Origin of the sequence: Burkholderia sp. Bp9015 (genome assembly GCF_003853505.1) — a bacterium.
Taxonomy (GTDB): domain Bacteria; phylum Pseudomonadota; class Gammaproteobacteria; order Burkholderiales; family Burkholderiaceae; genus Burkholderia.
Genome location: NZ_QTPZ01000033.1, coordinates 1 through 56,638 on the forward strand (window position 1 = coordinate 1; position 56,638 = coordinate 56,638).

Consider the following 56,638-nt stretch of genomic DNA (forward strand, 5'->3'; position numbering starts at 1 on the left):
CGCTCGGCGGCCTGCGCGTCGCCGTACACGGCGAACGTGATGCCCGTCCTGCGGAACACGCCTTCCGCGTCGTGGGCTTTCTGGGCGAGGCTTGCAGGGTTCTGCGTGTCGAGCCACTGCTTGAGGCGCGCGTAGGGCGCCCTCACCATATCGCCGGATTGCAGCATTTCATCGAATGGCTTCATCGATCTTTTTCTCCATCGATCGTTTTCCCCGGCATTGCGCATGCCGGACCGGCGTACTAACTGCCTTGCAAGGAACGTGCCTTGCGATAACCCCTCAGGTCCCCCTTTTTGTCGCGCGGCCGGCACGCCCCCGCAGCATGCCGCACCATGATGGTGCGACGCACGGCGCGGGACGCGCCAGCGGCGTGCCGTGCCCGTGCACGGCCGCTGCTGCGCCGCGTCTGTGAAACATAGTTCCCCTGCGTGTCACGACTGTGCAAGCTGCACTGCACCAATACCTCCCCCTGCCCGCACGCCTGCCCGTTGCCGCGCTGCCCGCCGGCAGCAGCTCCGAGCCCGTACCGGCACGGCTTCCCGCCGCCGTGCACTCGACCGCGTCCCGCCACCTCCTCGGCCGGTCTTGCCGCATCGCAGCGAACCGCGCCGCGGCGGCGGCGGCCCGTCGCGGCGGCCCGTCCTGCACCGCGGACGGGAATGGCGCCGCATCCTTCGGTTACCGGGCGGAATGGCGGAAAGGCGGGCCGGCACGAGGCCGGCCCTGGGGGAAGTACCGTCTGCGGCAGGTCGGGCAGTTCGACGCGGTGAACTAACCGGTTAGCCGGGTCCGGCACCTCGAACTTATGCAGCCGTAATCCCGCCGACAACGCCCATGCATATTTCGACTGACACCGATCGAAAAAAAACATCGGCCCCCATGCGCGAGGCGCGGTACGCTACCAAACCGGTTCAGTGAAATGGTGCCGCTCCTCCCGGCGCCGACTATAAACAGCGAAGATCAACATGGAAGCAAAGTGGCTGGAAGATTTCCTGAGCCTTGCGGATACCAAGAGCTTTTCCCGGGCCGCGCGTCATCGGCACCTCACGCAGTCGGCGTTCAGCCGGCGCATCGCCGCGCTCGAAACGTGGATGGACGCGAAGCTGGTCGACCGCAGCATCAACCCGATCGCGCTGACGCCGGCCGGACAGATGTTCCGCGGGCTGGCCGCGGACATCCTGCGCAGCATGTATGCGGCACGCAACCTCGTGAACGGCTATGACCAGTTCGCGGCAAGCGACCAGGTGGTGCGCTTCGCGGTCGCGCATACGCTCGTGTTCACGCTGTTCCCCGAATGGCTCAAGCAGCTGAACGGCGAAGTCGGCCACGTGACCGCGCGCGTCAACGCGGTGAACGTGCCCGAAGGCGTGCAGCAGCTCGTCGAAGGTGAATGCGACCTGCTGCTCGGCTATCACCATCCGCAACTGCCGATCGTGCTCGATCCGAACCACTTCCCGTTCGTCACGCTCGGCGTCGAACGGATCCTGCCGGTATCGACGCCCGACGCGCGCGGCAAACCGGTATTCGAACTGCCGGGCACGCCGGACGCGCCGCTGCCGCTGCTCGCGTATTCGTCGGGCGCGTTCCTCGGGAACGTGGTCGAGATGCTGCTGCTGAACGCGGCCGAACCGTACGCGCTGCACCGGTGCTTCGAGACGCACATGTCCGAGGCGCTGAAGGGGATGGTCGTGGCCGGGCACGGGATCGGCTGGCTGCCCGAGAGCTGCGTGGCGAAGGAACTCGCGGAGGGCTCGCTCGTCCGCGCGGGCTCGGCGGACTGGATCACCGAACTCGAGATTCGCCTGTACCGGTCCGCGCGCAAGCGCGGGCTCGCGGCCGAGCAGCTGTGGACCTACATCATGAACCGGCCGCGCACCGCGGCCGACAGCGCGCGCGCGGCCGAGGAATCGATCGCGCCGGCCATGCGCATCGCGCGCCGCAGCGCCGGCGGCAGCCGGTAGCGCCCTTCACCGTCCCTCGTCGCCCGACTCGCCAGCGCGCCGCGCGGATGCAATCCGCCCGGCGCGCGGTTATTCGACGTGCGCAATCGCGGAGCATTTTCCGCTCCTGCTCCGTCTTCGATATGCGTTCCGTACCTCGATTAAACCCGTAAAAACAGGCAAACGTTTGCGAGCCGAATCGCATTTAATTTACATCGAAAACATCGACCCCGAATAAATTTCCGATTCATACGACAGAAATAACCTGTTACAGAACAAATTAAAAGTTTCTCTTTTCATGCAATAGCATTTTTCATCCATAAGGCCACATCCCCTCTTTCGATTCCCTGACCTGCACTCCGAAATTCACCGTAATGCTTCGATGAAAGAGGAAAGTCTTCCTTTTATCAGTCGTTATTTTTCGGTACAAACGTCGGTACCACTTACGTCGGAAATTTGCAAAATGGTCATCGCTACCGATGAGCAAATTTCATATTCGGCAATATCGCCTTTGTTCAGAGCTGATCCATTTCGTCGAATTATTACCAATCCTATTTAAATAAGACCTTTAAAGCTTGTCCCATTCGGGCCACACATGATTGTTTGTTCGAAACCCATCGTGTATCAATAGCGTTGTCGCAAAACGAAATAGCGTCGCTAATTTTCAAATCGGAATAAGTGCATTGCCAGCGATTCCGGATGGAGGTTGCAATGTCTTCCTCGTTTGAACAGCATGGTCGCCGGCTCCTCGGCATTGTCGTATCCGCGCTCTGCATTCATGCCGCGGCCCAAACTCCGAACCAGGCCCCGACACCCTCGTCCGATACCGGCTCCGGGCGATACGTGATTTCGTACGTCTGCGGCGACGCGCGAATCGACGGTACGGCGCCGCTTCCCCCCGATGGCCGGCCGTACAACCTCGGTGTGTCGTTCGTATCGGGCGCCACCGGGCAACCGCTGTCGAACGTGCAGGTTCGGCTGCGACGGCATGGACGCGTCCTCGTCGAATTCAACGCGACGGGTTCGCGCTGTCTGTTCAGCGTGCCCGATGCAAGTTACCGGGTCGAAGGGACCTATCAGGGAGCGACCCAGTTCGCGGTGGTCGAAACCGGCGCACTCACCACGCAGTTGCGGTGGTGAACGTCAGTCGAATCCGCGCGCCGAGGGCGCGCACCCGCGTCATGCACTGCAATCCATCGACAGGAGAATCGAATGACTCGTGCAGAGCGACCGGACGGCGCGCCCGTCCGTCAGCCGAAGCCCTCCTGGGGACCGGGAAAGAATGCGGCGCTCAGCATCGTTGCATTTGCCGCGATCTTCGGCGCCTTCGCCTACGTCGAGCGAGACGTGGGGGGCAGCCATGCAACCGTGACGCACGACATCGCCGGCTTGATCGGCACCACCGTCGGGAAGTATCGCCAGGCCATCGTGGCCGCGACGGCCGACGCCTCCCGCGCGGCGTCGACGGCCGGGCAGGCCGAGCCGGTGACGCCTTCCGCACCGGGTACGCCGTTTGCGTCGGCGATGCCTGCAGGATCGGCCGCGACCGCCCCGGCCGTGCCGCCACCACCGACCGCCCGCCCCGCCGCGAAACACCCGCGCCCCGCGCATGTGCCGACCACGACGCTCGCGGCCGGTGCACACGCCGCATCGGCGAGCGCTCGCGCGGCACGCCCCGCTGACACGCACCGGACGTCGCGTTCGCAGGCGCTGGCACGCACGAGACAACACCCCGAGCCCACGCCGACACGGCAACCGCAATCGGATATCGCCGACACGACGCACATGCAGACCACCAGCGTCACGCGCGACGAGATGGAAGGCGCCCGCGCCCTCGCCAGGGCGCGCTGGTGCGCACGGATCGACGAATGGACCTGCGTCGAGCACAACGCGAGCCGGGCCCTCGCCATCGACCCGAAGAACAGCGAATCGCGCGCGCTGCTTGGACAAGCGATCCGCAACCGCCTGTGAAGCGGCCGGACGCTGCCGGGCCTCACTGCCCGGCAGCACGACGACCGGCGACGCGCGTCGTCGGGCGTGCAACCGATGTGATCGTTTCAGAGTGAGGAGACATCGTGGCTAACAATCGTCAACAACAATGCACCACCGTCGCTCCGCCCAACCGGCGGATCCTCCTGCACGCGCCCTTGCTGTTGCTGCTCATCGCGTCCGGCTCCTGTCTTGCCGCCGAAGGCGACGCGGAACCGGGCAGCGCGAGGGAAGTCGCAGGCACCCACGGCGCGCCGGATGCGCTGCCGCCCGGCATGCAGCCGACGGAGGCGTCGATGCGGCTCGCCCAGGGCCCGGACGCCCTGCCCCCGCATGCGCCGACGCCGATCGCGCAGGCATCGGACGCATCGATGCAGATCGCGCAGGCGTCGAACCCGCAGCCGCAGGCGATGCCGACCACGGTCGTGGTGGAGCCGGACGCGGCGCAGCCGAGTGAACCGGCGCCGGACGCGCGATCATCGGATGCGCAGACGCAGCAGCTTGCCCAGGCGCCCGACATCGCGTCGCCGAATATGTCAGCGCCAGCCGCGCAATCGTCGGACGCTTCAATCCAGCTTGCCCAGGCACCCGACACCGTGCAGCCGAACACATCGGCTCCGGCCGCGCAATCGTCGGATACTTCAATCCCGCTTGCCCAGGCACCCGACACCGCGCCGCCGAACACATCGGCTCCAGCCGCGCAATCGTCGGATGCTTCAATCCCGCTTGCCCAGGCACCCGACACCGCGCCGCCGAATACATCGGCTCCAGCCGCGCAATCGTCGGATGCTCCAATGCCGCTTACCCAGGCGCCGGACACCGCGCCACCGAATACATCGGCTCCGGCTGCGCATGCATCGGACGCGCCGACCCAGCCCGCACCGGCCGCTGCCGCCGCATCGCCGAATGCTGCGACGACAGCGACGACACCGACGCAAACCGCGCAGGCATCCGGCACCCCCATGCCGACCTCGCCTGCGCCGGTGACCCAGACGCCCGGCGCTCAGCCGCCGTCCTCGCAGGCACCGAATTCGCAGACGCCCGGCGCCCAGCTACCTGGCGAATCGATCCAGCGATCGCAAGGCCCCGACGTCCAGACACCGAATGCCCAGATACCGAATCTCCGTACCGCCGATGTCGCGACCGTGCGCAACGACGTGTTCGGCCTCGCGGCGAGCGGCGGCGCGATCCAGGCGCTCGAGGAAGCGAAGGCACGGCCCGATGCGTTCTCGGCCGTCGACATCGCGCAGCTGGAAGAACTGTCGATACGCCAGCAGGTGCGCGGCGGACGCGACAAGTCGCGCTCGATGACGAGTCCGGACCGCTTCGACGGGATCGACAACGCGCTGCGCGCGGCCGACGACCTCGACAAGCGGATGCCGGCCACGCCCGACTATGCGCCGGTCAGGACGGCGCTCGCGGGCGACCGCACGGTCGCCCTCGCGGCGCGCGGCGACATGAAGCCGGCCGTCGAGACGTTCGAGACGATCCCGTCCAATGCGGAGATCTCGATCGACGCGCTGGCGGCGGTCGGCGACGCCTACCTGTACCTGAGCGAACCGGGCAAGGCGAACGGCGTGTACCAGCGTGCGCTGAACCAGGCGACCGCGTCGCCTACGGACCGTGCGACCCGCGGCTTCCAGTACGGCGCACGCACGCGTCCGATCGAACTTCGCGAAGGGCTGTTCTGGTCGTATGTCGACCAGGCACGCGCGGCGGACGCGAAGCAGGTGCTCGACGACATGGGCAAGTCCCTGCCGCCCGTCAACGAAGTGCGCAACGTCGGTCCGGAAGAAAGCGACTATCTGCGCTATTACCGGCTGCGCGCGCAATACCTGATCTTCACGGGTCACACCGACGAGGGGATCGCCGCGCTGGAACAGCTCGAGAAGGAGGTCCCGTTCAACGCGGAGATCCGTGCCGCGCACGCCGACGCGGTATCCGGCCAGTCGCATCCCCGCCAGGCGATCGCGATGTATCGCGCCTCGCTGACCGACCACCCGGACAGCGTCGAGATGCTCGCCGGCCTCGGCCGCGCGGCGCTGACGGCAGACGACTACGCAACCGCGAAGAACGTCGAGCAGACCCTCGACAACACGTTCCCGGACAGCGGCGCCGTGCGCATCTTCAAGCGCGACTACAAGGCATACCGCAGCCCCGTGTTCACGACCGACCTGAGCTTCGAGCACGGCAACAGCGCGCTGGCCGACAACAGCTTCACGTCGGACAGCTACGTGTATTCGCAACCATTCGGAGACAACTGGCGCGTCTTCTCGCATACGTTCTTCGGCCATGCGCAAACCGATTCCGGCAGCGTCAGCCGCACGCGCACGGGCGTCGGCGGCGACTACCGGCACGGGCCGCTCACCGTGCTGGGCGAAGTCACGCGCTCGTTCGGCTCGGACGGCCGAACCGGCGGCCGCGGGTCGATCGCGTACGCGCTGAACGACTACTGGACGGTCAGCGCCGGCCTCGACAGCAACGACAACTCGTTGCCGTGGAAGGCGTATGCCGCGCATATCTGGGGCCGCTCCGCGAACGCCTCGGTCGTGTATCGCCAGAACGACCGCCGCGAGGTGAAGCTGAGCTACGGCGTGAGCCGCTACAGCGATTCGAACCTGCACCAGGAAATCACGGCAACCGCCACGCAGCGTGTGTACACGTCCGCCAGGCAGCTCGTCAACGTCTCGCTGGATCTCGGCACCGACAGCAACACGCGCAACGACGCGCCCTACTTCAGTCCGCGCCGCGACTATGCGGCCGCGGCGACCGTCATGCACCAGCTGACGCTGTGGAAGAAGGGCGACATGTCGCTGCAGCAGCGCGTCTCGGCGTCGGGCGGCGTGTACAACGAGCGCGGCTTCGGCAGCAGCCCGCTGTGGAGCGCGCGTCTCGAGCACGCGTGGACGTTCAAGCACGACATCACGCTGAGCTATGGCGTCGAGGTCAGCAGCCACGCGTACGACGGCCAGCGCGAGCGCTCCGAAACCGGCTTCCTGTCGCTCAATCTGCCGTTCTAGCAAGGAGATCGCGCAATGCAAACCAGACGGACCTTCATGTGCGGATGCCTCGGCACGTTCACCGCCTGTTCGCTGTTCCCGGGCGTGACGAACGCCAAGATGATCGACCTGCTGCCGCCATCCGATCCGGCCGACGGCAAGACGTTTCGCGTCATCTGCCTGCATGACGTGCGCGACAACCTGATGGAGTCGTTCAAGCCCCCGTCGGCGCTGGTCGATCCGTTCGCGGTCGATACCGGCACGCTGACCGCGATCTTCTCGTGGCTGCAGACCAACAACTACCACACCATCACGGTCAAGCAGATCGAGGCGTCCCGGCACGGCGGCAAGCCGCTGCCGCCGCGTTCCGTGCTGCTCACGTTCGACGACGGCTTTCGCAGCCACTACACGAAAGTGCTGCCGCTGCTCGAGCGCTTCAAGTATCCGGCCGTGATGGGCATCGTCACCGCGTGGATCGATGCACCGCCGAACGTGCCGATCCGCATCAGCGACAAGGTCCAGGTGCCGCGCGACTACTTCCTGTCGTGGGACGAGGTGAAGAAGCTCGGCCAGTCGGACCTCGTCGAGCTCGGTTGCCATACCCACAACCTCCATCACGGCGCGATCGCGAATCCGCAAGGCAACGAGTTGCCGGCGACCACGTCGCACCTCTACCTGCAAGACCAGAAACGCTATGAAACCGACGCCGAATTCCACGCACGCGTGCACGACGACCTGCAGACGTGCGTGCGCCAGATCCGCGAACACACGGGCATCGTTGCTCGCTCGATGGTGTGGCCATACGGCGCGGAAAACCAGCCCGTGCGCCAGATATCGACGTCGCTCGGCATGGACATCCAGTTCAGCCTCGATGCCGGCCCGAATACGCCGGACGTGCCGCTGGACCGGCTGAGACGGATCCTGATGATGTACGACGTCGACATCGGCGGGTTCGAACGCTCGATGCGCGAGCCGGCCTCCAACCGCGGCGACGTCGACGTGCCCGAGCGCACCGTGCAGGTCGATCTCGACCAGGTCTACGATCCGGATCCCGCGCGGCAGGAAGCGAATCTCGGCAAGCTGATCGAACGCATCTACCGGATGCAGCCGAAATCGGTGTACCTGCAGGCGTATGCCGATCCGAAAGGCACGGGCGTGGCCGAAGCGGTGTATTTCCCGAACCGGCACCTGCCGATGCGCGCCGACCTGTTCTCGCGCGCCGCGTGGCAGCTCAACACGCGCTCCAACGTGCAGGTGTACGCGTGGATGCCGGTGCTCGCGTTCCGGCCGCCGCCGGACAAGCAGCGCGGGCTCGAGGCCGTCAGCGCATTCGGCGGCGCGCCGGCCCGCGAAAACGGCACGCGCGTGTTCCGGCTGAGCCCGTTCGATCCGGAGGCGCGGCTGATGATCCAGCAGATCTACGAGGATCTCAGCAAGCACGCGTCGTTCAGCGGCATCCTGTTCAGCGACGACGCCGTGCTCGACGACTACGAGGATGCGGGCCGGCATGCGCTGCGCACCTATTCGCAGTGGGGGCTGCCGGCCGACGTCGGCAAGATCCGCGAAAATCCCGACCTGTTGAAACGCTGGACGCGCCAGAAGTCGCGCTACCTGATCGACCTGACCCGCCAGCTCGAACAGATCGTGCTGGCCCACCAGAACGTGGGCGACGTGCTGACCGCGCGCAACATCTACGCGCTGCCGGTGCTCAAGCCCGAATCGGAAGCGTGGTACGCGCAGAACTACGACGATTTCCTCGCCACCTACGACTACGTCGCGCTGATGGCGATGCCGTACATGGAGCAGGCGAAGGATCCCGAGGGCTGGCTGGACCAGCTCGTGCGGGCCGTCCGCGCCAAGCAGCGCGGGCTGCAGCGCACCGTGTTCGAACTGCAGTCGTACGACTGGCGCGCGCAGAAGCAGGTGCCGGCCGGCACGCTGCTTGCGCAGATGCGACGACTGCGCAGCGAGGGCGCCGTGAATTTCGGCTACTACCCGGACAACTTCCTGAACGGCCAGCCGGAACTCGACGCGATGCGCGACGTGATGTCGCTGAAGTCGCGCCTCGATCCGACCTCCATCAACGCGCTGATGCAGATGCAGCATGCACAGGGGACCAAGACGCCATGACCACCCACGGCATCATCCAGCGCCTGCAGGACTTCGTCTTCTACTATCCGTTCTTCATGTCGTATCTGTGGATGATCGGCGGCGTCGTCCATTATTTCCTGCTCGAGGAAGGCCGCGAGCTGTCGACGCGCACGATCGCCGCGAGCGGCATCCCGAAGATCTCGATCGTCGTGCCGTGCTTCAACGAGGCCGCCAACGCACGCAGCGTGATCCGCCACCTCAACGCGATGGACTACCCGAACTACGACATCATCGCGGTCAACGACGGCAGCCGGGACCGCACGGGCGACATCCTCAACGAACTGGCCGTCGAGATCCCGCGGCTGCTCGTCATCCATCACGCGCGCAACGAAGGCAAGGCGGTCGGGCTCACCACCGCGGCGGCGGTATCGAACGCGGAATATCTGCTCTGCATCGACGGCGATGCGCTGCTCGCGCATGACGCGATCGGCTGGATGCTCGAGCACTTCCTGACCGACCCGGGCGTCGGCGCGGTCACCGGCAACCCGCGCATCCGCACGCGCACGTCGCTGCTGGGACGCATGCAGGTCGGCGAATTCTCGTCGATCGTCGGCCTGATCAAGCGCACGCAGCAAGTGTACGGCCGCATCTTCACGGTGTCGGGCGTGATCACGATGTTCCGCAAGACCGCGCTCGCCGACGTCGGCTACTGGAGCTCGGACATGCTGACCGAGGACATCGACATCAGCTGGAAGCTGCAGTGCCGCGACTGGCGCGTCGTGTACGAGCCGCACGCGCTCAGCTGGATCCTGATGCCCGAGACGCTGAAGGGTCTCTACCGGCAGCGATTGCGCTGGGCGAAAGGCGGCATCCAGGTGCTGATCAAGTACGCGGGCACGCTCGCGCGGCCGACCCAGATGATGATGTGGCCGCTGTTCGTCGAGTACCTGATCGGCATCACGTGGGCCTACTCGATGTCGTTCATCCTGCTGCTCGCGCTCGTCGACGTCGTCTACCCGCTTCCGCCCGACTGGCATGTGTCCGTGGTGCCGCACTGGCACGGGATGCTGCTGGTCGCGACCTGCATCCTGCAGCTGATCATCGGCAGCATGATCGATCGTCGTTACGACGAAAAACTCCTGATGTATTTCCTTGACACCGTCTGGTACCCCGTCGCGTTCTGGCTGATCAGCATGATCACCACCGTCGTCGCCCTGCCCGCCGTCGTACTGCGGGGCCGCGGCAAGCGCGCCGTCTGGGTCAGTCCCGACCGAGGCATTCAACATGAAGAACGCGCCGATTATTGACCTTTCCCTGCGCGCGCCGCGCGAAATGATCGCCGAGCGCGGCGTCGTCATCGGGCCCGTGCTCGTCGCATGGTTCCGCCTCGTGCGGCCCGCGCTGGTCGGAGGAGTATGGGCATCGATCTGCATCTACACGTACCGCTACCTGCTGCCGTTCAACGAGGCCGAGATGCCGATCGAGCAGATCGTGTTCTACGTGACGAGCATCGCGCTGATCGCCGGCACGATCGTCACGTGGCTGATCGCGGGACGCGTCGTGCATCCGCTCGCGTACCGGTTGCGCGTGTCGAAGATGCTGCGGCGCTCGGCCAGCGTGAAGATGCGCTCGGTGCCGCCGACCGCGCTCGCGGGCGCCCGCCGGCGCGGCGCGCGGCGCACGACGCGCATTCTCGTCGCGTCGCACGACGCGAACGGCTCGATCTCGGGCATCGAATGGATCGCGCATGCGGGACCGCAGCCCCGCGAGTAGGTCACCGGCGCCGTGCCGCAACGCACTGCGCACGACGCACGGCGCACGCCGCATGACGCGACGGCGCTCCTGAAATCGTCCTGGCGCGCGTCGCGCGCCGGCCGAAAAACTTCCTGTAGACGAGGTGAATCATGTGCGGAATCGTCGGAGCAAGCGGCCTGAAAAATCAGGTCCCGCAACTGGTCAATGCACTGAGCCGGCTCGAATATCGCGGCTACGATTCGTGCGGCATCGCCGTGCTGCGTGACGGCTGCCTGCGCAGCGAACGCACGTTGCGGCGCGTGGCAGACTTGCAGGACCGCGTGCTGACGCTCGGTCTCGAAGCGCAGACGTGCATCGCGCACACGCGCTGGGCGACGCACGGCGCACCGTCGGAAATGAACGCGCACCCGATCATGTCGGGCGACACGATCGCGGTCGTGCACAACGGCATCATCGAAAACCACGATGCGCTGCGCGCCGAACTGCGGGAGCGCGGCTATACGTTTCGCGGCGAGACCGACACCGAAGTGATCGCGCACCTGATCCACAGCATGTATCGCGACGACCTGTTCGACGCGGTGATTCGCGCGGTCAAGCGGCTGCACGGCGCGTACGCGATCGCCGTGCTGAGCGCGCGCGAGCCGCAGCGGCTCGTCGCCGCGCGCGCGGGCTCGCCGCTCGTGATCGGCATCGGCGCGGACCAGAACTATCTCGCGTCCGATTGCGCGGCACTCGGCGACCTGACCGACCGTTTCGTCTACCTGGAAGACGGTGACGTCGCGCTGATCACGCCGGAGCGGATCGCCGTGGTCGACTCGGTCGGGAGCGAAGCACAGCGTCCGCTGTGCCTCGTCAAGGCGCGCGACGACGACGCCGCCCTCGGCCCGTACCAGCACTTCATGCAGAAGGAGATCTTCGAACAGCCGAAGGCGATCGCCGCCACGATCGACGGCATCGACACGGTCTCGCCCGCGCTGTTCGGCGGCAGCGACAGCACGCGTGCGCTGCTGTCGAAGACCCGAAGCGTGCTGCTGCTCGGCTGCGGCACCAGCTACTACGCGGGCCTGACCGCGAAATACTGGCTCGAGGGCATCGCGGGCATCCCGGCGCAGGTCGAGATCGCGAGCGAATACCGCTATCGCGATACCGTGCCCGATCCGCGCACGCTCGTCGTCGGCATTTCGCAGTCCGGCGAGACCGCCGACACGATCGGCGCGATCGAGCGCGCGCGCGCGATGGGCCAGGACATGTCGATGGCAATCTGCAACGTGGCGACGAGTTCGATCGCGCGCAGCGCGCCGCTCAGCTTCCTGACACGCGCCGGCATCGAGCTCGGCGTCGCGTCGACCAAGGCGTTCACGACCCAGCTCGTCGCGCTGTTCCTGCTGACGCTCGCGCTCGCGCAGCAGCGCGGCCGGCTCGACGCCGCGCAGGTCGCGACGCACCTGAAGCAGTTGCACGAACTGCCGGAGCGCATCGGTCACGCACTCGCGCTGGAAACGCAGATCATGGGCTGGGCCGCGAAGTTCGCGCGCACCGAGAACGCGCTGTTCCTCGGGCGCGGCATTCACTATCCGATCGCGCTCGAAGGCGCACTGAAGCTCAAGGAAGTGTCGTACATCCATGCGGAGGGCTATCCGGCCGGCGAACTGAAGCATGGCCCGCTCGCGCTCGTCACGAGCGCGATGCCGGTCGTCACGATCGCGCCGGACGACCGCCTGTTCCAGAAGCTGAAGTCCAACATGGCCGAGGTGCGCGCGCGCGGTGGCCGGCTGTACGTGCTCGCCGGCCATCATCTCGAGATCGACGCCGACCGCGACACGCACCTGATCCGCGTGCGCGAATCGGGCGACGCGCTGTCGCCGATCGTCAACGTGATCCCGTTGCAGCTGCTCGCGTATCACGTCGGCTGCGCGCGCGGCGCCGACGTCGACAAGCCGCGCAATCTCGCGAAATCGGTCACCGTCGAATGATGCGGCGGCCGGTCGCGGCCCAAGTCGCCACCGCGCGCCCGCATGCGTTCGGGCGCGCCGCCGCGTGGCGCGTCGCGACCGTGCTCTGCGGCGCGTGCTGCGCGTTCGCCGCGCCGTCGCACGCGTTTGCCGGCGCGCCGGTCGTGCACACCGTCACCGTGGAGGCGCCGGCGTCACCTCAGTCGCCGCAGGAGCGCGGCGACCCGCGGCGCTTCATGCACGGGATCGGCGTGGCCGACGCAGGCGACGGCCGGCGCTGGGTGTTCTTCAGCAGCTCGGGCATCGTGCCGCGCGGCGCGCTGCGCAACGGCGACTGGCCGCATGATGTGTACGTCGGCGAATGGCTGCCGGGCAAGCCGCGCCTGCTGCGCGTCCATACGTTCATCAGCCGCCCGGAAGCGCAGGAGCCCGTGTCGATCGCGCAGAACCCGCGCGGCGACATCTTCGTCACGTTCGAGGACGGCTGGAACACGCCGCAGGTGGTCAGCCAGCGATACGGCGTCTATCGGCGCGACCTGAAGCCGGTCAAGCCCTACCCGAACGACGTCGAAGCAGGCGGCCACTCGGGCCACGTCGCCGCGGTGGGCGAAAGCTTCGTCGTGTTCTATTCCGCCGACTGGATCGACGGCGGCGGCGTCGACAACCTCGGCACCGGCAACGGCGTCTACGTGAAAACCTACGATGCCGAAGGACGCGTGGTGAACCATGTGCCGGTCGCGCCGCACCGCCGCGAATGGTGGCCCGTGGTCGCGGGTTCGCCGCGGCGCGCGCTGCTGGTCTGGCAAAAATACATCGAGGGCAGCACGGACGCGACGCTCGAATACGCGATGTTCGATCCGGTCACGGCGAAACTCGACATGCTCGGGCCGCTGAACGGCACGATCCAGTACTACGTCTATTCGTCCGCGTATGTGCCGGCGGTCGACCGCTTCGTCGTCGTCACGACGACGGCGGACAATCGCGGCGTCGCGATGCTGATCGACCCGGACGGCCGTCGTCTGGCCACGCTCGACTGCCTGCCGGCGTCGGTGCGCGAGGCCGGGATCGGTGTCGACGGCACGCATGCCTATGTGCCGACCCGCGACGGGCGGCTGCTGACCCTGGCGCTTTCGCCGACGGGCATGTCGGTGAGCGGCGTGCAGCGTTCGCCGATTCCGTGGGGCTCGACCGGCGTCGCCGGGTTCCCGGCACGCGGCGGGACGATGCATTTCGTGTCGCTGACGCCGTCCGGGACACGCGAGGCGGATTTCGACACGACGCGGGAAACGCCGTTGCCGAAGGCCGACGCGCAGTGTTCGACGCATTGACGGCAACCCGGCACGTCGATCCGGCCCGACGCGCTCGATCGAGGCGTTCGCGCCTTTGCCCGAATCGGGCAGTTCGATCCCACGCGCGCATCGGCCGCGCCCGGTAGTCGCCCGGTAGTCGCCCGGTAGTCGCCCGGTAGTCGGACTTGCAGCGGCAGCCGGGCCCGCTTCCTCGTGCCGCCCCCGCTCCCGCGCCGAAGTCGCCAGCGCCGCCCGTACCGGATAGACTGTCGCCCGATTCCATCCCTCGGCCGCGGCGCTCGCCTTTCTGCCGCCGCCGGAACGCCCCCACGGAGAACGAATGCTGAAGCGCCGGTGGTTTTCGCTGTTGCTGGTGACGGTGTGCCTGATCGCGACGCGCGCGTCCGCCCAGGGCGCGCTCGAACTCGAAACCGACGGCACGCCTCGCGTCCTGACGCGCCAGGCGCTGCTCGCGCGCGCCGACGCGACGGACATCCGCGTGCCGCGCGACATCGCGTACGGCCGGCCGATGACGTTCCGCGCGGTACCGTTCGCCGCCCTGCTCGGCGACACGCCGCTGCCGGCGGACGGCGTGCTCGAAACGCGCGCGGCCGACGGTTTCGCCGCGCAACTGCCGCTGGATCTCGCGCGCCGCCGTGCGCCGGCCGGCGCCGTCGCGTGGCTCGCGATCGAGGACCCCGCGCACCCGTGGCCGAAGCTGCCGGGCAAGCAGGTCAGCGCGGGGCCGTTCTATCTCGTGTGGCTCGGGCCGGACGCGTCGTCGGTGCGCGGCGAGCAGTGGCCATATCAGATCGTGCGCATCACGATCCAATCGTCGCCGCTCGCGCGCTGGCCGTCGCTCGCCGTCGATCCGGCGTTGCCGGCGAACGATGCGGCCCGGGCGGGCCAGCGGCTGTTCGTCACGCAATGCCTCGCGTGCCACCGCCTCGACGGCGCGGGCAGCAGCCAGGCCGGCCCCGACCTGAACGCACCGATGAATCCGGTCGACTACTTCCAGCCGGCCGCGCTGCGCCGCTACATCCGCAACCCGGCGGCGGTGCGCGACTGGCCGGGCCGCGCGATGCCGGCGTTCCCGCCCGATCAGTTGAGCGACCGGGAACTCGACCAGATCGTCGCGTACCTCGCGTACATGGCGCGGCGCAAGGCCGGCAAGTAAGCCGCGCCCGTCAGGTGCGCGTCACGCGCCCGGTTCCTGCGCGCTTTGCAGCACCGCACGCAGCAGCACGTCGGCGCCCGCCGCCGACCATTCCGGCGTGATCGCCTCGGCTTCGTTGTGGCTCAGCCCGTCGACGCACGGCACGAAGATCATGCCGGTCGGCGCGACGCGTGCGACGTAGCACGCGTCGTGGCCCGCGCCGGACACGATGTCCATGTGCGACAGCCCGAGCGCCTGCGCCGCATCGCGCACCGCGTCGATGCAGCGCGGCGCGAACGGCACCGGCGGGTACGTGAAGATCTGCTCGATCTGCGCGCCGAGCCCGGCGTCGGCCGCGACGCGCGCCAGTTCCGCACGCAGCGCCGCGTCGAGTTCGTCGAGCACCGCATCGTCCGGATGGCGAAACTCGACCGTGAAGAAACAGCCGCCCGGCACCGTGTTGCGCGAATTCGGCCGCGCCTCGATCATCCCGACCGTCGCGCGCGCGTGCGGCGCATGGCGGCGGCCGAGCGCATCGACGAATTCGATCATTCGCGCGGCACCCACCAGCGTGTCGCGCCGGAATTCCATCGGCGTCGTGCCCGCGTGCGCGTCGACGCCCGTGAGCGTCACCTCGTACCAGCGCTGCCCCTGCCCGGCCGTCACGACGCCGATCGTCCTGCCCGCGCGTTCGAGAATCGCACCCTGCTCGATATGCAGTTCGTACGCGGCATGCACCGGATAGCCGCCGACGGGTTCGGCGCCCGCGTAGCCGATCCGCGCGAGTTCCTCGCCGATCGTCCTGCCCGCGCCGTCGATGCGCGACAGCCCGTATTCGAGCGAATAGACGCCCGAGAACACGCCGGCCGAGATCATCGCCGGCGCGAAGCGCGAACCTTCTTCGTTGGTCCAGATCACGACGTCGATCGGGCGCTCGGTCTCGATGCCCGCGTCGTTCAGCGCGCGCACGACCTCGAGGCCGCCGAGCACGCCGTAGATGCCGTCGTAACGGCCGCCCGTCGGCTGCGAATCGGCGTGCGAGCCGGTCATCACCGGCGCGGCGTCGGGATTGCGGCCCGCGCGGCGCGCGAACACGTTGCCCATCCGGTCCACCCGCACCGTGCAGCCGGCATCGCGCGCCCACTGCACGAACAGGTCGCGCGACTCGCGGTCGAGGTCGGTCAGCGCGAGACGGCAGACGCCGCCCTTCGGCGTCGCCCCGATCTGCGCCATGCGTTCGAGCGATGCCCACAGGCGCGCGCCGTCGACGCGCGGTGCGGTCGCGAGGTCGTCACGCATTGCCGGCCTCCGGGGTGTCGTCGCGCGGCGCCGCCTGCAGCGCATAGCGGAAATCGCAGCGCTTGCCGCCCTGCATGATCGTGCTCGTGCGCGTCAGCGCGATGCGCGGGTCGTAACCCTCGATGAAGTAGCTGTCGCGCGCGCAGCTCAGCAGGTGGCCGATCTCGCCGAGCCCCATCGCGTGATACATCTCCGCGTAGCTGCAGCGATGCACGTCGTAGTCGTAGTGCGTGTCGTCCGCGCGGCGCACCTCGACGTCGAGCGCATCGTCCTTCTCCCACAGCACCTGCAGCGCGATGAACGACTGCACGCTCGTGCCGTCGGGCTCCTGCGCGGCGAACGTGCGGCCCGCGTCGACGGCCGCGCCGCGCACGGCCTCCGCGATCACGGCCTGCGCGCGCTCGGTGCCGAATTCGCGCTTCATGATCTCGTAGATCGGCTTGATGATTTCCGCTTCGATGCGGCGCCGCGCGAGGATGCCGAGGCGCGTGTCCTCGGGTGCCGCCGCGGATGCGTGGGTGGTGTCGGTCATGGGGTTCGTCTCCGTCGTTATTTCGTTGCCGGGTGCGCGCCGCCGAGCACGTCGACGACGGTCCACTTGCCGCCGCGCACCTGGTAGATCGTGAATGCCGGGTCCTTCAGGTTGCCTTCGCCGTCGAACGCGACCCGGCCGGTCACGCCGGGCCGGTCGATCGCGCGCACGGCCGCGACCAGCTTCGCCGGCTGCGTCGTGCCGGCCTTTTGCGCGGCCGCGATCAGCGTGGCCGCCGCGTCGTACGCGAACGGCGCATGCAGTTCGATCGGCGCGTTGAAGCGGGCGCGGTACTCGGCGTCGAACGCCTTGCCGCCCGGCATCCGGTCGAGCGGCAGGCCCGGTTCGAGCGCCGTCACGCCGTCGCCGTCCTTGCCCGCGAGCGACAGGAAGGTCTGGCTCACGAAGCCGCCGGCGCCGAGCAGCGGCGCGTTCACACCGAGCTGGCGCATCCGGCGCGCGATCGGCGCGGCCTGCGCGTCGAGCCCGCCGAAGAACACGAGATCCGCGCGCTTGCCCTTGACCGCGGTCAGCACGCCGCTGAAGTCGGTCGTCTTGTCGTTCACGTACTGGCGATCGACGATCGTGCCGCCGTTCGCCTGCACGCCCTTGATGAACTGGTCGGCGAGGCCTGCACCGAACGACGTGCGATCGTCGATCACCGCGATGCGCTTCGCCTTCAGCGTCTTCACCGCGTAGGCGCCGGTGAAATTGCCGCCCGCATCGTCGTGACCCATGATGCGGAACGCCGTCGCGTAGCCCTGCTGCGTGTATTGGTGGCCGGTGGACGCCGGCGCGATCTGCGCAATGCCCGCATCGCGGTAGACGCGCGACGCCGGCACGCTGCAACCCGTGTTCCAGTGGCCGACGACGCCGATCACGTGCTGGTCGACGAGCTGCTGCGCGACCGCGACGGCCGTGCGCGGGTCGGATTGATCGTCGGCCGCGACGAGCTTGTAGACGACCGGCTTGCCGCCGATGCTCGGATGTTTCGCGTTCGCGTCGTCGATCGCGAGTTGCGCGCCGTTTTGCAGATCCTTGCCGATCCGCGCGGACGGGCCGGTGAGCGGCGCGGCGAGACCGATCAGGATCGTCTGCGGCGCGGACTGCGCGAAGGCGGGAACGGCGGCGATCAGCGCGGCCGCGGAGAATGCGAAGCTGGCGGGAAGAAAGGCGATTTTCATGTGCGGGGCTCGGGGATTCGAATCAAAACATGAAAAATATTAAATATTCAGCACTCTCACCCCAAATATTCAATTGTTGGATGCTTATGCCATTCCCGACACAATATCGCAATAGCCTGTAAATAAAGGATATTTTTACATTGTCGCTTACCCTGATTTTTCGATAAAATTCGACACATGAAAAATATCGAACAATTGCCGCACGATCCGCCGTTACGCGCCGTCCGCGCGTTCGAGGCATTCGCGCGTCTCGGGTCGGTCACCGCGGCCGCGCACGAGCTCGACATCACGCCGTCCGCGGTCAGCCACCAGTTGCAGCTGCTCGAGGCGTTCATCCAGACGCCGCTGACCGTGCGCGAAGGCCGGCTGCTCGCGCTCACCGACGAGGGGCGCGACTACTACCGCTCGATCAGCGCCGCGTTCTCGGTGCTGCGCAGCGCGACGCGCTTCGTGCGCGACCGGTCGTCGCTGCGGCAGATCACGATCAGCCTGATTCCGCTGCTCGGCATCGGCTGGTTCATCCCGCGGCTGCATGCGTTCCTCGCCGAGAACACCGACGTCGACGTGACCGTGCTGTACGCGCATCACCGCAACTATCGAAGCGACGCGTCCGACCTGTCGATCCGCTTCGGCACCGGCGACTGGCCCGGCTACCGTTGCGAGCGGCTGCTGCCGGGCGCGATGGTGCCGATGTGCAGCCCGTCGTTCCTGAAGCGCCACGGGCCGTTCCGCACGCCGGCCGATCTCGCGCAGGCGCCGCTCGTGCACGACGAGGATCGCAGCACCTGGGTCAACTGGCTGCAGGGCGCCGGCGTGCGGCACGTGTCGCATGCGGTGGGGCCGATGTTCGAGGACGGGCAACTGACGCTGAGCGCGGCGCGCGCGGATCTCGGCGCGGCGCTGCTGCGCGCGCCGCTGGTCGAGCGCGAACTGGCCAGCGGCGAACTCGTGAAGCTGTTCGACCACGCGCTCGACGACGGGCGCGACTACTACCTGTGCACGCGCGAGGATGCGGACATGCCGGACGGGGCGAGACGGCTCGCCGACTGGCTGAGGAAGATCGCCGCCTGAGCCGCCGTTGCGCCGCCTGCCGGCGCAACGGCGCGCTTGCCGGGCAAGCCGGTGACTTGCGGACGTCCGCATGCGTATATATGATATGCATATCATATATCGGAGGTTGCGATGAGCCGTATCCTGATCGATCTGTCGAATGGCCAGCTCGACGAACTGGCCGCCATCGTCGAGACTGAGCAACGCCCTCGCGCCGCGATCATTCGCGACGCGATCGACGCGTATATCGCGCAACACAAGCGCGCGCATGCCGATCACGTATTCGGCCTGTGGAAGGATCGCGCGGTCGACGGGCTCACCTATCAGGAGGCATTGCGTTCGGAATGGTAAAAGCACACATCGACACTCAAAGCGCGGCCGGGTATGCGGGCCGCGCGCTTCCGGCCGAGGCCTGCCTCGTGCAGGTGCAGCAACGGCCGCCCCATGCCCACGCCGTGTTCGGTCTCTGGAAAGCGCGTGCGCTCGACGGGCTCGCCTGGCAGGAGGCATTGCGCGCGGAATGGTAAGAGCCCTCTTCGATACCAACATCCTGATCGACTATCTCGGCGGCGCGGAGTCCGCGCGCGCGGAGCTGGCCCGCTACGACTACCGGGCGATCAGCATCGTGACCTGGATGGAAGTCATGGTCGGCGCGACGGCCAGCGACGATGCGGCGATTCGCGCATGGCTTTCGTCGTTCGACATCATCCCGCTCGACAGCATGGTGGCGAACCGCGCCGTAACGATTCGCAAGGAACGTCGCATTCGTCTGCCCGATGCGATCGTCTGGGCATCGGCGCAAGTGAACGGCCTGTTGCTCGTGTCGCGCAACACGAAGGATTTTCCGGTCACCGAACCGGGCGTCCGCGCGCCGTATCCGATCTAGCGCGAGCGGCGTCCGTCATGCGTGGCGGACAGCCGCGCGTCCCGCCGTCGCCGCGTGTCACACCGCCCGCCCCCATCCGCGCTCGGCCGCATAGGCGACCGTCGCGCGCGCCAGCTCGTTCGTGCTGTCGACCAATGCAAACGGCGCATCGCGCACCGCCCGCGCGGCGATCGGGATTTCCGTGCAGCCCATCACCGCGACGCCCACGTCCCGTCGCGCCAGCGTCGCGAGCGCGCGCGACAGGCACCGCACCGACGCATCGATCTTCCCCGCCTTGACCGCCGCGATGCACGCGGCGATGTCGCGCTGCGCGGCCACGTCCGGCATTACGGGTTCGAAGCCGCGCGCACGCAGCGCCGCCTGGTAGAAGCCCGACACCAGCGTGCCGCCCGTGGCGAGCACGGCGACGCGCCGCACGCCGGCCGGCAACGCGGCCACCGACGCATCGACGATATGCAGGATCGGCGCCGCGCTGCGTTCGCGCAGCGGCGCATACCAGTGATGCGCCGAATTGCACGGGATCGCAATCACGTCGACACCGCAGCGGTTCAGCAGCGCGACGCCATCGAGCAGCGCCGGCAGCGGATCGGGCCCGCCGTCGATGATCGCGCGCGAACGATCGGGCGTCTGCGTCAGGTTCGCGACGACCATCGGCAAGTGCTCCTGGTCGCAGCGCGCACGCGTCAGGCGCATCACGCGATGCATGAAGTCGACCGTGGCCAGCGGCCCCATTCCGCCCAGTACGCCGACGAGTGCCATGACGTCTCCTTCACGCGCGCGGCGGCCGCGCGCAGATCGCGGATACGACGGCCGAGTTGCCGATCACCAGCAACAGCGTCCGCAACATCTCGCAGAACGGATCGACCGCCACGAACAGCACGAACGCGGCCTCGAACGGCAGGTGCAGCGCCGCGCACACCATGCCGGCGAGCGACACCGTCACGACGCCCGACGTGCCCGTCGACGCGAACCCGGCCAGCACCGACGCGACCAGCACGACGCACAGCTCGCCGGGGCCTAGCGACCGTTCGTAGAGTTGCGCGACGAACAGCGTCGCACTCGCGTAATAGACCATCGGCCCGACGCGCAGCAGCGACACGGCGAGCGGCACGACCAGCTCGACGCGCGCGCGGGCAAAGCCGAAGCCGTCGGCCAGACACTCGATCATGCTCGGCATGCAGGCCACGCTGCTGCGCGTGGCGAGTGCCATCGCGAACGGCGTGCGCAAGCCGGCGAGCGTCCCGCCCAGCGTCGCGCCCGAGCGCTTCCAGATCACGACGATCGCCGCCGCGATCAGCACGAGCGCGACGACGGCGAACGCGGCGACGAAGCGGACCATCGCCTCGAGCGGCCCGAACCCCGACGTGCCGATCTGCGCGGCGCCGCCGCAGAACAGCACGATCGGCGTCGGATACGCGAGCCAGTGCATGATCTTCTGGCACGTGCAATAGACGGTCTCCAGCGTCTGGCTCAGCGCCGCCGAGATGCTGGGCGGCACGCGCCCCGACGCGAACCCGAAGAACAGCGAGAACACCAGCGCCTTCAGCGTGTCGCCGCTCGCGAGCGCCGCGAAGAAGTTGCCGGGCACCAGCGCGATCAGCATGTCGGCGAGGCCCGACGACTTCTCCGCGGGATCGCTGCCGTACAGCGTCATCACGGTATCGCTCGCCGCGCCGTCGCTGCCGACCAGCGCGCCGAACGCCTTCAGCGTCGCGGTCGACAGGTGCTCGCCCGGCCGCATCGCGACCAGCACGACCGCGCCGACCGCGACGACGAATACCGACACGCAGCTGAAGATCGTGATCACGCGCAGCACGAGATCCGACGCGTTGCCGTCGCGCAGCAGCCGCTGCAGGCTGAAGATCACCGCGGCCGTCATAAACGGCAGCGCCGTCATCTTGAGCAGGCCGACGTACACCTGGCCCACGTAGTCGAATTGCGGCGCGGCCGCCGGCCACAACACGCCCGCCACGATTCCGAGCGCGAGGCTGCCAAAGACCGTCAACGGATGGATCGCGAGCGCATGCAGCCGCTCGATGCGCGGTGTGATCCTGATGTTCTCGTTCATGTTCATGTCAGTGACCCATCGCATCGAGCAGGGATTTCACGTCGAGCCGCTTGTTGCGCTCGGCCAGGAACTGGTTGACGAACGCAAGCAGCGTCGGCATGGACACCGGCACGCCGACGGCAAGCGCGTCGGTGAGGTCGTCGAAGGTCGCGACGCGCAGCCGGATCGGCGCGGTCGGGTCGTCCTGCATCACGAGCTTGATCGCGAGCTCGTCGCGATACACGGCCGTGACCGCGCCGGCGTTCAGCGCGTCGAGCGTCGCCGGCCAGCTCGGATAGGTGCGCACCCGCGCGGCCGGGAAATCGTTGCGCGCGTATTCGGCGTAGGCCGACCCCGCGACGACGCCGATCGTGCCGCGATAGTCGCGCACAACTTCAGGCAGCGGCCGCCCTTTCGCGAGTTCGGCGAAGCCGACGCGGTTGATCAGCAGCGCGCGCCGCAGGCTGATGTACGGCGTGCTGAAGCGCACCACCTGCGCCCGCGGCAACGTACGCGACAGCTTGCTGATCGCGACGTCGGCCTGCCCGGTCGCGAGCAGATGCACGACGTCGTCGAACGTGCGCGCATCGCGGTCGAACTGCACCGGCACGCCGAGCTTTTTGGCGAGCTCGTCGGCGAGGTCGATGTCGACGCCCGCCAATGCGCCGTTGCGCGACATGAAGAACGGCGGCTGATCGACGCCGAGCACCGCGACGACGAGCGTCCCGCGCGTGACGATGCGGGCGAACTCCGGCGCGAGCAGCCGGCCGTCGGGCATCTGCACGAGCCCGGTCGCCGTGGTGGCGGGTGCCGTCACCGCTGCGGGCGCCGCCGGCGCGGACTCATCGAGGGCCAGCGCCGGCGCGGCGCACGACACGGTCACGAGTACGCAGGCCGCACGGCGCAAGAGCCGATGCAGGCATCGCCGCTCGGAGACGAACTCGCGGAACCAGGCAAGCAGCGCGCACGCGGCGCATCCGGAAAAGAGGTTCATGGCGGCAGTGGGACGGGGAGTATCGAACGACCGCGCGGCCGTTCGTGCAGAACGGGCGCCGGACCCTGGCGCGGGGCGCGGCACCCTTTCCCGGCGCCGCGCCCTCCCGCACCCCCAATGTGTCAGAAGCGCCGGCGGGCCGAAATCCGCCGGAAGGCCCGGCCCGGATGACACGGGCCGCCCGGACGGGCCGCCGCGACGGGGCCGGACGCAGATAGAAATTCCCGATGCCGCGGATTGAAACAAGCAATTTCACAAACCAAGGGTGAACCCGGATACTGGCAACACTTCATCAACACCCAAGCAAAGGAACTCGCAAGATGCCGATCATCAACACCCAAATCAAACCGTTCAAGGCAACCGCATACCACAACGGCGATTTCGTGCCCGTGACCGAAGAGAACTTCAAGGGCAAATGGTCCGTCGTCGTGTTCTACCCGGCCGACTTCACGTTCGTCTGCCCGACCGAGCTGGGCGACCTCGCCGACCGCTACGCGGAATTCCAGAAGCTGGGTGTCGAAATCTACGGCGTGTCGACCGATACGCACTTCACGCACAAGGCATGGCACGACACGTCGGACACGATCGGCAAGATCAAGTACCCGATGATCGGCGACCCGACGCTCACGCTGTCGCGCAACTTCGACGTGCTGATCGAAGAAGAAGGGATGGCGCTGCGCGGCACGTTCGTGATCAACCCGGAAGGCGAGATCAAGCTGTGCGAAATCCACGACAACGGCATCGGCCGCGACGCCGGCGAACTGCTGCGCAAGGTGCAGGCTGCGCAATACATCGCGGCACACCCGGGTGAAGTGTGCCCGGCCAAGTGGACGCCGGGTGCGGAAACGCTGACCCCGTCGCTCGACCTGATCGGCAAGATCTAAGGGTCGCCCGGCGCGCCTCGCTCGAGGCGCCCAACGAGCACCCAGCCGGGCCGCCGCCTCGCGCGGCCCGCCCTCTCCTCCGGCACGACGTGCCCGAGCAGCCAAATCAATACGGAATCCGAAACGCCATGCTCGACGCCAATCTCAAGAACCAACTGAAAGCGTACCTCGAAAAGATCACGCGCCCGATCGAACTCGTCGCGTCGCTCGACGACAGCGCGAAATCGCAGGAACTGCTTGCGCTGCTGAACGAGATTGCATCGCTGACGTCGCGCGTGACCGTGACCGAACGCCGCGACGATGCCGAGCGCAAGCCGTCGTTCTCGATCGGCGAACCCGGCAAGCCGGCCGGCATCCGCTTCGCCGGCATCCCGATGGGCCATGAATTCACGTCGCTCGTGCTCGCGTTGCTGCAGACGGGCGGCCATCCGGTCAAGCTCGACGACGACGTGATCGAACAGATCCGCGCGCTCGACGGCGACTACGCGTTCGAGACGTATTTCTCGCTGTCGTGCCAGAACTGCCCGGAGGTCGTGCAGGCGCTGAACGTGATGTCGCTGATCAACCCGCGCATCCGCCACGTCGCGATCGACGGCGCGCTGTTCCAGAACGAAGTCGACGCACGCCAGATCATGGCCGTGCCCACGATGTTCCTGAACGGCGAATCGTTCGGCCAGGGCCGCAGCAGCGTGAAGGAAATCCTCGCGAAGCTCGACACGGGCGCGGGCGAGCGCGCCGCGAAGTCGCTCGAGAACAAGCCGGTATTCGACACGCTGATCGTCGGCGGCGGCCCGGCCGGTGCGGCCGCGGCAATCTACTCGGCGCGCAAGGGCATCGCGACGGGCGTCGTCGCCGAGCGTTTCGGCGGCCAGGTGCTCGACACGATGGCGATCGAGAACTTCGTGTCGGTGCAGGAAACCGAAGGGCCGAAGTTCGCCGCGGCGCTCGAGCAGCACGTGAAGCAGTACGACGTCGACATCATGGACGTGCAGCGCGCCGACGCGCTGATTCCGGGCGACGTGCATCAGATCCGCCTGGCGAACGGCGCGGTGCTGAAGGCGAAGACGATCGTCCTCGCGACCGGCGCGCGCTGGCGCGAAATCAACGTGCCGGGCGAGCGCGAATACCGCAACCGCGGAGTCGCGTACTGCCCGCACTGCGACGGCCCGCTGTTCAAGGGCAAGCGCGTCGCGGTGGTCGGCGGCGGCAACTCGGGCGTCGAGGCCGCGATCGACCTGGCCGGCATCGTGAAAGCCGTCACGCTGATCGAATTCGGTGCGCAACTGCGCGCGGACGAAGTGCTGCAGCGCAAGCTGCGCAGCCTGCCGAACGTGACGATCGTCACGCAGGCGCAGACGACCGAGCTGACCGGCGACGGCAGCAAGCTGAACGGGCTCGTCTACAAGGATCTGCGTTCGGGCGAAACGAAGCGGGTCGATCTCGAAGGCGTGTTCGTGCAGATCGGCCTCGTGCCGAACACCGAATGGCTGAAGGGCACGGTCGAACTGTCGAAGCACGGCGAGATCGTCGTCGATGCGCGCGGTGCGACGTCGGTGCCGGGCGTGTTTGCCGCCGGCGACGTGACGACGGTGCCGTTCAAGCAGATCGTGATCGCGGTGGGCGAAGGCGCGAAGGCATCGCTCGGCGCGTTCGATCACCTGATCCGGCAGGACGCGACGCCGGCTACGGCCGACGCGCCGCAGGCCGAAGAAGCGATCGCCGCGTAACGCGCGACGCACCGCACAGGTTCGTCTCTCTTGGCCCCGCATGCCCTGGTCGGCGTGCGGGGCTCTTTTTCATCCGGTGCGGAGCAGCACGGCGCGCGCGCTGCGGCGCCCTGCTCACTGGGTCGCGCCGGGCCCGGCGTTCGCCGGTGCAGGCGCCTTGATATTGCTCGACTGCCTGACCAGCTGGTCGGTCATCGCGGCAGCGACCGAATTCGCCCCCGCCGACGTGTGCTGCCGATCGCCGCTCGGCGTCGCCACGTATTGCGGCGCCGGCAACGACGGATCAAGCTTCGCCGATTCACGCACGAGCGCAGCGGTTTCAGGGGTTTCGGATTTCCTGGCGGACGGTGCTGCCGCGTGCCGCTCGAGCCCGTCGCGCTTGCGCGCGGCGTGCTGCGGAGGCTGATACGCCGCCTGCTGGCTCGGCCGGGCTGCCTGCGCAGCCTGGGCCGGCGGTGCCGATTGCGCAGATTGCGCCGGCTGGGCCGGTTGCGCTGCTTGTACCGGCGCTTGTACAGGTTGCGCGGGCTTGGCCTTAGGCGGGGTCGCATCCTCCGGCTCGACCGTCACGACATGGACGGTCGGTGGCGGCGCACTCGGCTTCGCCGGTTTTGCCGGTTTCGCCGGTGCGGCGATGACCGGCGCGACGGCGGCGGAGGCCGGTGCCGCATTCGTACGCGCAGCGGCCGCGGCAGGCGGCGCTACGGCCGCTGGTTGCGGCACCGCCTCGTCCACATGCGCGGACGGGACGGCGACGGGCGCGGGCGGCGCGATCGTGCCTTGTGCGGTGTGACCGTCGTTCGCCGCGGTCACGGCGGCGGCAGGTGCTGCGGCATCGCCGATGCCGGCTTCCGCGATCGCGCGGTGGTCCGCACGCAGGAGCATCACGTAGCCGCTGCCTGCCGCGGCAACCAGCAGACCGCCGGCGATCATCAATGTCTTACGGGTACGAGTCATGCTTGCTCACCGATCCAAATCGACGTGAACAAGCCATGATACGCGTGCGTTCGCGCATGATCCCGCACGAATACAATTGGTTGCATTGACGTCGACCCCAAGAGCGCGGAGGCCGTATGATGCTGCGCGCCCTATCGTCTGACGGTTCGGCACCGTCTGCCTTTCGCCATCAGATGCAGAAGATCGCGACCGCGATCCCGCCGAACAGCGCCCACTTGACGACGTAGTACACGGTGCGATTCCACGCCTTCAGCCGCTTGCCGGCGCGGCGAATCGCATACAGGTACTTGAATGCATGATTGAGCCCGCCCGTGCGGTCGCCCGTTTCGTTCGGCGACGCGGCCGCGCGCATCAGCAGGTGCCCGAACGCATCGTTGATGCGCTGCGCCCAACGATATTTCATCGGGCGGTCGATGTCGCAGAACAGGATCACGCGATCGTGCGCGGTGCGATTCTCGGCCCAGTGCAGATAGGTCTCGTCGAACATCACGGCCTCGCCGTCGCGCCATGCATACGACTCGCCGTCGACGACGATCCGGCACGCGTCGTCGTTCGGCGTGTCCAGCCCGAGGTGGTAGCGCAGCGAGCCCGCATACGGATCGCGATGCAGGCCGAGCTTGCCGCCCGGCGGCAACTGCGCGAACATCGCGGCCTTGATCGACGGAATCCGCGACAGAATCTCGACCGTGCGCGGACACAGCGCCTGCGCGGACGGATGCGGCGCGTCGTACCACTTCAGATAGAAGCGCTTCCAGCCGTTGCGAAAGAACGAATTGAAGCCGATGTCGTTGTACTCGCCCGACGCCTTGATCCGGCTGGCATCGCGCAACGCGAGCGCCTCCTCGCGGAAGGTCCGCCATTCGCGCTGCAGCACGGCGAGTTCCGGAAAGTGCCGCGTGTCGAGAAACGGCGTGGTCGGCACCGACGAGAACGCGTAGGAAAAGCAGTTCAGCGGCGCGGTGAAGGTCGAGTGATCGGATAGTTGCCTGAACAACCTGTGCCGAACCTTGCCGCGCCGGTGCGTATGGACGACACACGCAATGAACACGATCAACAGGACCCAGCGCATCGATATTTCCCCCGTAAGTTGTTTTACGGAATTCTAGGTACGGGGAAAATTTCCTGCGCTGAAGCGCAGGCGGTGCGAGGTGCGTCGGCAAGACGCGCAGAGGTTGCCGATCGAATCAGGCCGGCACACCGAAAAGCCCGTGCCGACGGGCTTTTCGACGCAACCGGATTGCGCGCGCGGCATGCTGCCGACCCGCGTGCATGCGGCGATTATTCCGGAAACGGTAACTCAGTTTGTCCGTCAGCGCGCATACCGAACGTGTTGAGCGTCATCGCCACGAGCGCGTAATAGCCGAGCAGCGCGACGAGGTTCACCACGGTCTCGTGGCCGAATCGCGCCTGCGCGCGCGCGAACGTCGCGTCGCTCACGCGCCGCGTGTCGTACAGCTCGGTCGCGAACGCATGGATCAGCGCATCGTCGTCCGATTCGAATGTCGGCTCGACGCCACGGCGGATCGCTTCGGCCGTCGCGGCCGGCACGCCGGCATCGAGCGCGATCGGATGGTGGATGTGCCACTCGGCCTGCGAGCGCCAGCGCGCGGCCGTCACGAGAATCGCGAGTTCCGACAGCCGCAGCGGCAAACCCGTGCGATAGCGGCAGAACGCGCCGAGCCGCTGCGCGTGCTGCGCAAGCTCGGGGCTCGCGATCCAGCCGAGGAACGGCCCGTTCAGGTTGCCGCGCGGGCCGCTGAGAATGTCCGCGAGCACGGCCTTCTGCTCGTCGGTGGCCGATGCGGGATCGAAGGGAGGCAGTCTGTCAGTCATGGCGAGGGTTCGGTGAGGTCGTGATTCACGCGCCGGCCGACGCGAGTGCCGCGTCGATCGCGCCGGACAGCCGCTCGACGATCGTGTCGATCTGCTGCGCGGTGCAGACGAACGGCGGCGCGACCAGGATGTGATCGCCGTGCACGCCGTCGATCGTGCCGCCCATCGGATACACCATCAGGCCGCGCTGCATCGCCTCGCGCTTGACCGCCGCATGCAGCTTCAGCGCGGGATCGAACGTCGCCTTGCTGTCGCGATCGCGCACGAGCTCGACGCCGACGAACAGCCCGCGGCCGCGCACGTCGCCGACATGCGGATGCGCACCGTACTGCTCGCGCAGCGACGCCCGCAGTTGCTCGCCGCGCGCCTGCACGTTGTCGAGCAGCTTCTCTTCGGCGATCACGCGCTGCACTTCGAGCGCGGCCGCACAGGCGGTTGCGTGGCCGAGATACGTGTGGCCGTGCTGGAAGAAGCCCGAGCCGTCGACGATCGTCCGGTAGATGCGATCGCTTACCAGTGTCGCGCCGATCGGCTGGTAACCCGCGCCGAGCCCTTTCGCGATCGTCAGCAGGTCGGGCGCGACTCCGTCTTCGTCGCATGCGAACAGGTAACCGGTACGCCCCATCCCCGACATGATTTCATCGAGAATCAGCAGCACGCCGTACTTGTCGCACACCGCGCGGATCTTCTTCAGGTAGGTACGCACCGGCGGCACCGCGCCGGCCGTCGCGCCGACCACCGTCTCCGCGACGAACGCCGCGACGTTTTCCGCGCCGAGTTCGACGATCTTCTGCTCCAGTTCGTCGGCCAGGCGCTGCGCATACGCTTCGTCGGTTTCTCCCGCCTGCTGGTCGCGATACGCATAGCACGGGCTCACGTGGTGCGCTTCGATCAGCAGCGGCAGGAACGGCTCGCGCCGCCATGCGTTGCCGCCGATCGCGAGTGCGCCGAGCGTGTTGCCGTGATAGCTCTGGCGGCGTGCGATGAAATGGCGGCGTTGCGGCTCGCCCTTTTCGACGAAATACTGGCGCGCAAGCTTCAATGCGGCTTCGACCGCCTCCGATCCGCCCGACACAAAATACACGTGTTCGAGGCCGGCCGGCGCGGCCTCGACGAGCCGGTCGGCCAGCTCCTCGGCCACCTCGGTCGTGAAGAACGACGTATGCGCATACGGCAGTTGCTGCGCCTGCCGCTTGATCGCATCGATCACGCGCTGGTTGCTGTGCCCGAGGCACGACACGGCCGCGCCGCCGCATGCGTCGATATAGCGTTTGCCGGTCGAATCGATGATCTCGATGCCGTCGCCTGCGACGGCGACGGGCAAGGTGGCGCGCGGAGCGCGATGGAAAACGGTCGTCATGCGTTGCCTCATGGTCAGGACGCGCGGGGCGCGTGCGCGGACGGCACGATGCGCGTCGCGAAGCGCTGCGTGCCGTGTTGATGAACGGTGAAGTCGATCGCGGTGTCGCGAATCGCGAACACGGCGGTCGCCAGCGTGTTTTCGTCGTCGGGATCGGCCGGATCGTCGCGATAGATCGGCAGCCCTTCCGGTGCGCGATCGCCGAGCACGCGCAGCAGCGCGGCTTCGTCGATCGCATCGATGGCCGGCGTCAGCGCATCGACGCGCCGCTGGCGATCGCCGGACGATTGCGTGACGATCTGCGCTTCTGCCTCGCAGCCCGGATGCACGAGATGATTCGCGTGGCCGCTGAGTTGCGAAACGTCGACGACCGAACAGCGCGCGACGCTCGCCTCGATGCTCAGGAGCCGCGTATCGCCGGTCGCGCCGAGCGTGTGGTGAAAGCCGCTCGCGCGCGCATGGGTGCGCAGCGCGTCGGCGGCTGCGTCGAGCGACGTCGCATCGAGCACCGCACGCGCGAGGATCATCCGCGGCACGCCGGCCGCGGGCGTGCGGATCCGCAGGTTGTTGATCGCCTGCGCGATGCCCGCGCGGTTCGCGGCGAACGTATGGCCGGGCAGCGAGCCCGGGTAATAGAAGCTGATGAAGCCCGGCTTGCCCTGCGGCTGCACGTCGACCAGCAGGCAGCGCTCGCGCAGGTACGGATCGCCGTCCTCGTTGTGCGCGATCCAGCGCGTGCCGTGCGCGTCGCGCCCGGCGAGCGTCGTGCAGCCGTCCGGCGCGTTATGGATCAGTTCGCCGCGGCAGTTCCACAGGAAGATGTCCTCCGCCGGCCAGCCGACGCCCGCCGCGATCCCGTCCAGTTCCGCGACGAGGTCGGGGTACGCGGCCAGCGCGGCCTGCCGCAGCGCGGCGACGAACGGATGGCCGCGCCAGCGGCGCACGGCCTGCCATGCGCTGCTCTGCTGCATGTACGCATCGAACACGGGGCGGGCAAGCTCGCCGAGACGCACGCCGATGTCGAATGGCGTGCCGGCGATGACGGGAGAAAGGGAAAGCGGCATGTCGGGCAATTCGGTTTCGTTCAGGACACGTGTTTCAGGAATTCCTTGAGGCGCGGTGTCGGCGGCCGGTCGATCAGGTCGACCGGATGGCCGTCCTCGGCGATGCCGCCCTGATCCATGAACAGGAGCCGCGTGCCGACCCGCTTCGCGAAGCCGATCTCGTGCGTGACGACGATCATCGTCATCCCTTCGGTTGCGAGATCCTGCATCACTTTCAGCACTTCGTGGCGCAATTCCGGATCGAGCGCGGAGGTGGGCTCGTCGAACAGCATCAGCCGCGGCCGGATCGCGAGCGCACGCGCGATCGCGACACGCTGCTGCTGGCCGCCCGACAGCTCCGACGGGTAATGATTCGCGCGCGATTCGAGGCCCACCTTGTCGAGCAGCGCCATCGCCTGGTCGCGCGCGTCGGCGCGCGACGCGCCGCGCACCTGGATCGGCCCGAACATCACGTTCTCGAGCGCGGTCATCTGCGGAAACAGGTTGAACTGCTGGAACACCATGCCGGCCTCGAGCCGGATGTTGCGAATCGTCGATGCGTTGCCGCGCACGCTCTGGCCGTCGACCAGCAGCTCGCCGCCGGTGATTTTCTCGAGCGCGTTGATACAGCGCAACATCGTCGACTTGCCCGAGCCCGACGGACCGATCACGACCACGACTTCGCCCGCGTCGATCTTCAGGTCGATATGCTTGAGCACCGGCACATGGCCGAAGCTCTTCGACACGTTCTGGAATTCGATCATGCTCATAGGATCCTCATGCGCTTTTCGACGAGCCGCAGCGTCAGCGTCATCGCGCCGGTCAGCATCAGGTAGATGATGGCCACCGCGGTCCAGATTTCGACGGCCTGGAAATTGCCGGCAATGATTTCCTGTCCCTTGCGCGTCAGTTCGCCGACGCCGATCACGATGAACAGCGACGTGTCCTTCAGGCTCACGATGCACTGGTTGCCGAGCGGCGGAATCAGCCGGCGGAACGCGAGCGGCCCGACCACCTTCAGCAGCACGCGCGGCATCGACAGGCCCATCGCGAGCCCCGCTTCCGTCAGCCCCTTCGGGATCGACAGCAGCGCGCCGCGCACCACTTCCGCGAGATACGCGCCGGAATTCACCGTGATCGCGATGATCGCGGCCGTCAGTCCGTCGATGCGGATATGCGCGAGCAGCGGCAGCGCGAAGTACAGGAACATCACCTGCACGACGATCGGCGTACCGCGGATCAGTTCAATATAAACCTGTGCGAGCACGTTCATCGCCTTCGGTCCGTATGCGCGGAACATGCCCGCGATCATCCCGACGACGAACCCGCCCACCAGCCCGAAAAATGCGATGAACACCGTCAACCGGACCCCGTCCATCAGGTCCGGCAACGCCGCCCAGATCGCCGACCAATCGAAATTCACGTGTCGCTCCCCGTTCGATTCAAGACCGGCGCGGCCGCCCGGCCGCGCCCTGTTGCGCCGTCACGCTCACAGCTTCGGCGGCTCGGCGCCGAACCACTTCTTGTAGATCTGCGCGTAGCGGCCGTCGGACTTGATCTTCACGAGCGACGCGTTGACCTTCGGCACGAGCGGGCTGCCCTTCGGGAAGCCGATCCCGTACTTGTCGCCGCTCACCGGCTGGCCCGCGACCTTCACCTTGCCCTTGCCTTCGTTGTTCACGAAGAACAGCACGTTCGGCGTGTCGTGCATCGCCGCGTCGACGCGGCCGGCCTCGAGCGCGAGGTACGCCTGGTCGATGTTCGGGAACTGGCGGATCTCCTTCGGCTTCAGGTGCGCCTTGATCCAGTCGATCGTCGCGGTGCCCGTCTTCGCGGCGATCACCTTGCCGTTCAGGTCGTCGATCGACTTGATCGACGTATTGTCGGCCTGCACCATCGCCGCGAGCCCGCTGTCGTAGTACGGCGCGGAGAAGTCGATCGCCTTCTTGCGCTCTTCCTTGATGGTCATCCCCGACAGCGCGACGTCGATGTTCTGCGTCTGCAGCGCCGGGATCAGGCCCGCGAAATCCATCGGCTGGATCGTGTATTTCCAGCCCTGGTCCTTCGCGATCTCCGCCCACAGGTCGAGATCGAAGCCGACGTACTTGTCGCCCTGCTTGAACTCGAACGGCATGAACGACGTATCGGTCCCGACGACGAGCGTCTTGGTATCCGCGTGCGCGATGCTGGCGCCGAGCGCGGCGACCACCGCGACGGCTTTCAGGAAGGAACGACGACTCATGGCTTTTCTCCGCATGGTTGAGCGATGTAACCGGCCGGCTGGCCGGGGAACGACGACATCAAGCCGCACCGCAACATGCGATGTTGAATTAGACCTTAGTGCAACAAGTGTTGTCAACACGGATACTACGACAACAAAAAAACGCGCAACAAGTAATTGCATCGAGACAAACCCGCGCGGGACGGGCGGGATTGGTCAGAGGAAAAGGCGGGGGAATGACGGCGGGAGCGCGCGGCGGGCCCTGGACTCGGGGATGAGGCGGGCGAGCGGTATTTGCCGGCAACCGCCGCCGCTCAACGAACGGAATGAACCGCGAGCGGCAACGCCGCCCGGCATGACTTCAACGCGACGTTACGCCGCCACCCCGCTCGCCTGATGCGAAACCAGCCGCGCATACGCACCCTGCCGCGCGATCAGCGCCGCATGCGTTCCCGCCTCGATGATCCTGCCGTGCTCGAGCACGAGGATCGTGTCCGCGTTGCGCACGGTCGACAGCCGGTGCGCGATGATGATCGACGTCCGCTGCGCCATCAGATCCTCCAGCGCCGCGCGGATCTGCTGCTCGCTGATCGTGTCGAGGTGGGACGTCGCTTCGTCGAGGATCAGCACCGGCGCATCCTTCAGGAACGCACGGGCGATCGCGACGCGCTGGCGCTGTCCGCCGGACAGCTGCACGCCGCGCTCGCCGACCCGCGTCTCGAGCCCGTCGGGCAGCCGCGCGACGAATGCGCCCAGCGCCGCGTGGTCGATCGCGCGCCGGACGTCCTCGTCCGATGCATCGTGCGCTGCGAGGCGGATGTTCGCCTCGAGCGTGTCGTTGAACAGATAGGTATCCTGCGCAACCAGCGCGATGTGCCGGCGCAGATCGTCGAGCCGCAGATCGCGCAGGTCGACGCCGCCCAGCGTCACGCGCCCGTGCTGCGGATCCCAGAAGCGCAGCAGCAGGCTCGCGACGGTCGACTTGCCGGCGCCCGATGCGCCCACCAGCGCGACCGTGCTGCCGGGCGGCACCTCGAAACTCACGCGATCGATCGCCGGCACGCCGCGGCCCGGGTACGTGAAGCCCGCGTTCTCGAACCGCACGGTCGCGTCGCCGGACAGCGCATGCGCGCCGTCGACGACCGTCACCGGCTCCTTCTCGAGCGCGCGCAAGCGCCGCGTCGATGCAATCGTGTCGGCCAGCTGCCGCGCGACCTGGCCGATCTCGGCCACCGGCATGAAGGCGGCCACCGCGACCAGCACCAGCAGCGGCAACGCTTCGTGCGCGAACCAGCCGCGCGCGCACAGCAGCGCACCGAGCGCCGCGACGGCCAGCCCGCCGAGCCCGCTCGCGACTTCGAGCGCGGCGCTCTGCGCCGACAGATCGTCGAGCAGCTTCGCGCGCTGCTGCCGGTACGCGTCGGCTTGCGCGACGAACGCGGCACGCCGACGCGCGAGTGCCTGGAACGCAGTCAGTTCCGCGAGCCCCTGGATCGTTTCGGTCAGGTGCGCGCCGAGCAGGCCGAGCGCCTCGCGTGCGCCGGTGCCGAGCCGGTCGACGTCGCGCCGCGCCAGCACGGGCGCCAGCCCGGCCCACAGCAGGAACGGCAGCAACACCAGCGCGAGCGGCCAGGCGACCGACGCGAGCAGCACCAGCACGCCGGCCGGCACCAGCACCGCGACGAACGCCGGCGCGAGCGTATGCGCATAGAAGTATTCGACGGTCTCGACGTCCTGCGTCGCGAGCGCGACCAGATCGCCGGAACGGCGCCGCAGCAAACCGGCCGGCGCGAGCCGTTCGAGCGTCGCGAACAGCGCGATGCGCATCTCGGCGAGCAGCCGGTACGCGATGTCGTGCGCGAGCCACGATTCGAGCCAGTGCAGCACCGCCGCGACCGGCGCGACGACCAGCAGCGCCGCGACGAGCGCGCCGTTCGCGTGCCCGTCCGACACGCCGCCGACCACCCGCGCACCGATCACGCCGACGCCGATGAACGCGAGCACGCGGCCGATCCCGAACAGCACGGTCAACACGACCTTGCCCTTCCACGGACCGACGAAGCGCAGCAGCGCGCGCAGCGTTTCGGGCCAGCCGATCGTCGCCGCGTCGTCGTTCAGCGGCCTGACCTGCGGGCCCGATGCAGCACGCGCGCCCGCGCCGCCGGCCATCGCGGCCGTGCCGACGGCTTCGGCGGCTGCCTCCAGCTGCGGCCCCATCAGCTGGCGATACGGGCCGTCGCGCGCGATCAGTTCCGCGTGCGTGCCCGCGTCGACCACCCGCCCCTGGTCGAGCACCAGGATGCGATCGGCGCCGATCACGCTGGACAGCCGGTGCGCGAGCACGAGCGTCGTACGCCCGCGCGTGAGCCGGTCGAGCGCCTGCTGGATCAGCGCTTCGTTCTCCGCATCGACCGACGACAGCGCCTCGTCGAGCAGCAGGATCGGCGCATCGCGCAACAGTGCGCGCGCGATCGCGATTCGCTGGCGCTGGCCGCCCGACAGCATCAGCCCGCGTTCGCCGATGCGCGTCGCATAGCCGTCGGGCAGCGCCGAGATGAAATCGTGCGCGTTGGCGGCTCGCGCGGCCGCGATCATGTCCGCGTCGCTCGCGTCGGGACGGCCGAGCCGCAGGTTGTCGGCGACGCTGCCGTCGAACAGCGTCGCGTCCTGCGCGACCACCGCGATCATCTCGCGCACCTGATCGGCGTCGAGCGTGCGCACGTCGTGCCCGCCGATGCGGATCGTGCCGCCCTGCGCATCGTGCTGGCGCAGCAGCAGGCGCACGATGGTCGACTTGCCCGCGCCGCTCGGGCCGACGATCGCGACCGTCTCGCCTTCGCGCACCGTGAAGCCCAGCGCCGCATGCGCATCCGCGCGACGCCCCGGATACGCGAAGCTGACGCCGTCGAACACGATCTCCGGCCGCAGGTGCGGCACGCGCGGCGCCGCGGCGGCCGGCGTGTCGCTGCCCGCATCGAGCAGCGCGTGAATCGCGTTCGCCGCCGACTGGCCGATCATCCCCTGGTGCAGCACGCCGCGCAGGTCGCGCAGCGGCCGGAAGATTTCGCTGCCGGCCATCAGCACGATCAGCAGCGCCTCGAGGCTCATGTCGCCGTGGCGCACGCGCCATGCGCCGACCGCGATCGCCGCCGCCGCGCCGAGGCCCGTGCCGAGATCGGTGAAGAGCCGCGTCAGCAGCCCGAGCGCGAGCACCCAGAACGTGCTGTCGGACAATGCGCGCGCCTTCGCCGCCAGCTTCGCGCCGAACGCGCCGCTCTGCCCGAACGCCTTCAGCGTCGGCAGGCCCTGCACCGCGTCGAGAAACTCCTCGCCGAACGCCTTGAACGCGGCCGAGCGGGCGAGCGCCGCGCGCCGGTCGGCGCGATGCACGAGTTGCGGCAGCGCGAGCGTGACGAGCGCCGCGACCAGCAGGATCGCGGCCGTCGGCACGTCCCACCATGCGAGCACCGCGAAGATCATCACCGGCGCGCACGCGGCGATCACGAGCTGCGGCAGGTAGACGCCGAAGAAGGTCTGCAGCTGCTCGACGCCGTCGACGACGGCCAGCATCACGCCGCCCGTGCGCTCGCCGCTGAACCATGCGGGGCCGAGCGCCGCGATCCGGTCGAACAGCCGCGCGCGCAGCGTGGACTGTACGCGCCCGGCCGTGTGCTGCGCGAGCACCGTGCGACGATGGTCGAGCCATGCGCGCAGCAGCACGCAGGCCGCGGTTGCAACGGCGGTTTCGGCGATATCGCGCGCCGGCGCGCCGGCAAAGACGAGCGCGAGCACGCGGCCGAGAAACACGAACCGCAGGATGCCGACACCCATCGCGAGCAGCCCGAGCGCGACCGCGGCGGCGACCCGCCAGCGCAATCCCGCCATCATCGCCCATAGTCGTCGGTCGAAATACATGAAGCCCTCCGGTCGGTTTTTCGTTGCGATTCGATTGACCGGACCAAGGCTACCCGCCCCCCCGACGCGCGGCAAAAGATGATTTTTCAACGGGTGTTGAGTCAACTACAATACCCCGCATGTCGCACCTCCCTCCCCTCAGCGCGCTGCGTGCTTTCGAGGCGGCCGTCCGCCTCGGCGGGTTCGCGCGCGCGGCGGCCGAGCTGAACGTGTCGACGAGCGCGATCAGTCACCAGATCCGCGCGCTCGAGGAATCGCTGGGTGCCCGCCTGCTCGAACGCAGCACGGGGCTCGGCGGCATCGGCCTCACGCAAGCGGGCGCCCGCCTGCTGCCGGCCGTCAGCGATGCGCTGTCGAAGCTGACCGACGCGTGCGCCGAGATTCGCGGCACCACCGCGCAACGGCTGACGGTGTCCGCCAACGCGCCGTTTTCGTCGATGTGGCTCGCGCGCCGTCTCGCGGAATTTTCGTCGCTTCATCCCGACACGCCGCTGCATGCCATCGTGGTCGACGACGAACCGGATTTCGCGCGCAGCGGCGTCGATCTCGCGATCGTGCACGTGCCCGCGCACCGGCTGCGCGCCGACGACGACATCCTGATGCGGGAAACCGTGTTCCCGGTGTGCAGCCCCGAGCTGTTCCCGTACGCATCCGGGTACGTGTGCCGCTCGCGGCTGCTGCAGGAGATGCACGAGGACAGCCCCGAGATCGACTGGCGCAACTGGGCCGTGCACTTCGGCCTGCCGGACGACTTCGAGACGAAGATCGTCCGTTACAGCAGTTTCAGCCAGGTGATCGGCGCGGCGGTGGGCGGCGCGGGCATTGCGCTCGGCCGTGTGCCGCTGATCGAGCCCGAACTGCGCAGCGGCCGCCTGGTGCCGCTGGTGCCGGGCCTCGAGCGCGATGCGTCGTGGCGCTTCGTGCTGCGCCGCAATCCGTCGGCACGGCACCGGTTGCTCGATCCGTTGATCGCGTTCCTGCGCCGCGAAGCCGATGCCCCGCCGCTCCAGCGCGCGAAGATCGTTGCACCCGCATCCAACGACAGTCACGCGCGCGACGCGGGCGGTGCGTAGCGCGCCCGCATCCGGATGCCGGCGCGCGTGTCGGCAGTCCGTTGCGGCGTCACGGCTTCGCGAAGAACAGCACATCGATCAATGACAGGGGCACGTAGCGCTTGGCACTGCGCCGCGCCGTTCGCGCACCGGTTTTCTGGAGGGGAGACTCGGCAAGGCAGGCTGGCGAAGGCCGTGTCGACATGGGTCCGGCACAAAAAATTCCACCAAATCGCCGACAAATACGTTAATTAAAACTGGTCGAACACCAATAAGATAGCGCTCAACACTGGCTGGGTGCGCAACGCACCGGCCGCTGACCCGCGCCCCCGCGCGCGTACCGAACGACTTTCGACCCGAGCCCGCCCATGCCCCGTCCCATCGTCGCCCATATCCGTCCCGACGCCGTCCGCCACAACCTCGACTTCATCCGCCGCACCGCCGCGCAATCGCGCGTATGGGCCGTGATCAAGGCCAACGCCTACGGTCACGGGATCGAGCGGATCTACCCGGGCCTCGCGGCCGCCGACGGCATCGCGCTGCTCGATCTCGACGAAGCCGTGCGTGTGCGGGAACTCGGCTGGGACAAGCCGGTGCTGCTACTCGAAGGCATCTTCGAGCCGGCCGACGTCGAACTGGCCGATCGTTACCGGCTGACGGTGGCCGTGCACTGCGACGCGCAGCTCGACCTGCTGATCGCCGCGAAGCCTCGGCAACCGATCGACATCCAGCTGAAGATGAACTCCGGGATGAACCGGCTCGGCTACCGGCCCCACGCATTCCGTGCCGCGTGGGAGCGCGCCGCGGCCGCGCCGTCGATCGGCAAGATCACGCTGATGATGCATTTCGCAAACGCCGACGAAGGCGAAGTCGACTGGCAGCTCGAGCAGTTCGATGCGGCCACCGCCGGGATTCCGGGCGAGCGCTCGACATCGAATTCGGCGGCCGTGCTGTGGCATCCGCGCGCGCATCGCGACTGGGTTCGGCCTGGCACGATCCTGTATGGCGCGTCACCGACCGGCGCGTCGCGGCATATCGCCGACACGCCGCTGATGGCCGCGATGACGCTGACCAGCAAGATCATCGGCGTGCAGACGCTCGCGCCGGAAGAAACGGTCGGCTACGGCCGCCGCTTCACCGCCGACCAGGCGATGCGGATCGGCGTCGTCGCGTGCGGCTATGCGGACGGCTATCCGCGCCACGCGCCGACCGGCACGCCGATCGCGGTGGACGGCGTGATGACGCGCGTCGTCGGCCGCGTGTCGATGGACATGCTGACCGTCGATCTGACGCCGTGCCCGGACGCGGGCATCGGCTCGAGCGTCGAGCTGTGGGGCGATCAGGTGAAGGTCGACGACGTCGCGGAAGCCAGCGGCACGATCGGCTACGAGCTGATGTGCGCGCTCGCGCGCCGCGTGCCGGTCGTGGTCGTGCCGTCCGGCGCGTCGACGGTGCAGCCGGCGCCGCGCACGGGCAGCTACGGGCGATAACCGGGGCGCGGATGCGGCGGCACGCTCGCGGGTCGCTGCGCATCCGGACGCTCGGAATCCGCTTGCGGGCCGCGTCGGGCGGTCCGCTTGTTTTGTGCGGTCTGCTTTTGCGGCCTGCTTTTGCCGCATGTACCGACGGCGAAGCACAGGCGGGACGCAGCGCGCAACCGGTCCACGGGCGCCACACACTACGAACTACGAACTACTCACGCCACGTCGGCTTGCGCTTCTCGAGGAACGCATCGATCCCCTCGCCGGCGTCCTCTTCCATCATGTTGCGCGCCATCACGTCGCCCGCAAAAGCGTATGCGTCGTCCAGCGGCAGTTCTCGCTGCCGGTAGAACATCTGCTTGCCGTAGCGCACCGCCGCCGGGCTCTTCGCGACGATCTCCGCGACCTTGCGCGCGACGGCCGCGTCGAGCGCATCCTCGGGCACGGCCTCGTTGACGAGCCCCCACGCGGCGGCCGTCGCCGCATCGATGAAACGCCCGGTGACGAGCATGTCGAACGCGCGCTTCGCCGACACGTTGCGGCTCAACGCAACGGCGGGCGTCGAACAGAACAGCCCGACGTTGATACCCGACACCGCGAAGCGCGCGGTGTCGGCCGCCACGGCGAGGTCGCACGCGGCGACGAGCTGGCAGCCGGCCGCCGTCGCGATGCCCTGCACGCGCGCGATCACCGGCACCGGCAGCGCGCGCATCGCGAGCATCACGCGGCTGCATTGCGCGAACAGTGTGCGGTAATAATCGAGTTCGGGCTTGCCGCGCATCTGCCGCAGGTCGTGGCCCGCGCAGAATGCCTTGCCCTGCGCGGCGAGCACGACACAGCGCACGTGCGGATCGGCGGCCAGCGAATCGAACGCGTCCTGCAGGCTCGCCAGCATCGCCTCCGACAACGCGTTGAACTGTTGCGGCCGGTTCAGCCGCAGCGTGACGACGCCGTCGTGGGCCTCGCTCAGCAGGATCGGCTCGGCTGTCTCGTGAATGGGTTCCATGATGCTCCGCTCGATGGGGTTCGATCGGACGCGAACCGGCGGCACGGGCAACACGCGTCCGGATTCGCGATCGACATGATCACGAATCGTCCTCCAGTTTGCGCGCGACGTCCAGCGAAGCGGACGGACCGCCGGCGCAGCAGACGTTCGCGGGAATCGGGCGGCGCGCCACTCGCGTGCGTGGTCAGGGCCGCGTGCAGGAGCGCACATCGCGAATTTCGCCCGTCGCGCCGCCCGGAATGCAGATCGCACCGCCCTGCGCGTACCCGGCATGCTCGCCTGCGAACGTCCCGTTGCAACCGGCGACGCAGCGGTCGCGCGTTCCGGACCGCAACGTTGAACGCTCGAGCGGTATCGGGCCCGCTCCCGCCGAATATCGGCTCAGCCCGCGAGCTTCTTCAGCGCGTCGAGCACCGCATCGCCCTTGAACGGCTTCACGATCCAGCCCTTCACGCCGGCGGCCTTGCCGCGCTCCTTCATCGCCGGGCTGCTTTCGGTCGTCAGCATCACCACGTTGACCGACGTGTTCGCCAGCTCGCCGCGGATCTTCTCGACCATCGTCAGGCCATCCATGTTCGGCATGTTCACGTCGCTGATCACGAGACGCACGCCGGGTGTCGCCTTGAGCTTCGCGAGCCCGTCCTTGCCGTCCACCGCCGTCGCGACGTCGAGCCCGTGATTGCGCAGGAAACCCGCGACTTCGTCGCGCACCGTGCCCGAATCGTCGACCACCAGAATCTTTGCCATGCCGTCTTCCCCTTTCGTCGTTGCCGACTTCAACATTCAAAACAGTTCGAGTTCGCCCGCTTCCACCATTGGCCCCACGTCCTGCACGGATTCGCGGAAATCCTCCGGCGACCAGCTCAGGCTGAACACGAAACGCTGGTCGAGCCGCACCGACCGCCCCGATGCGGGGTCGGTCATCCGGTACTTGAAACAGAGCTGCGGACAGTCGCCGCCGAACGAAATGAACTTCTGCTTGTGATTGACGACGAGCGGCACCTGCACCGGATGGCGCGCAAGGGCCTCCGCGTCGCCGAGATAGCGGTTCTTGAACGCGCCCCACACGAGGTTGGTCAGCTCGCCGAGCACGCTGTTCACGTCGCGGAAATCGGGTGCCCGGCCGTCGTCGCGCGTGCCGCCGATCATGTCGAGCAGCGGCTGCTCGCTCGTCTGCAGCAGCATGTAGCCGCGGCACCATGCGCTTTCCAGCGCGATCAGGCTGAACACCTCGCCGAAGATGATCTGGTCGCGCACGATGCACGGCGTGTCGCGCTCGATCGTCATGCCCGGGAACAGGCTGTCGAGCCGCGCCTCGGTGATCTCCGCGATGCCGCGCACCAGCGCGTTCGGGTAGTCGCGGCCGAACAGGTACTCGTCGATCGCGCGCTTGAGCGGCGTCAGGTCGTCGGCGACGTAGGCCGCGCACGCGACGCGTGCGAGCGCATCGGGCAGCCCGTCGCGCGACGCGTCCCCTGCATTCGACATGCGGCGCAGGATGATCGGCAGCTCGGGGCGCAGCGCATCGATCTGCGTCGCGACGATCGCGCTTTCGTCCGGCGAGCCGCCGTAGTCCTCGGCGAGCAGGATCGCGCCGAGATCGATGTTCGAGCGCAGCACCTTCAGCAGCCGGTTGCGCCGCACGGTCAGGCCGACCAGGTTGTGCTCGTCGCAGAAGCGCTTGAGCGTCGCCGCATGCGCGCGGCTGTCGTCGAGCACGAGCACCTTGCTGACGGGTTGGTCTACGGTCATGTCGCGGAGTCCTCGCAATCGGTCAAAACAGTTCGAGCTCGCCGCCCGTGTCCACGCTCGCCGCTTCCGACACGTGGAAATCGACCGGCGCGTTCGCGCACACGCACAGCGTCGCGCCGATCCGCACGTCGCCGTCGAGCGTCACGTCGTACGCGGCCACGTGGCCGGGATTCAGCGCCTGCAGGTAGTCGATGCTCGCGCCGCTCAGCAGGTAAGGCGTCGACATCCCGAGATCGGGGAACGGCACGGTCAGCGCCTGGTTGATCGCGCCGCAGCACAGGTTCGCGACTTCCATGAACGCTTCGGGCAGCGGCCGCTGCGCGCTCGCGCCGGGCGCCGCCGCAGCGAAATGGCGGCGCGTCGGTTCGTCGTCCCGAAAACGCAGCGCGAGCAGCAGCCGGAAATGCAGCGCCGAGATCGTCAGCACTGCGACGTGTTCCGCGATCTTCGGCATCGCGCGCGACTTCGTGCGGGATGGGTCATGTGACGCACCATGTGCGTCGTCGGCAGCCGGCCGGATCTCGCACGCGCCGCCGGACGCGAGCCGCGTGCGCGCCGCATCGAAGAAGATCCGCTCGAAACCGGCGCGGGCCTGCGCGCTGATCACGCCGCCGCTCCTTCGAGCCGCGCATGCAGCTGCCCCGCCAGCGTCTCGACCGTCGCGAGCGCGGCCGTGATCATCTTGCCGCCGGCCTGGATGTCCTGGAACGTCGCGGCCGTCACGAGATCGTTGCGGTTCAGGCTGTCGCGATAGCTGTTCGACAGTTGCTGCGAGCGCGCGGCAAGCCCGCGCACCTCGCTCGCGACGATCGAGAAGCCGCGTCCCGCGGCGCCCGCGCGCGCGGCCTCGATCGATGCGTTCAGCGAGACGATCGACACGTGCGCGACGATCGCCGACAGCTCCTGGTTCTTCGTGCGCATGTCCTGGTTCTGCGTGGTCAGCGAGATCATCTGCTCGTGCCAGCGCTCGAACGTGCCGGCCAGCCCGCGCAGGCGCGCGGCCTCTTCGGCGAGCTTCGCCGCGTGCTGCGACAGCGCGGCGCGCTCGGCCGCGAGCGCCTGCAGCGCGTCGCGCTGCTCGCCGGTGCCGGCCGCCTCGCGCGCCCGCGTTTCCTCGAGTTCCGTTTCGCGGCGCGTCCATGCCCGTGCGGCTTCCGCATGTGCGGCCGCGGCTTCGTCGGCCCGCGCATCGGCCGCGCCGAGCGCGGCGCGCAACGCGTCCGCTTCGCGCGTCAGCGCGGCAACGTGCCGCGCGCGTGCGATGCGCCACGCGAACGCGGCGATCGCCGCGACCACGAGGCCGCCCGCCAGCGCGGCACCGATCGGGATCATCCACGCTTGCACGATCACTCCGTTGCGTCGACGTTCACGGCGTGCACCGGCTGCCCGATTTCGCGCACCGCAGCGTTGGCCACGCCGTTGACCGCACCGTCCGCCGCGAAACGCGCCGGCAGCGACACGATCGTCTCGAACGCGCGATACGACGCGCCGACGCGATCGTCGGTAAAGCGCAGCGCGATATCGCCGCCGTCGCGCTTCAGGAAGTTGCGCACCGCGTCCATCCCGACGCCGCGCCCCGATACCTCGGTCACCGCGCGCGCGGTCGAGAAGCCCGGGCGGAAGATCAGTTCGGCCACGGCTTCGTCGGTCAACCCGGCTTCGTTGCCGGCGTCGATCCAGCCGCGCTCGCGCGCGATCCCGCGAATCCGGTCGAGCGCGAGGCCGCGGCCGTCGTCGGCGAGCACGAAGCGCAGTGCCTCGCCGTCGACGTCGACCGCGATGTCGATCTTGCCGGCCGGCGCCTTGCCGGCCGCGCGACGCTCGTCGGACGTTTCGATGCCGTGGTCGATCGCGTTGCGCAGCAGGTGCATGAACACGTTCGTCAGCGTCGCGCCGATCTCGCTGCGCACGCGATGGCCGTTGCTGTCGATATGCACGACGGGCGCCGGCTTGCCGAGTTCGGCCGCGAGCGACGGCAGCGATTCGATCACGCCGCCCAGCGCATCGCCGATGCCCTGCGTGCCGAACTGGCTCAACAGGCGGCGCACCGAATCGCGCGCCGCGTGCCAGTCGCCCGCGTTCGCCGGGTCGGCGCCGTCGAGCATGCGCAGGCTCTCGCTGATATGCGCGCGCTCGACCATCAGGTAGTCGGCGCCGCCATGCTGCGCCGCCTCGCCGTGGCGGCCGAGCGTGACCGCGTTGATCGTCGCGTAGCGGTCGACCGCCTCGCGCACGCGGGCGAGGTCGTCCATCAGCGCATCGCGGTTCCACTCGGGGCCGCCGTCGGCGCGGCGCAGCGATTCGTACGCCTGCTCCGCTTCGTGCACGATGTTGGTCAGGTGCTGCAGGCTATACGTGCGCGCATTGCCCTTGATCGTGTGCATGTTGCGAAACAGCGCCGCGACGATCGAGTGATCCGCGCGTTCGTGCTGGCGGATCATCCGCTCGTTCTCGCTGAGGAAACCCTTCGCGCTGTGCACGAAGTCGTGGAACTTGTCCTGGCTGATCGACAGGATCTCGCCGATCATCTCGAGGCGGCGCTGCTGCTCGCCGGCCTGCGCGGTCAGCTCGCGAATCTCCGTCACGTCGCGCACGCACAGCATCAGCCGCACGACCGTGTCGGTCTCGTCGGTGATCGCCGACCAGCTCAGGTCGAGCCATTTCTCGCGGCCGTCCGGCATCCGCTTCGCGACTTCGTTGACGAGCAGGTGCTCGTTGAACGCGAAGTTCATGCTGTCCTCGCCGAGGCACGCATGCACGGCCGCGTCGACCTGCGAGCGCGCGTCGGAACCGATGCCCGAATCGTCGAACACGAGTGCCATCAGGTCGCGGCCGGCGATGTCGTGCGTTTCGAAGATGGTTTCGAGGTAAGCCGAATACTCCGCATGCACGACCCCGCCTTCGACGACGGTCAGGATCCCCTGCTGCATGTTCTGCAGCATCGCCTGGATGTCGGCCGTCTTCTGCTTCAGTTGCGCGGCGTTCTCCTGGATCTTCTCGATCATCCCGTTGAACGCGACGATCGAATGGCCGATCTCGTCCATCCGGCCCACCGGCACGCGGCGCGTGAAGTCCTGGCTCGTCGCGATCTCGCTCATCGCCGTCTGCATCCCGATCAGCGGACGCGTGATCTGGCGATACAGCACGAAGCCGAGCGCGGTCAGCAGCACGACCACCGTGCCCGCCACCCCCGCGATCGCGGTGGCCGTCGTCGCGAGCATGCCGTTCAGCGCACGGATCGCGTCGTCCTTCTGGCGGTTCTTCTCGACGCGCAGCGTGTCGACGATGCTTTCGAGTTCGTCGCGATACTGCGCGACGTTCGCGAACAGGTACGCCTGCGCCATCTCGGGCTTGCCGTCGGTCTTCATCTTCACGGTGTCGTCGATCGCGGCGAAGTAGTTCGCGGCGCTGTCCTTCGCCTGCGCGACGAGGCCTTCCTGCGCGCGGCCGACCGCCGATTTCGCCTGGGCGTCGAGCGCGGCGCGCAGCGCACCCTGCTTCGCCTTCAGTTCGTCGCGCGCCTGCGCGGCGGTGTTCGCGTCGGGCGCGTACACCAGCGTCATCGTCGCGATCTGGATGTTCTTCACGTCGGCGACGAGATCCGCCGACGCGAGCGCGCTCGGCACGATTCCCTGGGTAACCTGACGCACCTCGGACGCGCTCTTGCGCGTCTGGTACACGGCGTACACGCCGATCGCGGACAACGCGAAAAACGTCAGGACGACTAGCAGCGTAATGCGATGACGGATTGTCATGAGTACAGCTCCCCGCAGCGATCCGGCTTCGATCGCGCTCTGGCCTATTGAAAGAATGTGAGCGGCGAATTATCGGGGATGGTGTATGACCGTCCGATGACTGAAAATCAATCGGCCGTTGAGGAAATCGCAATGATTAATTGCGACGGGAAAATCCTAAAGTTTTCCGCGAATGAGCCGTTAACCTTCGGCGCATCTGGGCTCTGGCCGCTTGCCGGGCAGCGCGGAATAATCGCATCCGGAAATTTATTCTTCGATTCTCGATTCGGCAATTCAATCCGGCCGAATACCGGTGAAACGTTTGCGCATTATCCGTGAATCGAACCGCTCGCGAAGTCATTCACGCGCGATAACGGAGCTCATGCGCGAGCCGGACCGGCGGGCCGCATCATTGCCGCTCACGGATCGAGCGCACCGCCCGACCAGCCTGCCGACGGCCGCGACCCGGTCAGCTTCAACGCGACGTCGCCCTGCGCGACCAGCCGCTCGCGATTGCGCGTGACGATGCGCCCGGCTTGCGGCGCCACCAGCACGTGCTCGCTGCCGGGCACGCCCGGCAGCGCGACGATCCGCGCGATGCGCTCGCCGGCCTCGACCGTCGCGCCGAGTTCGCGTTCGTACACGAGCACGCCCGACACCGGCGCGAGCACGGTTTCCATGTGCGCGATCGGCACGGCGTCGCCATGCCAGTCGCGCACGCCGGCCGGTTCCGCGATCACGCCGCGGCCGCGCAGGAACGCAAGGACGCCGTCGGCATCGCGTTCGGCGAGCGTGTCGGACACGTCGGATTGGCCGCGCAGTTCGATCGTCGCGACGAGTCGCTCGCGCAAACCGCCGTTGCGCGCCCAGTGCGCGGCAATCGCGCCTTCGAACGCGCCGTCGTCGTCCTCGTCCCACAGGATCGCGACGTCCACGCCGAGCGCGGCCGCGAGATCGCGGCCGGCCGGCCACAGATCGCGATGCAGGTATACGTACGGCAGCGCCTCGGAATCGGTGTGCAGATCGAGCACGATGTCGGCGTCGCACGCGCCGTCGAGCACCGTGCGCTGCCACGCGGCGAACGTCGTCGCGGGCCGGTGCGCCGCAGCCGATTCGTGGAAATGCCGGTTGAAATTGCGGTGCGTCGCGTCGTGGAAGCGGCCGAGCAGCCGCCCTTGCCGGAACTGCGCGAGCCCGAGCGGATTCGCCTGCGGCACGACCGTCACCGTGCCGCGCAGCGCGCCGCGATCGTGGGCCGCACAAAGTTGCGGCAGCAACCGGTGCAGCACGAGCATGCCGGCGATCTCGTCCGCATGCACGCCGGCCTGCAGGTGTACGCGCGGCCCGTCGCCGCCCGACAGCCGCCACGCGCGTATCGCGAGCGGCTGGCCGCCGTCGCCCGGCACCTGCCACGTCAGCGTTTCGATCATCGTCGCTCCTCCTTCCGGTTCCGGATATGCATCACGACGCCGCGCGCGCGTTCTCGCCGAGGCTCGCGACGAATGCCGCGATGCGCTCGCACGCGTCGGCGAGCTTCGCATCGTCGACGACGAAGCCGAAGCGCACGAAGCCCGACGCCGTCTCGCCGAACGCGCTCGCATCGAGCAGCGCGACCTGCTTCGCGCGGAACAGCCCCCACGTGAAAGCGTGCGCATCCAGCCCCGTGCCGCGCACGTCGACCATCATGAACATCCCGGCCTCCGGCAGCAGGCAACGCAGCCCCGGCACGTCGCGCAGGCGCGCGTACGCGAGGTCGCGGCGGCGCCGATACAGCTCGCGCATGTCGGCGACGATCGTGGCCTTGTTGTCGAGCGCGGTCACGGCCGCCTGCTGGACGAAGCCGGGCAGTCCGTACAGCATGCACAGCGCGAGCCGTTCCGCATGCTCGATCAGCTCGATCGGGCCGATCGCCCAGCCGACCCGCCAGCCCGGCATCGCATGCGATTTCGACAGGCTGCCGATCGTCACCGTGCGCTCGGCCATCCCCGGCAGCGACGCGATGCTGACCATGTCGCGCTCGAACGTCAGCTCCGCGTAGACCTCGTCGGACACGACCCACAGGTCGCGCTCGCATGCGAGCCGCGCGATCCGTTCGAGATCGGCGCGCGGCATCACGACGCCGGTCGGATTGCACGGCGTCGCGAAGAAGATCGCTTTCGTGCGCGGCGTCACGGCCGCTGCGAGCGCGTCGACGTCGAGATGAAAACCGCGAGCCGCATCGACCGGCACCGGCACGAGCGTCGCGCCCGACGCGCGCACGCTGGCTTCGTACGTGAGGTACATCGGCTCCGGCACGAGCACCTCGTCGCCGGCCTCGCACAGGCACAGCGCCATCGCGAACAGCGCGTTCTGCGCGCCGGCCGTCACGATCACGTGCTCGGCGCCGACCGCCTGCCCGCACGCCTTCGCATGCTCGCGCGCGATCGCCGCGCGCAGCTCGGCGCGCCCGCGCACTTCGCTGTAGTGCGTATCGCCGCCGCGCAGCGCGGTCACCGCGCGTTCGACGATCACGTCGGGGGTCGGGAAATCCGGATCGCCGACGCTCAGCACGATCGCCGGCTCGCCCGCCGCGACGGCAGCCTGCGCCGCGTAATGAATGTCCCAGGCGGTCGTGCGCTTGCCCTGCAGGCGCTCGACCAGCTTCGAATAGTTCATGTGTTCTCCGTCGCGCGGCGCCCGCCCGGCCGCCGCGCCATCAAGGGTTCGTTCAACGCGGCATGCGCACCGGCACACGCCGCTCGAGCCGGCCGAACGCGCGCTCGATCGCGAACGCGAGCACGACGTAGATCACCGCGATCGCCAGCAGCGGCTCGTAGGTCCGCAAGGTCTGCGCGCGGATGTAGTTCGCGGCGCCGAGCACGTCCATCACCGCGACCGTCGACGCGAGCGCGGTCGATTTCAGCAGCATCACCGTTTCGCCCGCGAGCGTCGGCAGCAGGATCTGGATCGCGCGCGGCAGCCACACGCGCCGCGCGATCATCGACGGGCGCATCCCCATCGCGCGCGCGGCCTCGATCTCGCCCTTCGGCACACCGCGCAGCCCGGCGCGCAGCACTTCGCCGACGTACGCGCCGACGCTGATCACCAGCGCGAACGCGACATACCAGAAGCCGTCGCGCAGGAACGGCCACAGCACGCTGTCGCGCAGCGCGGGCCAGCCGGCGAACAGCGAGCCGACGCCATAGTAGATCAGGTAGATCTGCACGAGCAGCGGCGTGCCGCGGATCACTTCGGTGAACGCCTTGCTCACGCGCGCGACGACTGCATTGCCCGACAGCCGCGCGAACGCGACGGCGATCGCGAGCCCGAAGCCGAATACGGCCGACACGACGAGCAGCTTGACGGTGGTCAGCACGCCGAGCAGCAGCAGCGACCCGTAGGAAGACAGTACGCTCAGATCCATGACATTGATCCGGTTCGGTCGAAAGATGCGTGGAAAGGCGGGACGTGGGTCACGATGCCGGCATCCAGCGGCCGAAGCGCCGCTCGATCTCGCGGAACAGCATGCCCGACAGCGACGTGATCGCGAAATACACGGCCGCGACCATCAGGTAGTAGTGCAGGTACTCGCGCGTCGAACCGGCCGCCTGCTTCGCGGTGTAGAGCAGCTCGCTGTAGCCGACCACGCTGATCAGCGCGCTGTCCTTCACGAGGATCAGCCACAGGTTCGTGAAGCCGGCCAGTGCATACGGCGCCATCGCGGGCAGCGTCACGCGGCGGAACACGAGCGCCGGCGGTGCGCCGAACGCGCGCGCGGCTTCGATCTGCCCGTACGGGATCGCGAGGATCGCACCGCGGATGATCTCGGCCGCATACGCGCCCTGCACGATGCCGAGCACGATCACCGCGGCCGCGAAGCCGTTGACCGCGACCGGCCCGACGCCGATCGCCGTCATCAGCAGGTTGATCGCGTCGGTGCCCGCGTAGTAGAGCAGCAGGATCAGCAGCAGCTCGGGCACCGCGCGGCACAGCGTCGTGTAGCCCTGCGCGAGCCGCTCGAACGCGCGCACGCCGGACAGCTTCGCGACCGCGCCCAGGAGCCCGAGCACGATGCCGACGACGAACGCGCCGAGCGAAATCTCGAGCGTCACGCCCGCGCCCTGCAGCAGCGCGACGCCCCAGCCGTCCGGGTCCATGCCCAGGTAGCTCACCCATCCCCAACCGTCCATGCCGCCTCCTCGTCCGTGCGTGGCGCCCGTCGGCGCGAAATCGTGCGATCAGTGCGGCCAGAGGTCGATCGGGAAATACTTCTTCGCGATCTGCGCGTACTTGCCCGACGCATGCAGCTGCTCGAGCGCCTGGTCCATCTGCTGCTTGAGCGGCGCATCGGCCTTGCGCATTCCCGCGCCGACGCCGTAGCCGAAGATCGCCGGATCCATCTTCACGCTGCCGGGCCCTTTCAGCTCGAACGTCGCACCGTCCTTCGACTTCAGGAAGTCGAGAATGCCGAGCTGGTCGAGATACATCGTGTCGATGCGGCCCGCGACGAGGTCCGAGTTGCAATCGTCCTGCGTGTTGTAGAGCCGCACCGTCGCGGTCTTGCCATACGCCATCTTGATGAACTCGGCGTTCGCGGTCGAACCCTGCACGCCGATCACCTTGCCCTTCAGGCCGTCCGGCGTCAGCGTGAGCTTCTGGTTCTTCGCGCCGACGAAGGTGCCCGGCGTCTCGTAGTACGGCCGCGAGAACGCAATCACCTTCTGGCGTTCCGGCGTGATCGACATCGAGTTGAAGATCACGTCGATCTTGTCGCTGAGCAGCGCCGGGATGATGCCGTCCCACGCGACTTCCTTGATCTCGCACTTCGCCTTCATCTGCTCGCACACCGCGCGGATCAGGTCGGCCTCGAAGCCGCTCCACTGCCCGGTCGGGCTTTTCATCAGGAACGGCGGATACGGCTCGGCGGCGACGCCGAAGCGCAGCACGCCCGGCGACGCATGCGCGGAATCGAACGGCGCAAGCGCCGCGAGAACGAGACTCAACAGGCACAGCAGACTGCGAACGACACGCTTCATGGTCGGACTCCTGGCTGGAAAGATACGAAATCGGTACGGCCGGTATCGGTGTGGCCGGTATCGGTGTGGCCGGCATCGGTGCGGCCGGCCGCGCAGGCAGGCACGCGCGGGCCGTGCCATCGGTTCAGTGACGTTGCCGGTGCGCGTTGACGAACTGGCGGCAGCGTTCGCTCTGCGGCGCATCGAAGATCTCGGCCGGCGCGCCGCTCTCCTCGACGCGTCCCTCGTGCAGAAACAGCACCTTGTTCGACACGTCGCGCGCGAATGCCATCTCGTGCGTGACGAGGATCATCGTGCGGCCTTCGCACGCGAGATCGCGGATCACCTTCAGCACTTCGCCGACGCGTTCGGGATCGAGCGCGGAAGTCGGCTCGTCGAACAGCATCACTTTCGGCCGCATCGCGAGCGCGCGCGCGATCGCGACACGCTGCTGCTGGCCGCCGGACAGGAACACCGGATAGACGTTGCGCTTGTCGGCGAGGCCGACGCGTTCGAGCAGCTGCTCGGCGCGCGCGAGCGCTTCGGCGCGCGGTTCGCGCAGCACGTGCACGGGCATCTCGATCACGTTCTCGAGCACCGTGCGGTGCGCCCACAGATTGAAGCTCTGGAACACCATGCCGAGCCGCGTGCGAACGCGTTCGACCTGGCGCGGATCGGTCGGCACGGTGCGGCCCTTGCGGTCGAGCTTCAGCCCGATCTCCTCGCCATCGACCACGATGCGCCCGCGGGTCGGCGTCTCGAGCAGGTTGATGCAGCGAAGCAGCGTGCTCTTGCCCGAGCCGCTCGCGCCGATCAGCGAGATCACTTCGCCCTCGCGCGCGCTTAGCGACACGCCCTTCAACACCTCCAGCTCGCCGAACCGCTTGTGCAGGTCCGTCACCTGCACGCGCTCCTCGACCGCCGTCTTCACGCTCTCCGCCCGCGCCAACATGCTGTCTCCTGTGTCGAATTCTCACGCCCGTCCCGCGCGGGATCGCGGCGCCTTGTTGAATGGCCGACCAACCTCATGTGGAGTCGAGTATAGGCGCTGTTGAACAAGGGTTCAACAGATTTCAATAATCCGGAAGCAAGGGTTTTCGCGGGTTCCATCGCTGTAATTGAACAAGCGTCCGACACTCCCCTATAATCGGTGCCATGACGATTCCGTAAGGTCACCCCGTGAAAAAGACTTCTGGCAGCGCACCGGTTCAGACCCGCAGCCGCGGCATCCGAGAAACACCCGCGGTGCGGCAGCAATCGATCATCGACGCGACGATGCGCTGCATTGCGCGCTACAGCTATTCGGAAACCACGATCGACCGCATCTGCGCGGAAGCGAAGGTGTCGCGCGGGCTGATCAACCATCACTTCCAGTCGAAAGACGAGCTGATGGCGCAGACCTACAAGCGGCTCGCGGCCGACCTGCTCGACGTGTCGCGCGCGGCCGCCGCGAACGCGACGGGCCCCGAGGACAAGCTCGACGCGATCATCAAGGTGTGTTTCGCCGCGCCGGTGTTCGCGCCGAAGAACGTGAAGGTCTGGCTCGGCTTCTGGAGCGTCGCGCACAGCGATCCGGTGATCCGCAAGGCGCACAAGGAGCTGTATGCCGGCTACCGGCAGGCGTTGAAGAAGCTGTTCGACCAGATCGCGGAAGTGCGCGGCGGCACCGTCGACAGCGAGCTCGCCGCGCTGACGGTGACAGCGGTGATCGACGGCTTCTGGCTCGAACTCGCGCGCGACCCCACGTCGTTCACCGCGGAAGACGCGCTGACCAGCTGCCTGCGCGTCGTCGATTCGTTCCTGCCGCCGCCGAAGACGGCGCGCAAGCGCGCGTAACGCACGCAACGCGCCTCGCCGGCAAGCCGGCGCACTCGCGCCGCAACCGGCACGACGGCCTCGCATCGCGAGGCCGTTCGCATTTTCACGCCGCGCGAATCTCGATCAGGTACGGCGCGTCGTGCGCGGCCGCTTCGCCGAGCGCACCGGCCAGCGACGCACCCTCTTCGACTCGCTGCGCACCCCATCCATACGCGCGCGCGAGCGCGACGAAATCGGGCGTATGCAGATCCACGCCGACCGGCTCGACGCCGCCGTCGACCATCGCACGCTTGATCTCTCCGTAACCGCCGTTGTTCAGCAGTACGACGATCACGCGCGCGCGATGCTGCACCGCGGTGCCGAGTTCGGCGAGCGTGTACTGGAACCCGCCGTCGCCGGCGAGGCAGACCACCGGCCGCGACGCATCGCCGAGGCTCGCGCCGACCGCGGCCGGCAGCCCGTAGCCCAGCGAGCCGAAGCCGACCGACGCGTTGAACCAGCTGCGCGGACGCGACGCCGCGAAGCCGACGTTGCCCGCATAGACGATCCGCGTCGAATCGCCGACGAGCGCCGCATCGGGCAGCGCGTCGCGCACGCTGTCGAGCAGCGCGAGATCGCGCCGCATTTCGTCGTTGAGTTCCTGCCGCGCGGCCGCACGGCACACCGCCGCCCGCTCAACGCCGTCGCCGTCAGCGCGGGCCCGCGCATCCGCCGGCCACACGCGCCGCAGCGCGCGCAGCGTTTCGCCGACGTCGCCGAGCAGCGGCAGCGCGGGCACCGCGTTGCGGCACAGCTGCTGCGGATCGATGTCGATCCGCACGAGCGGCGCGGGCATCGAGAAGCTGCGCGTCGCATACAGGTCGTAATCGGTCGGGCCGAGCTCGGTGCCGAGCGCGACGATCAGGTCGCTGTCGCGCATCAGCGCGCGCACCGCGTCGCTCGACGCCGACCACGACACGCCGAGCGGATGCGCGCTCGGCAACACGCCGCGCCCGTTGATCGTCATCACGACCGGCGCGTCGAGCGTCTCCGCGAGCCAGCGCACGTCGGCGGCCGCGTCGAGCGCGCCGCCGCCCGCGAGAATCAGCGGCGCGCGCGCGGCGGCAGCCTTCGCACGCAATGCGTCGATCCCGTCGGCCGATGCGGGGCCGGGCGCGATGCGCGGCGGCACGGCCGGCACCGGCGGCAATGCATCGGCCGGCGCCGCGAGCACGTCGAGCGGAATCTGCAGATGCACGGGGCGCGGCCGGCCGCCCGAGAACACCGCGAACGCGCGTGCGATCGCCTGCGGCAGCGCGTCGGCGCGCGGCACCGTGTAGCTGAACGCGGCGATGTTCTGCGCGAACGCATGCTGGTCCGGCAGTTCGTGCAGATGGCCGTTGCCGGAGCCGATGTCGCCGGACGCGTTGACGCTCGAAATCACCAGCATCGGAATCGAATCCGCATACGCCTGCGCCATCGACGTCGCGATGTTCGTCATGCCGGGGCCGGTGATCACGAAACACACGCCGGGCTTGCCGGTCGCGCGCGCATAGCCGTCCGCCATGAAGCCGAGGCCCTGCTCGTGGCGTGCGCTCACGTGGCGCAGCGCGCTGCCGGCGAGCCCGCGGTACAGCTCGATCGTATGCACGCCGGGAATGCCGAACACCGTGTCGACGCCGTAGGCGGCGAGCAGGTCGACCAGGTACATGCCTACTGTTTTCATGTAATTTCCATCGTTCAGGGTAAGGAGGTGGATCGCGCGCGGCCCCGTGAGGCAGTCAATGCGCGAGCCCCGGCAACAGTTCGCGCACGCCCTGCGCGAGCATCTGGAACGCGATCGCGGTCAGCACGATGCCCGACAGCCGCTCGACCAGCGTCCTGCCGATCTCGCCGAGCCGCCGGCACCACGACGCCGAGCACGCATACGTGAGCCCGATCACGCCCGCGTGCAGCACGCACGCCGCGCTCAGCGCCAGCAGGTCGGCCGGCGTATGAAAGCGCGTCGCGGTCGTGATCACGAGCGACATCACCGCGCTGCCGATCGACAGCGGGAAGATCAGCGGCACCGCGATGTAGCTGCGCCATTGCGCATGTTCGAGCCGCGTGTCGCCGCCGCTGCGCTCGTCGTTCGCCGTGCCGCGCATCATCGGAATCGACCACAGGCACAGCACGAGGCCGCCCGTCAGCGTCAGCGCACCGAGCGTGAGGCCGAGCATGCGCAACAGGAACTGGCCGCCCCACACCGCGCCGATCATCAGCGCCGCGATCCACGCGAACAGCCTGAACGCGATCTGCCGCTGTGTCACGTCGGGAAAATGCCCGGTGACGGCCGCATACATCGGGATCGCGACGGGCGGACAGAACAGCGTCAGGAGCCCGGTCAGGAACAGCAGCACGTCGCTCGACGTCAGGGTCATCGCTCGAACTCACATGCGGTCGGGTAGATAAGCGGCGCGGTGGCGACGCGGCCGGGCGTGATCAATCCTGCGCGGCGTCCTGCGGCGCGCGTTCGCGCGGCCGCATGTCGCCGTCGAAATCGTCGAGCGTCGGAAACGCCATCGGTTCGTGCCGGTCGAGTTCTGCGAGATAGGCGTCGTAGCGTTCGAGCACGGCCGCGCGCTCCGCGTCGCCGATGTACGGCACGTGATAGCCGACGAACGACGGCAGCACGTCGAAGCCTGCGTAGCCGAGCGTGCCGCGCAACACGTGGCGCAGCATCAGGTCCATTTCGCCGTGCACGCCGTCTGCACCGAACATGTAGTCGCGGCCGCCGCACGTATAGGCGAGCAGCGCGCGCTTGCCGCGCATCCCGCCGCGATCGTAGAAGCGCACGCCGCCGTACACCTTGCCCGACACGAGCACGCGGTCGATCCAGCCTTTCATGATCGCCGGCACCGAGCACCAGAACAGCGGAAAGCTCAGGATCAGCAGGTCGCACGCGGCAAGCTTGTCGAGTTCCGCGGCGATGTCCGGCGCGATCGCGTGCGCGGCGACGTTCTCGCGCTGCTCCAGCGCGTAGACGAGATAGTCGGGGTTCTTGCGCACGCCGAAATCGGCCGCGCTCGCGACCGGATTCCACTGCATCGCGTACAGGTCGGACACCGTCACGGTATGCCCCTGCGCTTCGAGCGTGCTCACCGCGCGGTGCAGCATCGACGTCGTGAACGACTGCGGTTCGGGATGGGCGTGAACGATCAGGACTTTCATGGTGCGAGTTTTCTCCGCGACGTAACGTTGAACTGCTGGATTCAGACGGATCCGGCCGCACGCTTGCGCAGCAGCGACAGGCCGATCGCGACGCAGGTCGCGACGAGCAAAAGCGTGGATACCGACGCGATCGCCGGATCGACGTTCTCGCGCATCCCGTCCCACATGCGGCGCGGCAGCGTATAGACGTTCCGGCTCGAGATGAACAGCGTGACGACGATCTCGTCCCACGACAGGATGAACGCGAACACCGCGGCCGACAGCACGCCCGGCCGGATCGACGGCAGGATCACGTAGCGCAGCGTCTGCGCGACGTTCGCGCCGAGGCTGCGCGATGCCTGCTCGATGCGCAGCCCGACGGTCGCGAGCGATGCCGAAACCGCCACCACGACGTAAGGCACCGACAGCACGACGTGCGACAGGATCGCGGCGGGATAGCTGTCGAGCATCCCGAGTTCGCCCCACAGCCGGTAGAACGCGAGCGCCGACACGATCGGCGGCACGATCAG

51 protein-coding genes and 1 pseudogene (1 of these 52 cut by a window edge) are annotated in these 56,638 nt (G+C 68.0%); 20 read left to right on the forward strand and 32 right to left on the reverse strand.

The genetic code is table 11. From position 1 onward, the window contains the following. Positions 1 to 227 (reverse strand): annotated as a pseudogene (locus DIE12_RS28550) (circularly permuted type 2 ATP-grasp protein); the annotation flags it as partial. 738 nt (positions 228 to 965) lie between these two features. On the opposite strand from DIE12_RS28550, the gene DIE12_RS28555 reads away from it, so the two are divergent. The 10 genes from DIE12_RS28555 (at position 966) to DIE12_RS28600 (ending at position 15,192) form a co-directional block, all read left to right on the forward strand. Beyond that, a complete protein-coding gene (locus DIE12_RS28555; protein WP_124522896.1) occupies positions 966 to 1,961 on the forward strand; it encodes a LysR substrate-binding domain-containing protein in 996 nt (331 codons plus the stop codon). Between the two features lie 690 nt (positions 1,962 to 2,651). Next, a complete protein-coding gene (locus tag DIE12_RS28560; RefSeq protein ID WP_044843971.1) occupies positions 2,652 to 3,080 on the forward strand; it encodes a hypothetical protein in 429 nt (142 codons plus the stop codon). Between the two features lie 72 nt (positions 3,081 to 3,152). After that, entirely contained in the window at positions 3,153 to 3,911 is a 759-nt protein-coding gene (locus DIE12_RS28565) for a hypothetical protein (protein ID WP_124488824.1), read from the forward strand. Positions 3,912 to 4,015: 104 nt separating this feature from the next. Next, positions 4,016 to 6,949, forward strand: a complete 2,934-nt coding sequence (pgaA, locus tag DIE12_RS28570) for a poly-beta-1,6 N-acetyl-D-glucosamine export porin PgaA (RefSeq protein WP_124522898.1) — start codon at positions 4,016 to 4,018, stop codon at positions 6,947 to 6,949. A gap of 15 nt (positions 6,950 to 6,964) precedes the next feature. After that, positions 6,965 to 9,058 carry a poly-beta-1,6-N-acetyl-D-glucosamine N-deacetylase PgaB gene (pgaB, locus tag DIE12_RS28575; protein ID WP_124488826.1) on the forward strand — a complete coding sequence of 698 codons (2,094 nt, stop codon included), beginning with the start codon at positions 6,965 to 6,967 and terminating at the stop codon, positions 9,056 to 9,058. Next, positions 9,055 to 10,326 carry a poly-beta-1,6-N-acetyl-D-glucosamine synthase gene (gene pgaC / locus DIE12_RS28580; protein ID WP_044843967.1) on the forward strand — a complete coding sequence of 424 codons (1,272 nt, stop codon included), beginning with the start codon at positions 9,055 to 9,057 and terminating at the stop codon, positions 10,324 to 10,326. Before pgaB ends, pgaC begins: the two co-directional genes overlap by 4 nt. After that, positions 10,304 to 10,792 (forward strand): Biofilm PGA synthesis auxiliary protein PgaD, encoded by a 489-nt coding sequence (locus DIE12_RS28585; protein ID WP_124522900.1) that lies wholly within the window; start codon positions 10,304 to 10,306, stop codon positions 10,790 to 10,792. Before pgaC ends, DIE12_RS28585 begins: the two co-directional genes overlap by 23 nt. Before the next feature lie 131 nt (positions 10,793 to 10,923). After that, positions 10,924 to 12,747, forward strand: a complete 1,824-nt coding sequence (gene glmS, locus DIE12_RS28590; RefSeq protein ID WP_124522902.1) for a glutamine--fructose-6-phosphate transaminase (isomerizing) — start codon at positions 10,924 to 10,926, stop codon at positions 12,745 to 12,747. Further along, on the forward strand, positions 12,747 to 14,054 hold the full coding sequence (locus tag DIE12_RS28595; protein WP_124522985.1) for a hypothetical protein: 1,308 nt from the start codon (positions 12,747 to 12,749) through the stop codon (positions 14,052 to 14,054). The genes glmS and DIE12_RS28595 overlap by 1 nt, the downstream gene beginning before the upstream one ends. 301 nt (positions 14,055 to 14,355) lie before the next feature. Then, positions 14,356 to 15,192, forward strand: a complete 837-nt coding sequence (locus DIE12_RS28600) for a cytochrome c (protein ID WP_124522904.1) — start codon at positions 14,356 to 14,358, stop codon at positions 15,190 to 15,192. Positions 15,193 to 15,213: 21 nt separating this feature from the next. Here the strand turns inward: DIE12_RS28600 and DIE12_RS28605 are convergent, their stop codons facing one another. Genes DIE12_RS28605 through DIE12_RS28615 form a run of 3 tightly spaced genes read right to left on the reverse strand, consistent with a single transcriptional unit; the run spans position 15,214 to position 18,186 of the window. Further along, a complete protein-coding gene (locus DIE12_RS28605; RefSeq protein WP_124522906.1) occupies positions 15,214 to 16,470 on the reverse strand; it encodes a Zn-dependent hydrolase in 1,257 nt (418 codons plus the stop codon). Beyond that, on the reverse strand, positions 16,463 to 17,002 hold the full coding sequence (locus DIE12_RS28610; RefSeq protein WP_044843961.1) for an L-2-amino-thiazoline-4-carboxylic acid hydrolase: 540 nt from the start codon (positions 17,000 to 17,002) through the stop codon (positions 16,463 to 16,465). Before DIE12_RS28610 ends, DIE12_RS28605 begins: the two co-directional genes overlap by 8 nt. Positions 17,003 to 17,019: 17 nt before the next feature. Then, positions 17,020 to 18,186 (reverse strand): branched-chain amino acid ABC transporter substrate-binding protein, encoded by a 1,167-nt coding sequence (locus tag DIE12_RS28615; RefSeq protein WP_124522908.1) that lies wholly within the window; start codon positions 18,184 to 18,186, stop codon positions 17,020 to 17,022. A gap of 177 nt (positions 18,187 to 18,363) precedes the next feature. On the opposite strand from DIE12_RS28615, the gene DIE12_RS28620 reads away from it, so the two are divergent. The 4 genes from DIE12_RS28620 (at position 18,364) to DIE12_RS28635 (ending at position 20,122) form a co-directional block, all read left to right on the forward strand. Beyond that, positions 18,364 to 19,257 (forward strand): LysR substrate-binding domain-containing protein, encoded by an 894-nt coding sequence (locus tag DIE12_RS28620; protein ID WP_044843959.1) that lies wholly within the window; start codon positions 18,364 to 18,366, stop codon positions 19,255 to 19,257. A gap of 111 nt (positions 19,258 to 19,368) precedes the next feature. After that, positions 19,369 to 19,587 (forward strand): ribbon-helix-helix protein, CopG family, encoded by a 219-nt coding sequence (locus DIE12_RS28625; protein ID WP_044843958.1) that lies wholly within the window; start codon positions 19,369 to 19,371, stop codon positions 19,585 to 19,587. Further along, complete coding sequence (locus DIE12_RS28630) at positions 19,581 to 19,763, forward strand: hypothetical protein (RefSeq protein WP_124522910.1); 183 nt, start codon at positions 19,581 to 19,583, stop codon at positions 19,761 to 19,763. The genes DIE12_RS28625 and DIE12_RS28630 overlap by 7 nt, the downstream gene beginning before the upstream one ends. Beyond that, positions 19,757 to 20,122, forward strand: a complete 366-nt coding sequence (locus DIE12_RS28635; protein ID WP_124522912.1) for a type II toxin-antitoxin system VapC family toxin — start codon at positions 19,757 to 19,759, stop codon at positions 20,120 to 20,122. The genes DIE12_RS28630 and DIE12_RS28635 overlap by 7 nt, the downstream gene beginning before the upstream one ends. A 57-nt stretch (positions 20,123 to 20,179) precedes the next feature. Here the strand turns inward: DIE12_RS28635 and DIE12_RS28640 are convergent, their stop codons facing one another. The 3 genes from DIE12_RS28640 to DIE12_RS28650 are packed head-to-tail and all read right to left on the reverse strand — an operon-like array spanning position 20,180 to position 23,163. Next, positions 20,180 to 20,881 carry an aspartate/glutamate racemase family protein gene (locus tag DIE12_RS28640; RefSeq protein ID WP_044843955.1) on the reverse strand — a complete coding sequence of 234 codons (702 nt, stop codon included), beginning with the start codon at positions 20,879 to 20,881 and terminating at the stop codon, positions 20,180 to 20,182. A gap of 10 nt (positions 20,882 to 20,891) precedes the next feature. Continuing rightward, positions 20,892 to 22,196, reverse strand: coding sequence for a dicarboxylate/amino acid:cation symporter (locus DIE12_RS28645; protein ID WP_124522914.1), 1,305 nt, complete (start codon positions 22,194 to 22,196; stop codon positions 20,892 to 20,894). A gap of 1 nt (position 22,197) precedes the next feature. Continuing rightward, a complete protein-coding gene (locus tag DIE12_RS28650; protein WP_124522916.1) occupies positions 22,198 to 23,163 on the reverse strand; it encodes an ABC transporter substrate-binding protein in 966 nt (321 codons plus the stop codon). A 320-nt stretch (positions 23,164 to 23,483) separates the two neighbouring features. On the opposite strand from DIE12_RS28650, the gene ahpC reads away from it, so the two are divergent. Together ahpC and ahpF are read left to right on the forward strand one after the other, a co-directional pair. Beyond that, the gene (gene ahpC, locus DIE12_RS28655) at positions 23,484 to 24,047 is read left to right on the forward strand and encodes an alkyl hydroperoxide reductase subunit C (protein WP_006750178.1); all 564 of its coding nucleotides are present in this window, start codon (positions 23,484 to 23,486) and stop codon (positions 24,045 to 24,047) included. 128 nt (positions 24,048 to 24,175) lie between these two features. Then, positions 24,176 to 25,774, forward strand: a complete 1,599-nt coding sequence (gene ahpF / locus DIE12_RS28660; protein WP_124522918.1) for an alkyl hydroperoxide reductase subunit F — start codon at positions 24,176 to 24,178, stop codon at positions 25,772 to 25,774. A 114-nt stretch (positions 25,775 to 25,888) separates the two neighbouring features. On the opposite strand, the gene DIE12_RS28665 is transcribed toward ahpF, so the two are convergent. The 9 genes from DIE12_RS28665 to DIE12_RS28705 form a co-directional block, all read right to left on the reverse strand. Then, positions 25,889 to 26,731, reverse strand: a complete 843-nt coding sequence (locus DIE12_RS28665) for an extensin (RefSeq protein WP_124522920.1) — start codon at positions 26,729 to 26,731, stop codon at positions 25,889 to 25,891. A 169-nt stretch (positions 26,732 to 26,900) separates the two neighbouring features. Beyond that, complete coding sequence (gene lpxO, locus DIE12_RS28670) at positions 26,901 to 27,800, reverse strand: lipid A hydroxylase LpxO (protein ID WP_124522922.1); 900 nt, start codon at positions 27,798 to 27,800, stop codon at positions 26,901 to 26,903. A 209-nt stretch (positions 27,801 to 28,009) separates the two neighbouring features. After that, entirely contained in the window at positions 28,010 to 28,564 is a 555-nt protein-coding gene (locus tag DIE12_RS28675) for a carboxymuconolactone decarboxylase family protein (RefSeq protein ID WP_124522924.1), read from the reverse strand. A gap of 25 nt (positions 28,565 to 28,589) precedes the next feature. Beyond that, positions 28,590 to 29,924, reverse strand: coding sequence for an aspartate aminotransferase family protein (locus DIE12_RS28680; protein WP_124488842.1), 1,335 nt, complete (start codon positions 29,922 to 29,924; stop codon positions 28,590 to 28,592). Between the two features lie 14 nt (positions 29,925 to 29,938). Next, positions 29,939 to 30,988, reverse strand: coding sequence for a C45 family peptidase (locus DIE12_RS28685; RefSeq protein ID WP_124522926.1), 1,050 nt, complete (start codon positions 30,986 to 30,988; stop codon positions 29,939 to 29,941). 20 nt (positions 30,989 to 31,008) lie between these two features. Beyond that, positions 31,009 to 31,737 (reverse strand): glutamine ABC transporter ATP-binding protein GlnQ, encoded by a 729-nt coding sequence (glnQ, locus tag DIE12_RS28690; RefSeq protein ID WP_014899691.1) that lies wholly within the window; start codon positions 31,735 to 31,737, stop codon positions 31,009 to 31,011. After that, positions 31,734 to 32,390 (reverse strand): glutamine ABC transporter permease GlnP, encoded by a 657-nt coding sequence (gene glnP, locus DIE12_RS28695; RefSeq protein ID WP_044843947.1) that lies wholly within the window; start codon positions 32,388 to 32,390, stop codon positions 31,734 to 31,736. Before glnP ends, glnQ begins: the two co-directional genes overlap by 4 nt. Positions 32,391 to 32,456: 66 nt before the next feature. Beyond that, the gene (gene glnH, locus DIE12_RS28700; protein ID WP_044843946.1) at positions 32,457 to 33,209 is read right to left on the reverse strand and encodes a glutamine ABC transporter substrate-binding protein GlnH; all 753 of its coding nucleotides are present in this window, start codon (positions 33,207 to 33,209) and stop codon (positions 32,457 to 32,459) included. Between the two features lie 351 nt (positions 33,210 to 33,560). Then, on the reverse strand, positions 33,561 to 37,103 hold the full coding sequence (locus DIE12_RS28705; protein ID WP_124522928.1) for an ABC transporter ATP-binding protein: 3,543 nt from the start codon (positions 37,101 to 37,103) through the stop codon (positions 33,561 to 33,563). Positions 37,104 to 37,222: 119 nt separating this feature from the next. Between DIE12_RS28705 and DIE12_RS28710 the strand changes: the two genes are divergently transcribed. Together DIE12_RS28710 and alr are read left to right on the forward strand one after the other, a co-directional pair. Continuing rightward, on the forward strand, positions 37,223 to 38,176 hold the full coding sequence (locus tag DIE12_RS28710; protein ID WP_124522930.1) for a LysR family transcriptional regulator: 954 nt from the start codon (positions 37,223 to 37,225) through the stop codon (positions 38,174 to 38,176). 347 nt (positions 38,177 to 38,523) lie between these two features. After that, entirely contained in the window at positions 38,524 to 39,645 is a 1,122-nt protein-coding gene (alr, locus tag DIE12_RS28715) for an alanine racemase (protein WP_124522932.1), read from the forward strand. Between the two features lie 202 nt (positions 39,646 to 39,847). Here alr and DIE12_RS28720 read toward each other — a convergent pair whose 3' ends face one another. From DIE12_RS28720 to DIE12_RS28745, 6 genes are all read right to left on the reverse strand, one after another. Continuing rightward, on the reverse strand, positions 39,848 to 40,642 hold the full coding sequence (locus DIE12_RS28720) for an enoyl-CoA hydratase (RefSeq protein ID WP_124522934.1): 795 nt from the start codon (positions 40,640 to 40,642) through the stop codon (positions 39,848 to 39,850). A gap of 381 nt (positions 40,643 to 41,023) precedes the next feature. Further along, positions 41,024 to 41,389: a response regulator gene (locus DIE12_RS28725; RefSeq protein ID WP_006765703.1), complete on the reverse strand. Its 366-nt coding sequence runs from the start codon at positions 41,387 to 41,389 to the stop codon at positions 41,024 to 41,026. 36 nt (positions 41,390 to 41,425) lie between these two features. Then, positions 41,426 to 42,394 (reverse strand): chemotaxis protein CheX, encoded by a 969-nt coding sequence (locus tag DIE12_RS28730; RefSeq protein ID WP_044843940.1) that lies wholly within the window; start codon positions 42,392 to 42,394, stop codon positions 41,426 to 41,428. A gap of 22 nt (positions 42,395 to 42,416) precedes the next feature. Then, the gene (locus DIE12_RS28735; RefSeq protein WP_124522936.1) at positions 42,417 to 43,001 is read right to left on the reverse strand and encodes a hypothetical protein; all 585 of its coding nucleotides are present in this window, start codon (positions 42,999 to 43,001) and stop codon (positions 42,417 to 42,419) included. Further along, positions 42,998 to 43,738 carry a methyl-accepting chemotaxis protein gene (locus tag DIE12_RS28740; protein WP_124522938.1) on the reverse strand — a complete coding sequence of 247 codons (741 nt, stop codon included), beginning with the start codon at positions 43,736 to 43,738 and terminating at the stop codon, positions 42,998 to 43,000. Before DIE12_RS28740 ends, DIE12_RS28735 begins: the two co-directional genes overlap by 4 nt. A 2-nt stretch (positions 43,739 to 43,740) precedes the next feature. Continuing rightward, positions 43,741 to 46,149 (reverse strand): ATP-binding protein, encoded by a 2,409-nt coding sequence (locus DIE12_RS28745; protein ID WP_124522940.1) that lies wholly within the window; start codon positions 46,147 to 46,149, stop codon positions 43,741 to 43,743. Between the two features lie 96 nt (positions 46,150 to 46,245). Between DIE12_RS28745 and DIE12_RS28750 the strand changes: the two genes are divergently transcribed. Further along, positions 46,246 to 46,467 (forward strand): hypothetical protein, encoded by a 222-nt coding sequence (locus DIE12_RS28750; RefSeq protein ID WP_124522942.1) that lies wholly within the window; start codon positions 46,246 to 46,248, stop codon positions 46,465 to 46,467. 80 nt (positions 46,468 to 46,547) lie between these two features. Here DIE12_RS28750 and DIE12_RS28755 read toward each other — a convergent pair whose 3' ends face one another. The 6 genes from DIE12_RS28755 to DIE12_RS28780 form a co-directional block, all read right to left on the reverse strand. Further along, positions 46,548 to 47,558, reverse strand: coding sequence for a succinylglutamate desuccinylase/aspartoacylase family protein (locus DIE12_RS28755; RefSeq protein WP_124522944.1), 1,011 nt, complete (start codon positions 47,556 to 47,558; stop codon positions 46,548 to 46,550). A 31-nt stretch (positions 47,559 to 47,589) separates the two neighbouring features. Beyond that, positions 47,590 to 48,783: a pyridoxal phosphate-dependent aminotransferase gene (locus DIE12_RS28760; RefSeq protein ID WP_124522946.1), complete on the reverse strand. Its 1,194-nt coding sequence runs from the start codon at positions 48,781 to 48,783 to the stop codon at positions 47,590 to 47,592. Between the two features lie 52 nt (positions 48,784 to 48,835). Beyond that, the gene (locus DIE12_RS28765; protein ID WP_044843935.1) at positions 48,836 to 49,531 is read right to left on the reverse strand and encodes an ABC transporter permease; all 696 of its coding nucleotides are present in this window, start codon (positions 49,529 to 49,531) and stop codon (positions 48,836 to 48,838) included. Positions 49,532 to 49,580: 49 nt separating this feature from the next. Further along, a complete protein-coding gene (locus tag DIE12_RS28770) occupies positions 49,581 to 50,297 on the reverse strand; it encodes an ABC transporter permease (RefSeq protein ID WP_044843934.1) in 717 nt (238 codons plus the stop codon). 48 nt (positions 50,298 to 50,345) lie between these two features. Then, a complete protein-coding gene (locus DIE12_RS28775) occupies positions 50,346 to 51,143 on the reverse strand; it encodes a transporter substrate-binding domain-containing protein (RefSeq protein WP_124522947.1) in 798 nt (265 codons plus the stop codon). A gap of 124 nt (positions 51,144 to 51,267) precedes the next feature. Beyond that, positions 51,268 to 52,053, reverse strand: a complete 786-nt coding sequence (locus tag DIE12_RS28780) for an ABC transporter ATP-binding protein (RefSeq protein WP_409364388.1) — start codon at positions 52,051 to 52,053, stop codon at positions 51,268 to 51,270. Between the two features lie 248 nt (positions 52,054 to 52,301). On the opposite strand from DIE12_RS28780, the gene DIE12_RS28785 reads away from it, so the two are divergent. After that, positions 52,302 to 52,958, forward strand: coding sequence for a TetR family transcriptional regulator C-terminal domain-containing protein (locus tag DIE12_RS28785; protein ID WP_260426299.1), 657 nt, complete (start codon positions 52,302 to 52,304; stop codon positions 52,956 to 52,958). A gap of 85 nt (positions 52,959 to 53,043) precedes the next feature. Here the strand turns inward: DIE12_RS28785 and DIE12_RS28790 are convergent, their stop codons facing one another. The 4 genes from DIE12_RS28790 to DIE12_RS28805 form a co-directional block, all read right to left on the reverse strand. Beyond that, positions 53,044 to 54,645: a 5-guanidino-2-oxopentanoate decarboxylase gene (locus DIE12_RS28790; RefSeq protein ID WP_124522951.1), complete on the reverse strand. Its 1,602-nt coding sequence runs from the start codon at positions 54,643 to 54,645 to the stop codon at positions 53,044 to 53,046. Between the two features lie 55 nt (positions 54,646 to 54,700). Next, a complete protein-coding gene (locus tag DIE12_RS28795) occupies positions 54,701 to 55,339 on the reverse strand; it encodes a MarC family protein (RefSeq protein ID WP_124522953.1) in 639 nt (212 codons plus the stop codon). Positions 55,340 to 55,400: 61 nt separating this feature from the next. Beyond that, complete coding sequence (locus DIE12_RS28800; protein ID WP_124522954.1) at positions 55,401 to 56,129, reverse strand: NAD(P)H-dependent oxidoreductase; 729 nt, start codon at positions 56,127 to 56,129, stop codon at positions 55,401 to 55,403. Between the two features lie 41 nt (positions 56,130 to 56,170). Then, positions 56,171 to 56,638, reverse strand: the 3' portion of a protein-coding gene (locus DIE12_RS28805) for an ABC transporter permease (RefSeq protein WP_124522955.1). 327 nt of this gene lie beyond the right edge of the window; the window shows 468 of its 795 coding nt (coding positions 328-795); its start codon lies beyond the right edge, outside the window; its stop codon occupies positions 56,171 to 56,173.

What these genes read in the sequence shown, in the direction of transcription:
- DIE12_RS28555 (WP_124522896.1), top strand. Translation starts at nt 966, where the DNA reads ATGGAAGCAAAGTGGCTGGAAGATTTCCTGAGCCTTGCGGATACCAAG.
- DIE12_RS28560 (WP_044843971.1), top strand. Translation starts at nt 2,652, where the DNA reads ATGTCTTCCTCGTTTGAACAGCATGGTCGCCGGCTCCTCGGCATTGTC.
- DIE12_RS28565 (WP_124488824.1), top strand. Translation starts at nt 3,153, where the DNA reads ATGACTCGTGCAGAGCGACCGGACGGCGCGCCCGTCCGTCAGCCGAAG.
- pgaB (WP_124488826.1), top strand. Translation starts at nt 6,965, where the DNA reads ATGCAAACCAGACGGACCTTCATGTGCGGATGCCTCGGCACGTTCACC.
- pgaC (WP_044843967.1), top strand. Translation starts at nt 9,055, where the DNA reads ATGACCACCCACGGCATCATCCAGCGCCTGCAGGACTTCGTCTTCTAC.
- DIE12_RS28585 (WP_124522900.1), top strand. Translation starts at nt 10,304, where the DNA reads ATGAAGAACGCGCCGATTATTGACCTTTCCCTGCGCGCGCCGCGCGAA.
- glmS (WP_124522902.1), top strand. Translation starts at nt 10,924, where the DNA reads ATGTGCGGAATCGTCGGAGCAAGCGGCCTGAAAAATCAGGTCCCGCAA.
- DIE12_RS28595 (WP_124522985.1), top strand. Translation starts at nt 12,747, where the DNA reads ATGCGGCGGCCGGTCGCGGCCCAAGTCGCCACCGCGCGCCCGCATGCG.
- DIE12_RS28600 (WP_124522904.1), top strand. Translation starts at nt 14,356, where the DNA reads ATGCTGAAGCGCCGGTGGTTTTCGCTGTTGCTGGTGACGGTGTGCCTG.
- DIE12_RS28605 (WP_124522906.1), bottom strand. Translation starts at nt 16,470, where the DNA reads ATGCGTGACGACCTCGCGACCGCACCGCGCGTCGACGGCGCGCGCCTG.
- DIE12_RS28610 (WP_044843961.1), bottom strand. Translation starts at nt 17,002, where the DNA reads ATGACCGACACCACCCACGCATCCGCGGCGGCACCCGAGGACACGCGC.
- DIE12_RS28615 (WP_124522908.1), bottom strand. Translation starts at nt 18,186, where the DNA reads ATGAAAATCGCCTTTCTTCCCGCCAGCTTCGCATTCTCCGCGGCCGCG.
- DIE12_RS28620 (WP_044843959.1), top strand. Translation starts at nt 18,364, where the DNA reads ATGAAAAATATCGAACAATTGCCGCACGATCCGCCGTTACGCGCCGTC.
- DIE12_RS28625 (WP_044843958.1), top strand. Translation starts at nt 19,369, where the DNA reads ATGAGCCGTATCCTGATCGATCTGTCGAATGGCCAGCTCGACGAACTG.
- DIE12_RS28630 (WP_124522910.1), top strand. Translation starts at nt 19,581, where the DNA reads ATGGTAAAAGCACACATCGACACTCAAAGCGCGGCCGGGTATGCGGGC.
- DIE12_RS28635 (WP_124522912.1), top strand. Translation starts at nt 19,757, where the DNA reads ATGGTAAGAGCCCTCTTCGATACCAACATCCTGATCGACTATCTCGGC.
- DIE12_RS28640 (WP_044843955.1), bottom strand. Translation starts at nt 20,881, where the DNA reads ATGGCACTCGTCGGCGTACTGGGCGGAATGGGGCCGCTGGCCACGGTC.
- DIE12_RS28645 (WP_124522914.1), bottom strand. Translation starts at nt 22,196, where the DNA reads ATGAACATGAACGAGAACATCAGGATCACACCGCGCATCGAGCGGCTG.
- DIE12_RS28650 (WP_124522916.1), bottom strand. Translation starts at nt 23,163, where the DNA reads ATGAACCTCTTTTCCGGATGCGCCGCGTGCGCGCTGCTTGCCTGGTTC.
- ahpC (WP_006750178.1), top strand. Translation starts at nt 23,484, where the DNA reads ATGCCGATCATCAACACCCAAATCAAACCGTTCAAGGCAACCGCATAC.
- ahpF (WP_124522918.1), top strand. Translation starts at nt 24,176, where the DNA reads ATGCTCGACGCCAATCTCAAGAACCAACTGAAAGCGTACCTCGAAAAG.
- DIE12_RS28665 (WP_124522920.1), bottom strand. Translation starts at nt 26,731, where the DNA reads ATGACTCGTACCCGTAAGACATTGATGATCGCCGGCGGTCTGCTGGTT.
- lpxO (WP_124522922.1), bottom strand. Translation starts at nt 27,800, where the DNA reads ATGCGCTGGGTCCTGTTGATCGTGTTCATTGCGTGTGTCGTCCATACG.
- DIE12_RS28675 (WP_124522924.1), bottom strand. Translation starts at nt 28,564, where the DNA reads ATGACTGACAGACTGCCTCCCTTCGATCCCGCATCGGCCACCGACGAG.
- DIE12_RS28680 (WP_124488842.1), bottom strand. Translation starts at nt 29,924, where the DNA reads ATGACGACCGTTTTCCATCGCGCTCCGCGCGCCACCTTGCCCGTCGCC.
- DIE12_RS28685 (WP_124522926.1), bottom strand. Translation starts at nt 30,988, where the DNA reads ATGCCGCTTTCCCTTTCTCCCGTCATCGCCGGCACGCCATTCGACATC.
- glnQ (WP_014899691.1), bottom strand. Translation starts at nt 31,737, where the DNA reads ATGAGCATGATCGAATTCCAGAACGTGTCGAAGAGCTTCGGCCATGTG.
- glnH (WP_044843946.1), bottom strand. Translation starts at nt 33,209, where the DNA reads ATGAGTCGTCGTTCCTTCCTGAAAGCCGTCGCGGTGGTCGCCGCGCTC.
- DIE12_RS28705 (WP_124522928.1), bottom strand. Translation starts at nt 37,103, where the DNA reads ATGTATTTCGACCGACGACTATGGGCGATGATGGCGGGATTGCGCTGG.
- DIE12_RS28710 (WP_124522930.1), top strand. Translation starts at nt 37,223, where the DNA reads ATGTCGCACCTCCCTCCCCTCAGCGCGCTGCGTGCTTTCGAGGCGGCC.
- alr (WP_124522932.1), top strand. Translation starts at nt 38,524, where the DNA reads ATGCCCCGTCCCATCGTCGCCCATATCCGTCCCGACGCCGTCCGCCAC.
- DIE12_RS28720 (WP_124522934.1), bottom strand. Translation starts at nt 40,642, where the DNA reads ATGGAACCCATTCACGAGACAGCCGAGCCGATCCTGCTGAGCGAGGCC.
- DIE12_RS28725 (WP_006765703.1), bottom strand. Translation starts at nt 41,389, where the DNA reads ATGGCAAAGATTCTGGTGGTCGACGATTCGGGCACGGTGCGCGACGAA.
- DIE12_RS28730 (WP_044843940.1), bottom strand. Translation starts at nt 42,394, where the DNA reads ATGACCGTAGACCAACCCGTCAGCAAGGTGCTCGTGCTCGACGACAGC.
- DIE12_RS28745 (WP_124522940.1), bottom strand. Translation starts at nt 46,149, where the DNA reads ATGACAATCCGTCATCGCATTACGCTGCTAGTCGTCCTGACGTTTTTC.
- DIE12_RS28750 (WP_124522942.1), top strand. Translation starts at nt 46,246, where the DNA reads ATGACTGAAAATCAATCGGCCGTTGAGGAAATCGCAATGATTAATTGC.
- DIE12_RS28755 (WP_124522944.1), bottom strand. Translation starts at nt 47,558, where the DNA reads ATGATCGAAACGCTGACGTGGCAGGTGCCGGGCGACGGCGGCCAGCCG.
- DIE12_RS28760 (WP_124522946.1), bottom strand. Translation starts at nt 48,783, where the DNA reads ATGAACTATTCGAAGCTGGTCGAGCGCCTGCAGGGCAAGCGCACGACC.
- DIE12_RS28765 (WP_044843935.1), bottom strand. Translation starts at nt 49,531, where the DNA reads ATGGATCTGAGCGTACTGTCTTCCTACGGGTCGCTGCTGCTGCTCGGC.
- DIE12_RS28770 (WP_044843934.1), bottom strand. Translation starts at nt 50,297, where the DNA reads ATGGACGGTTGGGGATGGGTGAGCTACCTGGGCATGGACCCGGACGGC.
- DIE12_RS28775 (WP_124522947.1), bottom strand. Translation starts at nt 51,143, where the DNA reads ATGAAGCGTGTCGTTCGCAGTCTGCTGTGCCTGTTGAGTCTCGTTCTC.
- DIE12_RS28790 (WP_124522951.1), bottom strand. Translation starts at nt 54,645, where the DNA reads ATGAAAACAGTAGGCATGTACCTGGTCGACCTGCTCGCCGCCTACGGC.
- DIE12_RS28795 (WP_124522953.1), bottom strand. Translation starts at nt 55,339, where the DNA reads ATGACCCTGACGTCGAGCGACGTGCTGCTGTTCCTGACCGGGCTCCTG.
- DIE12_RS28800 (WP_124522954.1), bottom strand. Translation starts at nt 56,129, where the DNA reads ATGAAAGTCCTGATCGTTCACGCCCATCCCGAACCGCAGTCGTTCACG.